At 64.1% G+C, this 56316-nt stretch carries 51 protein-coding genes (2 of these 51 only partly in view); 33 read left to right on the top strand and 18 right to left on the bottom strand.

Annotation, left to right across the window (positions count from 1 at the left end; translation table 11 throughout):
- The 5 genes from HNQ39_RS07595 to HNQ39_RS07575 all read right to left on the bottom strand — a co-directional run.
- Nucleotides 1-53 carry the 5' portion of an NIL domain-containing protein gene (locus tag HNQ39_RS07595; protein ID WP_184193342.1) on the bottom strand. Its footprint begins 229 nt before the window's first position, so the window shows 53 of its 282 coding nt (coding positions 1-53); its start codon is at nt 51-53; the stop codon falls past the left edge of the window.
- A gap of 17 nt (nt 54-70) precedes the next feature.
- A complete protein-coding gene (locus HNQ39_RS07590) occupies nt 71-640 on the bottom strand; it encodes a hypothetical protein (protein WP_184193341.1) in 570 nt (189 codons plus the stop codon).
- A 59-nt stretch (nt 641-699) separates the two neighbouring features.
- A complete protein-coding gene (tnpA, locus tag HNQ39_RS07585; RefSeq protein ID WP_184193340.1) occupies nt 700-1245 on the bottom strand; it encodes an IS200/IS605 family transposase in 546 nt (181 codons plus the stop codon).
- Nucleotides 1246-1316: 71 nt separating this feature from the next.
- Nucleotides 1317-1835 (bottom strand): HAD-IIIA family hydrolase, encoded by a 519-nt coding sequence (locus HNQ39_RS07580; protein ID WP_184193339.1) that lies wholly within the window; start codon nt 1833-1835, stop codon nt 1317-1319.
- Nucleotides 1832-2440 (bottom strand): D-sedoheptulose-7-phosphate isomerase, encoded by a 609-nt coding sequence (locus HNQ39_RS07575; RefSeq protein WP_184193338.1) that lies wholly within the window; start codon nt 2438-2440, stop codon nt 1832-1834. The genes HNQ39_RS07580 and HNQ39_RS07575 overlap by 4 nt, the downstream gene beginning before the upstream one ends.
- Before the next feature lie 207 nt (nt 2441-2647).
- Between HNQ39_RS07575 and HNQ39_RS07570 the strand changes: the two genes are divergently transcribed.
- Genes HNQ39_RS07570 through HNQ39_RS07560 form a run of 3 tightly spaced genes read left to right on the top strand, consistent with a single transcriptional unit; the run spans nt 2648 to nt 6255 of the window.
- Nucleotides 2648-3235 carry a prepilin-type N-terminal cleavage/methylation domain-containing protein gene (locus HNQ39_RS07570; protein WP_184193337.1) on the top strand — a complete coding sequence of 196 codons (588 nt, stop codon included), beginning with the start codon at nt 2648-2650 and terminating at the stop codon, nt 3233-3235.
- Nucleotides 3235-4350 (top strand): PulJ/GspJ family protein, encoded by a 1116-nt coding sequence (locus HNQ39_RS07565; RefSeq protein WP_184193336.1) that lies wholly within the window; start codon nt 3235-3237, stop codon nt 4348-4350. Before HNQ39_RS07570 ends, HNQ39_RS07565 begins: the two co-directional genes overlap by 1 nt.
- 30 nt (nt 4351-4380) lie before the next feature.
- The gene (locus HNQ39_RS07560) at nt 4381-6255 is read left to right on the top strand and encodes an autotransporter outer membrane beta-barrel domain-containing protein (protein ID WP_184193335.1); all 1875 of its coding nucleotides are present in this window, start codon (nt 4381-4383) and stop codon (nt 6253-6255) included.
- 87 nt (nt 6256-6342) lie between these two features.
- Here HNQ39_RS07560 and HNQ39_RS07555 read toward each other — a convergent pair whose 3' ends face one another.
- The gene (locus HNQ39_RS07555; protein ID WP_184193334.1) at nt 6343-7320 is read right to left on the bottom strand and encodes a GHMP family kinase ATP-binding protein; all 978 of its coding nucleotides are present in this window, start codon (nt 7318-7320) and stop codon (nt 6343-6345) included.
- The gene (locus tag HNQ39_RS07550; protein WP_184193333.1) at nt 7317-8255 is read right to left on the bottom strand and encodes a nucleotidyltransferase family protein; all 939 of its coding nucleotides are present in this window, start codon (nt 8253-8255) and stop codon (nt 7317-7319) included. The genes HNQ39_RS07555 and HNQ39_RS07550 overlap by 4 nt, the downstream gene beginning before the upstream one ends.
- Before the next feature lie 258 nt (nt 8256-8513).
- On the opposite strand from HNQ39_RS07550, the gene HNQ39_RS07545 reads away from it, so the two are divergent.
- Nucleotides 8514-9578, top strand: coding sequence for a redoxin family protein (locus HNQ39_RS07545; RefSeq protein WP_184193332.1), 1065 nt, complete (start codon nt 8514-8516; stop codon nt 9576-9578).
- Nucleotides 9579-9702: 124 nt separating this feature from the next.
- Here the strand turns inward: HNQ39_RS07545 and HNQ39_RS07540 are convergent, their stop codons facing one another.
- The gene (locus HNQ39_RS07540) at nt 9703-12276 is read right to left on the bottom strand and encodes a G8 domain-containing protein (protein WP_184193331.1); all 2574 of its coding nucleotides are present in this window, start codon (nt 12274-12276) and stop codon (nt 9703-9705) included.
- 48 nt (nt 12277-12324) lie between these two features.
- On the bottom strand, nt 12325-12768 hold the full coding sequence (gene erpA / locus HNQ39_RS07535) for an iron-sulfur cluster insertion protein ErpA (RefSeq protein WP_184193330.1): 444 nt from the start codon (nt 12766-12768) through the stop codon (nt 12325-12327).
- A 278-nt stretch (nt 12769-13046) separates the two neighbouring features.
- Between erpA and mraZ the strand changes: the two genes are divergently transcribed.
- From mraZ to ftsZ, 16 genes are all read left to right on the top strand, one after another.
- On the top strand, nt 13047-13523 hold the full coding sequence (mraZ, locus tag HNQ39_RS07530; protein ID WP_343075956.1) for a division/cell wall cluster transcriptional repressor MraZ: 477 nt from the start codon (nt 13047-13049) through the stop codon (nt 13521-13523).
- Nucleotides 13520-14422: a 16S rRNA (cytosine(1402)-N(4))-methyltransferase RsmH gene (gene rsmH, locus HNQ39_RS07525; protein ID WP_184193328.1), complete on the top strand. Its 903-nt coding sequence runs from the start codon at nt 13520-13522 to the stop codon at nt 14420-14422. Before mraZ ends, rsmH begins: the two co-directional genes overlap by 4 nt.
- A 15-nt stretch (nt 14423-14437) precedes the next feature.
- Complete coding sequence (locus HNQ39_RS07520) at nt 14438-14848, top strand: hypothetical protein (RefSeq protein ID WP_184193327.1); 411 nt, start codon at nt 14438-14440, stop codon at nt 14846-14848.
- A 1-nt stretch (nt 14849) separates the two neighbouring features.
- A complete protein-coding gene (locus HNQ39_RS07515) occupies nt 14850-16808 on the top strand; it encodes a peptidoglycan D,D-transpeptidase FtsI family protein (RefSeq protein WP_184193326.1) in 1959 nt (652 codons plus the stop codon).
- A 21-nt stretch (nt 16809-16829) separates the two neighbouring features.
- Entirely contained in the window at nt 16830-18311 is a 1482-nt protein-coding gene (locus tag HNQ39_RS07510) for a UDP-N-acetylmuramoyl-L-alanyl-D-glutamate--2,6-diaminopimelate ligase (protein WP_184193325.1), read from the top strand.
- Nucleotides 18296-19690 (top strand): UDP-N-acetylmuramoyl-tripeptide--D-alanyl-D-alanine ligase, encoded by a 1395-nt coding sequence (locus HNQ39_RS07505; protein ID WP_184193324.1) that lies wholly within the window; start codon nt 18296-18298, stop codon nt 19688-19690. The genes HNQ39_RS07510 and HNQ39_RS07505 overlap by 16 nt, the downstream gene beginning before the upstream one ends.
- Nucleotides 19687-20718 (top strand): phospho-N-acetylmuramoyl-pentapeptide-transferase, encoded by a 1032-nt coding sequence (mraY, locus tag HNQ39_RS07500; protein WP_184193323.1) that lies wholly within the window; start codon nt 19687-19689, stop codon nt 20716-20718. Before HNQ39_RS07505 ends, mraY begins: the two co-directional genes overlap by 4 nt.
- Nucleotides 20715-22028 (top strand): UDP-N-acetylmuramoyl-L-alanine--D-glutamate ligase, encoded by a 1314-nt coding sequence (murD, locus tag HNQ39_RS07495; protein WP_184193322.1) that lies wholly within the window; start codon nt 20715-20717, stop codon nt 22026-22028. The genes mraY and murD overlap by 4 nt, the downstream gene beginning before the upstream one ends.
- The gene (ftsW, locus tag HNQ39_RS07490; RefSeq protein ID WP_184193321.1) at nt 22025-23236 is read left to right on the top strand and encodes a putative lipid II flippase FtsW; all 1212 of its coding nucleotides are present in this window, start codon (nt 22025-22027) and stop codon (nt 23234-23236) included. Before murD ends, ftsW begins: the two co-directional genes overlap by 4 nt.
- A 2-nt stretch (nt 23237-23238) precedes the next feature.
- On the top strand, nt 23239-24813 hold the full coding sequence (gene murC / locus HNQ39_RS07485) for a UDP-N-acetylmuramate--L-alanine ligase (protein ID WP_184193320.1): 1575 nt from the start codon (nt 23239-23241) through the stop codon (nt 24811-24813).
- A 60-nt stretch (nt 24814-24873) separates the two neighbouring features.
- Complete coding sequence (locus HNQ39_RS07480; RefSeq protein ID WP_184193319.1) at nt 24874-25881, top strand: D-alanine--D-alanine ligase family protein; 1008 nt, start codon at nt 24874-24876, stop codon at nt 25879-25881.
- Between the two features lies 1 nt (nt 25882).
- Nucleotides 25883-26719: a cell division protein FtsQ/DivIB gene (locus HNQ39_RS07475; protein ID WP_184193318.1), complete on the top strand. Its 837-nt coding sequence runs from the start codon at nt 25883-25885 to the stop codon at nt 26717-26719.
- Nucleotides 26716-27552 carry a DUF881 domain-containing protein gene (locus HNQ39_RS07470; RefSeq protein ID WP_184193317.1) on the top strand — a complete coding sequence of 279 codons (837 nt, stop codon included), beginning with the start codon at nt 26716-26718 and terminating at the stop codon, nt 27550-27552. The genes HNQ39_RS07475 and HNQ39_RS07470 overlap by 4 nt, the downstream gene beginning before the upstream one ends.
- Nucleotides 27549-27932 (top strand): DUF1290 domain-containing protein, encoded by a 384-nt coding sequence (locus HNQ39_RS07465; RefSeq protein WP_184193316.1) that lies wholly within the window; start codon nt 27549-27551, stop codon nt 27930-27932. The genes HNQ39_RS07470 and HNQ39_RS07465 overlap by 4 nt, the downstream gene beginning before the upstream one ends.
- Nucleotides 27932-29149 (top strand): cell division protein FtsA, encoded by a 1218-nt coding sequence (gene ftsA / locus HNQ39_RS07460; protein WP_184193315.1) that lies wholly within the window; start codon nt 27932-27934, stop codon nt 29147-29149. The genes HNQ39_RS07465 and ftsA overlap by 1 nt, the downstream gene beginning before the upstream one ends.
- Nucleotides 29150-29286: 137 nt before the next feature.
- Nucleotides 29287-30474 (top strand): cell division protein FtsZ, encoded by a 1188-nt coding sequence (ftsZ, locus tag HNQ39_RS07455; RefSeq protein ID WP_221289875.1) that lies wholly within the window; start codon nt 29287-29289, stop codon nt 30472-30474.
- Nucleotides 30475-30522: 48 nt separating this feature from the next.
- Here the strand turns inward: ftsZ and HNQ39_RS07450 are convergent, their stop codons facing one another.
- Nucleotides 30523-32931 carry a glycosyl hydrolase gene (locus HNQ39_RS07450; RefSeq protein WP_184193313.1) on the bottom strand — a complete coding sequence of 803 codons (2409 nt, stop codon included), beginning with the start codon at nt 32929-32931 and terminating at the stop codon, nt 30523-30525.
- A 184-nt stretch (nt 32932-33115) separates the two neighbouring features.
- Between HNQ39_RS07450 and HNQ39_RS07445 the strand changes: the two genes are divergently transcribed.
- From HNQ39_RS07445 to HNQ39_RS07430, 4 genes are all read left to right on the top strand, one after another.
- The gene (locus HNQ39_RS07445) at nt 33116-33577 is read left to right on the top strand and encodes a DinB family protein (RefSeq protein ID WP_184193312.1); all 462 of its coding nucleotides are present in this window, start codon (nt 33116-33118) and stop codon (nt 33575-33577) included.
- Nucleotides 33578-33739: 162 nt separating this feature from the next.
- Nucleotides 33740-34789, top strand: coding sequence for a TolB-like translocation protein (locus HNQ39_RS07440; RefSeq protein ID WP_184193311.1), 1050 nt, complete (start codon nt 33740-33742; stop codon nt 34787-34789).
- Nucleotide 34790: 1 nt separating this feature from the next.
- Entirely contained in the window at nt 34791-35789 is a 999-nt protein-coding gene (locus HNQ39_RS07435) for a TolB-like translocation protein (RefSeq protein WP_184193310.1), read from the top strand.
- A gap of 1 nt (nt 35790) precedes the next feature.
- Nucleotides 35791-36849: a hypothetical protein gene (locus HNQ39_RS07430; RefSeq protein ID WP_184193309.1), complete on the top strand. Its 1059-nt coding sequence runs from the start codon at nt 35791-35793 to the stop codon at nt 36847-36849.
- Between the two features lie 5 nt (nt 36850-36854).
- On the opposite strand, the gene HNQ39_RS07425 is transcribed toward HNQ39_RS07430, so the two are convergent.
- The 6 genes from HNQ39_RS07425 to HNQ39_RS07400 all read right to left on the bottom strand — a co-directional run bounded on the left by HNQ39_RS07425 (nt 36855) and on the right by HNQ39_RS07400 (nt 40170).
- Entirely contained in the window at nt 36855-37421 is a 567-nt protein-coding gene (locus tag HNQ39_RS07425; protein WP_184193308.1) for a hypothetical protein, read from the bottom strand.
- Between the two features lie 10 nt (nt 37422-37431).
- On the bottom strand, nt 37432-37587 hold the full coding sequence (locus HNQ39_RS07420) for a hypothetical protein (RefSeq protein WP_184193307.1): 156 nt from the start codon (nt 37585-37587) through the stop codon (nt 37432-37434).
- A gap of 9 nt (nt 37588-37596) precedes the next feature.
- Nucleotides 37597-38856: a glutathionylspermidine synthase family protein gene (locus tag HNQ39_RS07415; RefSeq protein ID WP_184193306.1), complete on the bottom strand. Its 1260-nt coding sequence runs from the start codon at nt 38854-38856 to the stop codon at nt 37597-37599.
- Nucleotides 38849-39061 (bottom strand): hypothetical protein, encoded by a 213-nt coding sequence (locus HNQ39_RS07410; RefSeq protein WP_184193305.1) that lies wholly within the window; start codon nt 39059-39061, stop codon nt 38849-38851. Before HNQ39_RS07410 ends, HNQ39_RS07415 begins: the two co-directional genes overlap by 8 nt.
- Nucleotides 39061-39720 carry a fasciclin domain-containing protein gene (locus HNQ39_RS07405; protein ID WP_184193304.1) on the bottom strand — a complete coding sequence of 220 codons (660 nt, stop codon included), beginning with the start codon at nt 39718-39720 and terminating at the stop codon, nt 39061-39063. Before HNQ39_RS07405 ends, HNQ39_RS07410 begins: the two co-directional genes overlap by 1 nt.
- Before the next feature lie 108 nt (nt 39721-39828).
- A complete protein-coding gene (locus HNQ39_RS07400; RefSeq protein ID WP_184193303.1) occupies nt 39829-40170 on the bottom strand; it encodes a hypothetical protein in 342 nt (113 codons plus the stop codon).
- 20 nt (nt 40171-40190) lie between these two features.
- Here HNQ39_RS07400 and HNQ39_RS07395 point away from each other — a divergent pair, with 20 nt between their 5' ends.
- From HNQ39_RS07395 to HNQ39_RS07370, 6 genes are read left to right on the top strand one after another with little or no spacing between them, the layout of a single operon-like run.
- Nucleotides 40191-41324 carry an AAA family ATPase gene (locus HNQ39_RS07395; RefSeq protein WP_184193302.1) on the top strand — a complete coding sequence of 378 codons (1134 nt, stop codon included), beginning with the start codon at nt 40191-40193 and terminating at the stop codon, nt 41322-41324.
- Nucleotides 41321-41971, top strand: a complete 651-nt coding sequence (locus tag HNQ39_RS07390) for a bpX5 domain-containing protein (protein ID WP_184193301.1) — start codon at nt 41321-41323, stop codon at nt 41969-41971. Before HNQ39_RS07395 ends, HNQ39_RS07390 begins: the two co-directional genes overlap by 4 nt.
- Nucleotides 41972-42012: 41 nt before the next feature.
- Nucleotides 42013-43809: a hypothetical protein gene (locus HNQ39_RS07385; protein WP_184193300.1), complete on the top strand. Its 1797-nt coding sequence runs from the start codon at nt 42013-42015 to the stop codon at nt 43807-43809.
- Nucleotides 43806-46475 carry a bpX6 domain-containing protein gene (locus tag HNQ39_RS07380; RefSeq protein ID WP_184193299.1) on the top strand — a complete coding sequence of 890 codons (2670 nt, stop codon included), beginning with the start codon at nt 43806-43808 and terminating at the stop codon, nt 46473-46475. Before HNQ39_RS07385 ends, HNQ39_RS07380 begins: the two co-directional genes overlap by 4 nt.
- A gap of 12 nt (nt 46476-46487) precedes the next feature.
- Complete coding sequence (locus HNQ39_RS07375) at nt 46488-46973, top strand: acyl-CoA thioesterase (RefSeq protein ID WP_184193298.1); 486 nt, start codon at nt 46488-46490, stop codon at nt 46971-46973.
- 41 nt (nt 46974-47014) lie between these two features.
- A complete protein-coding gene (locus HNQ39_RS07370) occupies nt 47015-47431 on the top strand; it encodes a hypothetical protein (RefSeq protein ID WP_184193297.1) in 417 nt (138 codons plus the stop codon).
- Between the two features lie 128 nt (nt 47432-47559).
- On the opposite strand, the gene HNQ39_RS07365 is transcribed toward HNQ39_RS07370, so the two are convergent.
- Nucleotides 47560-49173, bottom strand: a complete 1614-nt coding sequence (locus HNQ39_RS07365; protein ID WP_184193296.1) for a PHP domain-containing protein — start codon at nt 49171-49173, stop codon at nt 47560-47562.
- A 59-nt stretch (nt 49174-49232) separates the two neighbouring features.
- Here HNQ39_RS07365 and HNQ39_RS07360 point away from each other — a divergent pair, with 59 nt between their 5' ends.
- Nucleotides 49233-51656 carry a glycoside hydrolase domain-containing protein gene (locus HNQ39_RS07360; protein WP_184193295.1) on the top strand — a complete coding sequence of 808 codons (2424 nt, stop codon included), beginning with the start codon at nt 49233-49235 and terminating at the stop codon, nt 51654-51656.
- Between the two features lie 58 nt (nt 51657-51714).
- On the opposite strand, the gene HNQ39_RS07355 is transcribed toward HNQ39_RS07360, so the two are convergent.
- A complete protein-coding gene (locus HNQ39_RS07355) occupies nt 51715-53850 on the bottom strand; it encodes a HEAT repeat domain-containing protein (protein ID WP_184193294.1) in 2136 nt (711 codons plus the stop codon).
- Nucleotides 53851-53972: 122 nt separating this feature from the next.
- Between HNQ39_RS07355 and HNQ39_RS07350 the strand changes: the two genes are divergently transcribed.
- A complete protein-coding gene (locus HNQ39_RS07350; RefSeq protein ID WP_184193293.1) occupies nt 53973-55103 on the top strand; it encodes a Gfo/Idh/MocA family protein in 1131 nt (376 codons plus the stop codon).
- A 168-nt stretch (nt 55104-55271) separates the two neighbouring features.
- Nucleotides 55272-56316 carry the 5' end (the start) of a GxGYxYP domain-containing protein gene (locus HNQ39_RS07345; RefSeq protein WP_184193292.1) on the top strand. 1283 nt of this gene lie beyond the right edge of the window, so 1045 of the gene's 2328 nt are visible here — the first part of the coding sequence; the start codon lies at nt 55272-55274; its stop codon lies beyond the right edge, outside the window.

The raw sequence follows: 56316 nt of genomic DNA, 5'->3' as shown, positions 1-56316 counted from the left end.
GTCTCCATCATCTCGCGGGTAAAAGTGAGGTTATAAACGGCACTGCCTGTCATCGTGGCTCCATTGTACCCTAATCCTCGCGCGGAATAAAGTGCGGGCAGCTCTCGGGGCCAAGGCAGGCAGGCACCTGGCTCCAGCGCCCGGTTCGGTAGTTGCGCGGGTCGGTGAGGCGCACGACACACGCTAAGACGGCATGGGAGCAGTCGCGGCAGCCGCCTCTCTCCGAGAGCAAGCACTTGATCGCCAGCGCCCGCCGGGGGGCTCTCTCGACGTCATCGGGGCTCAGGGGGGAGTCGGTGCGCGGGGGATCGAGCGGAATCTCGGTCTCCGTGCGGGCGATCAGCCGCAGAACCCCCACTTTATACAGCTGCGCGGGGACATCGGGGAGGCCATCGGGGACCGGGTGGGCATCGCCGCGGAGCAGGTCCCCAAGCGCGAGCTCGCGGTTCTGCATGGTCGCCGGGCCAATCGCCACGGTAAACGTGCTCCCTACCGGCGGTGCGCTTCCCTCGGTCAGGGTCCCTTCCAGGGTTAGGATGTACCCCGGACAGCTCGCCTCGGTACTTCCCTCGAACTTGGTCAAGACCAGCCGTGGGCGTAGCGAGACCACCCTTCCCCAGAAACGAATCGGCGCAGACATGGGCTATTGTACCTGCTTGTCCCGCCGGTTGGAGGTATCGCCCCGGTTAGAGCGGGGCGTCAACGAGCGTCGCAGGCTCCGCTGGGAAGGCCTTCGGCCATAGAATCGGCCATGGGGGAGGGGGTATTTGGGGTGTACATGGGTGGGGTCCACTCCCAGTCTTGCCAGAGGTTCTGATCTGCATGGTGTTCTTTTTGGCGAAGCACATAGGCGACCACCTCTTTACAGTGCGGGCGGCTCAGAGAGAATGCGGCATAGCCATTGGCCCAACGGAAGAACTGCTCACTCCCCAAATGTTCGCGTGCCACCGAGGAAGAGACACCTTTGACCTGGTTGAGTAGTTTTGCCAGAGTAATGGTCGGAGGCTGAATCAGGACAAGGTGGACATGATCCGGCATTCCTCCAATGGCGAGAACCGTACACTTGCACTTCTCCGCTTCAGCTTGAACCGTTCGCCAGACACAGCGCTCCAAAGACTCATCTGCCAGCAGAGGCATTCGTTTCCAAGTTGTCCAGACAATGTGCAGGGCAATTTCCGTATGATTTCGACGAGTAGATTCCACGTCCCTATAACGGCTCAGCACCCCAAAATCTGATAAAACCATGCAAAAATTTTATGGCCGAAGGCCTTCCCAGCCGCAGGCTCTCTAGCCCCCCCGTTCTGATCGGGGGGACGCTAGCCGAGCACCCAGTCCACCGCGGCGTCTAGGCTGGCGACCGTGGCGGCGGGCTCGATCACAAAGCCCTCGGCGGTCTTGGTCTGTCCGGTCAGCACGAGGATAAAGGGGACACCGGCGGCCTGTGCGGCCTGGGCATCGGTGGGGGTGTCGCCGATAAAGACGGACTGAGCGAGGTCGATCCCGTGCTCCTGCGCCGCTTGCAGGAGCATCCCCGGCTTGGGCTTGCGGCAGGCGCAGTGCTCGTCCTTGAGGTGCGGGCAGTAGTAGACCGCATCGAGCGGCACCTCGGCGCGGAGCTTGGCCGTGACCGCCTCCAGATCGCTCTGGGTCATCAGCCCCTTGGCGACTCCCTGCTGATTGGAGATTAGGATCGTCAGAAAGCCCGCACCCTGGAGCCGTGCCACCGCCGCCCCGACTCCCGGCAGCAGCGTTAGCTCGTCGGGAGTCTTGGCGTAGTCGCCGGGGAGGTAGACATTGAGGACCCCATCGCGGTCCAGGAAGACAGCGCGCCTCACGCGGCGAGTAGCCCCTTGATCCGGTCGCGCAGGGCGGAGAAGAGCACGTGGCAGAGCACCATGTGCACATCCTCGACCAGCTGCATGTTGCGTAGGTCCGCCACGAGGGCGATATCGCTCACCCCGGCCAGCTTCCCTCCGCCGTAGCCACAGAGCCCCACGGTAGTCGCGCCCACCTCTTTGGCCACTTTCACCGCCTCCAGGACATTCTGCGAGTTCCCCGAGCCCGAGATCGCGATCAGGACATCGTCTTTGCGCAGCCAGGTCCGTGCCTGCCCTGCAAAGACATTGGTGAAGTCCGTGTCGTTGCCCCAGGCCAGCAGGAGCGCAGGCGAGTCGGTCAGGGAGACCACCTCAAAGGGCTTGCCACCGTCGAGCCAGATATTTTTCTGAAAGTCGCAGACCATGTGTGTGCTGGTCGAGCCGGAGCCCCCATTGCCACAGAAGACCAGCCGTCGGTTGTTCTGCCAGCAGTCCAAGAGCAGCTCGACAGTCGCTGCAACCTGGGTCGTGTCGATCGCGGCCAGCAGTGCAGTCAGCTTGCTCAGGTAGTCGGACACGTAGGCCGGGGTGCCCTGGCTCGTGTCGGGAAGGATATCACTCATGTCTTTATGATACCTCCCCGGACCTACATCTTGTTTTTGGAGCCCTCAGGCCTTACCATTAAAGCCTCATTAAATAGTATCTAATATCAACAGATAGTGACAAAGAACATAAAAACAGCCCGTAATCTTACCAAAAACAGGTATTTTGCCAAGGTGAAATAGCCCTAACCGAAATACCTCTTCCCTCCCAAAATTAACAATACGATCATGTCTATCCGAACTCAACGCAGCCATCACACAAGACGTCACCCACGCGGCTTTACCTTTTTCGAGGTGATGCTCGCCATGATGATCCTCAGCTCCATGATTGTCTTGGCGGGGATGACCTTGCCGATCATGGCGCGCTCGGTGCGCTACGCCTCCGAGTTCAACCAGGCCCAGATGCTGGTGATGCACAAGATCGCCCAGCTTCAAGAGGCGGGCTACTCCAACATCGAAGGGAGCCAGCTCAACCAAAATGGGCTCATGATCATCGATGGGACGGGCACTGCGCCTCTTAATAACGCCAACGGGGATGTCTCTACCACGGTCGAGTTCACCACGACAGACAACCTCTGGCGCTACTTCCCGGGGGGGATGACCTCGTCGGGGACTCAAGACACGACCAGCGCGACCCGCCCGCGTGGCTATATTTTTATCGAGCCCTTCACCCCGAGTGTTGTCACCACAGGAAGTACCACCTCCTACAACCTAATCCGTGTGACAGTCACGGTGCAGTGGTGGGGCTGGGGTGGTGTGAGCCAGATGCACCACTACTCCGCCAGTACGCTTATCTCAAAAACCCTCGTGCAATAATGAAAAAACGTCAACCCTTTTCTCTCAAGAAGGCCCGAAAAAGCTTCACCTTAACCGAGGTGGGCTTTTCTTCGGCGCTTATGGCACTGATCTTCATGGCCGCCATGCAGCTCTTTGTCAACTCCAGCCGCACGGTCTCAAAGCTCAGCTCGGGGCTGACGGCATCTCGTGAAGCAAGCCGCATCCAGCAGTACCTGAGCCTGGAGATTGAGGAGTCCTATGGGGTTGTTTTACCTCTCGATACCGTTGCGGTAGCGGGGGTAGCCTGGAACAGCGCGATGGGCGCGGCGAGCAACTACATCTCCAACAACACCAACAGCGAGGCTGGCTGGTCCAGCCAGCTCAACACGGCGATGTATGTCCTAGCCCCTGCATCAGGAAGCGCGAGTGTCCAGAGCGGCACGGGGGTGACGGTCTCGCTGAGCGGTGCGCTCCAGCCCATGGACCGCTCGGTCACGAGCATTACCAATACGACCCTGGTCTTTCGGGGCAACCCCAACGGGACCTCGAACTCCGGCTACGGGACATGTCTGTGGCTCTGGCGCTATGTCAATGGCGTCCGCACCGAGCAGCGCCTGCTGACCAGCAATGTCTCCACGGCATGGAACGCGGTCTCGTTTACCCGTACAACCGGCTCCAAGCGTAGCGTGATCATCAAGGTGGTCTGTGGCGACTATGCCTATCCGGGCCGAGAGCAGACCAACGATAGCTCCGATGGGGTCAACCTGGTCAACCGGGTCTCGGGCCGCACGGTCTACATGGCAAACTCCGCCCTGTACTCGTCGGTGACCGTCCCCTACCCCACCGATGCGAACCTGGTTCCGCAGCCCAACAACGCGACCCCGGTGCCCACGCCCACGCCCACGCCGACTCCGACGCCCTCGCCGGTGCCGACGCCGACCCCAGTGCCGACGCCCACACCGACTCCGACCCCGGTGCCGACGCCCACACCCACGCCCGGACCGCCGACCCCCACGCCCAAGCCAGCCACGCCCACGCCGGTGCCCACACCGACCCCAACACCCAAGCCGGCCACACCCACACCTACTCCGTCGCCGGTGCCAACCCCGACGCCCACACCGACGCCCAAGCCAACACCGGTTCCGATTGGCTAGTATTTATCAAAAGAAGATTTGAATAGTAAAATGACGCACTTAACCAAAAAACGATCTCGTCGCTCCACACGCAAGCCTGAAGAGGGCATGGCGATGGTGGGTACAATGCTGGTTCTCCTCGGGGTTACCTCCATGGTGATCGTCGGGGCGATCCAAGGGCTCAACAATGCCCAGGTATTCAATGGAAGCCTGAGCGAGGACTCTCATAACCAGCTCTCCCAGGCCAACCAGCGCGGCAACCGCTTCCAGGCCGAGGTTCTCTCCGAAACAGGAATCCGCCTCGCGATCCAGTGGCTTGTCCAGCAGACCACCGCACCCACCAACACGGCTGCCTTCTCACCGGGAAGTGTCGCAAGCTTCTACAACGGGACGGAAGCAACCGGCTGGACCAAGCTGACCTTCAGCCAAGGGCCCACGGTCAACCAGCTCGCCTCGATCCCCCAGCAGCCCGGTGATATCTACGTTCGCTTCTACCCCTTTTCGAGCAACAGCACGGGCGCACGGAAGATGTACGCGATCGAGAGCCGCGGCGAGTACATGGGCTTTACCTTCCTCAGCCGCATCTTTGTGCGCCAGAACTCGTTCTCGCGCTACGCCTACTTCAGCGACACCTGCCCGACCTCCTGGTGGGTGACGGGCCTCACACGCTTCCAAGGCCCTGTCCATGTCAATGGCGTGAACACGGCGGGAACCGCAGTGGACCCCGCCGCGACCCTGAGCATCATCTGGACCAGCATGGTCGCGGCGACAAGCTCGCGTATCTTCACCTACGCCGACACCGACTACTTCACCACCGCCATGACCGCTAGCCAGCTCAAGTGGTACCGAAAGACATCGACCGGCACGAGCCTGAGCACGCCCAGTAGCAGCCGCTGGACCAATGTCACCGCAGCAGCAGTCGCGCCCCAGACCGGGGTGCCCCTGGTGCCGATGCCTGTTGCCAACACCAACCAGAGAGTGGCGGCTCTAGGAAATGCAACCGCGATTACCTCAGTCGGTGTCCAGATTCCCGGTGTCGGAACCCCGACAGCGGGAATCTATATCAATGGTGATGTCAAGGAGATGTTCCTCAAGACCTTCGACCAGCTCGGTGGTACCTATGCACCAGGCCTCGGGGATACGAGCCAACAGATTCAGGTCATCCAGTACAATGCCAGCACTCAAAAAGACATCAAGACTGTCATTGATATGATCCCCGGAAGCAACACCACCAATGTCTATGTCTACCAGCGCAACAATACCAACGCGGCATGGGACAACGGCGGCACCTGGACCTATAGCTCCGGGACGACCTACTCAGGTGTCCCCAATGGGGTTATCTATGTCAATGGCGATATCGGGGAGCAGACCGGCTCGATGCGGGGCGGACTTGCAGGGACGATTGCCAATAGCATTATGGTCAATGGGGTTGTTAGCCGCCAGTGGGGAATGCTGATCGCCACCGAGCAGACCAAGGGCATCAATATCAACGGAGGGATTGTCTACCGCAATCTCATTAGCAACAGCACCAACGCTAACAATATCCTCTCCACGGCAGCGGCAGCGACCGCCCAGAGTGGGATGATGGGGCTTGTGGCGGGCAATATGCGCATCACCGATACCGACGACGGAGGGACGGCTCTGACCAATGTGTCGGTGCATGCGATCTGTATGGCCTACAACACCTTCAACGCCACCAACCCCTCGACCCGTGCGGCAGGTGTCTTCAACCTGATCGGCGGCTACATTGTCAAGAACAACGGCACCTTTGGAAGCGCCCTCCCCGATGGTACGGTGGAGAACGGCTTCCTGATGAACCGCAACTTCGACCAGCGAGTCACCGATACCCCACCGCCTGCCTTCCCCGCCGTGGAGAAGCAGTACCAGATTCTCTCCTACCAGCGCGCCGTCACCTCGCTGGAGTAGGAAGCGCCCGAATAGCCCGAGGGGCAAACCACCCACAAGCCCGGACACTCGTTGTCCGGGCTTCTTTGCTGTCCGGGCTTCTGTACTTTAGCGCCGCGCGTTGAGGATCACTTTGGTGCCATCGCGCTCCAGGTTGATGGGCAGCTCCCGCAGGCTGGAGAGCGCATGGCGTACCGCGGCCTGGCGATCCGGGGGGCAGAAGAGAAGCAAGAACCCCCCGCCGCCCGCGCCCGCCACTTTTCCCCCAATCGCACCCGCATCCAGCGCCGCCTCGTAGTAGGCATTGATGTGCGTATTGGAGATGGTCGTGGCGAGCTGCTTCTTGTGGCGCCAGCCCGCGTCCATCACCCGCCCGATCCGGTTGAGGTTGCCATCCACCAGCGCCTCGTAGACCTCGTCGGCCTGCTCCCGCATCTTGTCTAGCGTCACCAGCTTCTCCGCGATATTGTCTTTTTGCTCGGCGAGGATCTTGTCGGCCTTGCGGGTGATTCCCGTGTAGAAGAGCATCAGCGACTCACTAAAGCGGCGCTTTTGCTCCTCAGGCATGGGAATCCAGTCCACCGCCACCGTGTCATCGGCGCGGAAGTTGATCCGCCGCAGGCCCCCGTAGGCGGCGATGTACTGGTCCTGCTTGCCAATCGGCTTGCCCAGGATCTCGATCTCGATCTCGCACGCCTCGCGCGCCAGCTGCCCCGGCGTGACGAGCTGGCCCTTAAAGGTATAGAGCGCATGGAGCAGCGCGACCGTCACCGACGACGACGACCCCAGGCCGGAGCCTTCCGAGGGAATATCGGCCATGGTGGCGATCTCGATCCCGTAGCGGACATCCACCTTCTTCATCGCCTCGCGCACCAGCTCATGCTCGATATCCTCGACCTTGTCTACCAGCTCCGTGCGGGAGTAGCCGATACGGATATTGCTATCGAAGCGCTCCTTGATGATGACATAGATGTACTTATCGATCGCCGTGGAGACCACGCAGCCGCCCTCACGGCGGTAGTAGCCCGAGAAGTCCGTGCCGCCCCCCGCAAACGAGATCCGCAATGGTGTCTGAACAATAATCATCGAATTATCTCCCCTTCTCCCACAATCGCGCCGGCGGTGAGCACCACCCCCGCGCCAACCACGACGCCACGTCCCAGGATCGCGCCCCGGAGCTGGGCCCCCTCCCCGATCTGGCAGCCCTCCCAGAGAATGCAGTCCTCCAAGCATGCGCCCGCCGCAATCTGACAGCCCGTGCCAAGGACATTGCGCCCCTCAAGGCGCGCCGTAGCGGCTACCTCCGCGCCGGGATGGACACCGCGCTCGCCGCGCGTCAGCAGGTCCCAGTTGGCCTGGCGGTAGTTCTCCGGGGTCCCCGTGTCGCGCAGGTAGCCCCCCAAGGGCAGCGCGACCACGCGCCCGGGGAAACGCTCCAGCAGTGCGGGGAAGATATCCCGGCCAAAGTCGCAGGCCACGCCCGGAGGAATGCTCGCCAGCACCTCGGGCTCGAGGAGATAGACCCCGGCATTGGCCGTATTCGTGAACACTTCCTCGGCGCGTGGCTTCTCCTGAAAGCGTGTCACCCGCCCCGCCGCGTCGGTCACCACCAGGCCACACGCCGTCGGGTTGGGCGTCTCAAACGTGGCGATGGTCGCCAGCGCGCCGCTCTCTCGGTGAAAGCGCACCAGTGGCTCCAGTGCAAAGTCGTAGAGGTTGTCGCCGTAGAGTACCGCAAAGGTCGTGTCTAGAAACCCTTCGAGCCGCTTCACTCCGCCCGCGGTTCCCAGTAGCTCGGCCTCGTCGGAGTAGGTCAGCGACGTGCCAAAGTGCGCCCGGATCGCCTCGGGCTTATGGTAGAGATTCACCGCCAGCTCCTGCACGCCTTGCGAGCGCAAGAGCTCCACAGTGCGCACCAGTAGCGGCGTGTTGGCGACCGGCACCATCGGCTTGGGCAGGGTCAGGGTCAGGGGTCGCAGACGTGTCCCCTCGCCCGCCGCCAGAATCATGGCCTTGATCAATCGCTTATCCTGTTAGAAATACTAGTACTCAACATACCCGTGGTTTTCATTTTCGGCAGGCAGAAGCCATTGCCTGTAGAATATTTCTCAGCGACCGCCCCGGTGAGAGCGGGGCGTCAACGAGCCTACGGCTGGGAAGGGCTTCGCCCATAAGAGAGCCTCCTCGCTTCTTTATGGCCGAAGGCCTTTGCAGCAGAGCTTGCGATGCTCGTTGACGCCCCGCTCCAACCGGGGCGTGATTCTCTGGAGAACCAACGAATGCTCTTACCCCTTCTTGCCGCTCCTGCTCTGCTTGCGACGGCCCCGACATTTGCCGATGACAAAGCCGCGGCGCTCCTTGCCGAAGTTGCGGCGCGTGGGAGCTCGCTCAAGAGCTTCTCTGCCGAGGTGACCATGACCATGACCGGCCCGCAATCGCAGAAGATGTCGGGGAAGCTCCTGCTCCAGCCCCCTGGCTTTGGCCGTGTCGAGTTCACCCCGGACAAAGGCGAGAAGATTCTTATGATCCTGGATGGAAAGTCCACCTACAGCATCACCGGGAAGAAGTTTACCAAGACACCTGTCGATATGGACGGTATCTGGCCCTTCCTCAAAGGAGTTCCCGGCGCCGATCCCAAGAAGTTCACGTCGGTCGGTACCGAGAAAATCGAGGAAACCACCTTCGACGTGCTTGAGCTAAAAGAGGCCTCCCAGACCCTACGGGTCTACATCAGCCCCGAGAAGATCATCCAGCGCTTTCGCGTGACGGTTGGGGATGGGACACAAGGTGGTCAGGAGCTCGTGATAAGCCATGTCCAGCTCGACACCGAGCTGGCTGCGGAGAACTTCACGCTCCCCACCGGGCTAGAAGAGGCCAAGGCACCTGGTGCCGAGGGGCTGGACGCGCTCAATGCCAAGCTCCTCAAAGTGGGCACGACCGCCCCCGCCTTCAACCTCGGCACCCCGACCGGCGGCAAGCTCTCGCTGGCACAGGCGCTCAAGGGCAAGAAGGCCGTCTTAGTGAACTTCTGGTTCTTCAACTGCGGCCCCTGCCGCGCCGAGCACCCCGAGCTCCAGAAGCTCTACACCAGCCTCAAGGCCAAGGGCTTCGGGCTGGTTGCCGTGGACCAAGGCGATGACAGCAAGACCATCACGGACTATATGAAGAAGGCGGGGCTGACGTTCCCGGCGGTCAAGGGTGTCCCAGGAACCTTCACCGCCTACGGCGTGCAGGCCTTCCCCACCAACTACCTGGTCGGGGCCAATGGCAAGATCCTCTACCGCTCGGTAGGCTTCGACGAAGCCGGACTCAAGGCGGCGCTTGCGAAGGCGGGGCTGAAGTAGATAGCGGTGGTTGAGAGACGGGGGTTGAAAATCCCCGTCTCCGGAAAGGGGAGCGTCCCGAGGACGCGGAGAGCACGACAGCTCCGCGCGTCCTCGGGACGCTCCTATGCTTGTGCCGGGTAATTTATTGCCCGAGCACACGCCGCATCGGGGAGCCCGGAACATGAGAATCCGTACCTGCAACCACGACCGCGATCTCGTGCTCCCGGCCATCGCGGACGGTGCTGGGGAAGGTGAAGCGGAAGCCGTCGGTGCGGTGGCTGACCGCGTTGTACTGGTCGGCGCGGACGGTCCCGACGCGCTTGCCATCCACCCGCACCTCAAGCTCCAGGCGCTCCCAGTAGCGGTGCCAGTTGTGGTTCGCGCCCCAGCACGCCGCGCCATCGCCATCGAGCTGGATTCCCGTAAGCGCGAGCGGCTGGACAAAGAGCGGGGGGGCCGATGCGATGGGCACGACAAGCCCGCCCAGAGTCGGGTGCGGCTTGGCATCGGCGGGGGCGACCGCGCCCGCCCAGGCTTTCTGGTACTTGGCCCAGGCCTGTGCGTTGGTCAGCCCTTTTTCTTGTAGGCCCCGGATGCGGAAGTGCTTCTGGCCGTCGTGGTAGAGCGCCTCGTCCTGATCAGGGGGCAGGTTGTGAATCCCCGAGTCCGGGGTAGCAATAGGGACAATCTCACTAGCGGCTTGGATGGCGTAGTACAGGCGGAAGTTTGCCCCCGGCTTGCCCTGGAAGTCCTCGACATAGACCTCATCGGCGGCGAGCGGGTTGATGTCGTTGCCAAAGGGCAGGATCATGTCCACCGCCTTGCCCCCCCCGCTCTCGCCCCCCCCGCCCCCACGTGTGGGGGAGCTAAAGGTGCAGTTTTTCAGGAGGGTCCGGCTCTGTCCGACCGCATCGCGCTTGTAGTGCAGGTCACCGTCGATCCGCACCCCCACCGGGCAGGCAAAGACACTGTCCTGGATCAGCACATCGAACTGGCGACCACCAGGCTCGTTGGTGCCGCGAGGGGTCTGCTGCTTCACCCCGATCGCCACGCCCGCGATATCGAGCCGCTTCAGGTGCCCGGTCACGGGGTAGTAGCGGTTGGGCACGCCGATGGTCGGATCGGAGTCATCGCCGAGCGCACCGGGGTCGCCGCGGACAATCAGGCCATCGACCATCAGGGGCTCGGTAGCGCGGGGGACGAGGCCCTGGTGGCAGTTCCACGCGACGCTATCCTTTACCGTAAAGGGCGACTCGCGCCAGAGCTCCAGCCCGTGCAGGCTCGCGTAGACCTCGTTGTTCTCAAAGGGCACGGGGTAGGGCAGGTTATCGGCCTCGGGGAAGCGCAGGAGGCGAACCGGCTCCCCTTGTGGCTCCGCGAAGAAGCTCAGGGTGCCGCGGCGTGGGCGCTCCGGGCGCGGGAACTTCAGGATGCCGGCCAGCGCGCAGTCGGCGGCGATATTGTTCTTGCAGAGGTTGGCGGCATTGGCGAGCCAGAACCCCACCCCCTCCGAGCCAACATCCTCTTTATCGTCGCGCAGCCCCGGCTCCAGCTCGGGCTCCTTGCCACCAGGGCAGTTGGCCGCGAGATTGCCGACCAGCTCGTTGTAGGCCTCGTGGCCATCTTCGACCACCACGGCGGCCCCGCGTGCGCCCCAGAAAGCGTTGTTCTCGACCCGCACTTTGGTTGTCCCATGGAGCACCAGCTGCCACTTCGGGCTCCCGTCGAAGGCGCACCCGGTCAGCTTCCCGCGCCACTCGCCACGAAACGGGCCGGTGGCGTGGTGGAAGTGGAAGGCGTAGCGCGCCACATGGTTCTTCTCCGGGCTCAGCGGCTCGGTGGTCGTGCGTCCTAGGCCGGAAAAGGCGACATTCTCGATCTCCGTGGTCGCCCCCTCCCCGAGAAAGATATGGCCGGGGACGCTTGCGTTCTTAGAGGTTACGGTCACGCTACGGGTGAGATTGAGCACGTGGGGCAGGAAGCGCTCCTGCCCGGCATGGGCGAACTTCAGTGGCGCAGCCAGTGTCACTTGCTTGCCATCGGACGCAATCGCAGAAATGGTCGTGGTCTCGCTCTGGCGGGCGGTCTTACCCCGGCGCTCCGGGGAGCGGGTGTCGGGGAGGGCGAGCGTGTCCCCCACCCGCCAGCCCTTGGCGGCCTCGCCGAGTGCCAGCGTGGTCGCGCCCGCCACGGGGGCTTTCGCCAGCCGCACAAACGGTGTCTTAGCCTCGCCCGCCGCCACAAAGCGCCCCAGGACCAGCAGCCCTGCCCCATGCTGCTCGGGATCGTCGCTTTTTGGGAGCCGCTCCCCCCCTAAAACCACCTTCGCGGTCACCGGCAGCCCCGCCCGCCCGAGCTCAAGGTAGCCATCGGGAAGGACTTGGACCGTGTTGGCCGTGAGTGTCCCCGACTCGACGCTCAAGACACCGCGCACCGCGACCGTCTTTGCCTGGTTTGCGCTCCCACGGACGGTCACTTTAACGCCAGGAGGGACGAGCACCGAGTCGGTCGGGGTCGGGATGCTCCCTCCCTCCCAGGTGCGTGGGTCGCTCCAGGGGCCACTCTGCGCCGCCGTGACGCTGGGGCGGAGGGAGAAATTGGGCATCCCATCAAAGAGCGTGGTCGCCTTTGGGTCAAACGCACGCGCCGTCACGTGCTGCGCCCGGGCGGCGATGCCCACGGAGAGACACATCAGCAAAAATGCGGTTCGGGTCATAAAACACCAAAAGCCCCGGCGCGGATGCGCCGGGGCTCTTTTTTTAGATTACTTGTTGCTACCGCAGGAGCCGCAGCCACCGGTGATCGTGCGGCCTTCGGCATCGTCCTCGGCGGAGAAGCTGGAGCCACAGCCACAGGTCTTGACCGCATTGGGGTTCTCGACCTTGAAGCCGCCGCCCATCGGGGTGGTGACATAGTCGACAACCGCACCGACCAGGTAGCGAATGTCCATCGGGGCCAGAACAACCTCGACGCCGCTGTCCTCAAAGACCTCATCGCCCTCGTCGACCGTCTCGTCGAGCGCCATGCCGTACTGGAGGCCGGAGCAGCCGCCGCCGCTGATGTAGACGCGCAAGCGGACGCCCTCGGGGTTGCCCTGCTGCTCGAGAATATCTTTCACTTCCTGCGCGGCTCGCTCGGTGAGGGAGAGGGGGCAGGCGCGCTCGGCGAGGATTTCCTGGTCCTTGCCCGCTTCAAGTGTGAGTGCCATTGTCGTTCGTGTCCTTTCCATGCGCGGTTCAAAGCCGCGTGGTCTTACGCAATTAGTATAGATTATATCGCGCCGCAGTTCCCGGCAGTAGGCTCCCTTAAAAAAAATAATCCCACGGGCCCCTTCCCCGAGCCCCTCCCCAGGCACTCCCGAGGGCGGCAAGATAGGGAAAAAATGCGTTGACAAGCCGCCTCCCGTGGCATAAAATCCCTTGAGTGGTTTCAAAGGGTGGCCAGGGGGTGACTGGGTGGTGATTATGTGGAGGATAGGTTAAGACGGTGGGGTTCCGGGGGGAACACTACCACGGCTTGGATGAAAAGGGACGTGTCATCATGCCCCTCAAGTTTCGCAACGCCTTGGGAAATTCCTTCGTCATCACCAAAGGAGTGGGGCCTTGTCTCTCGGTCTACAAAGAAGCCGACTTCGACAAGATCGAGGAGAACCTCAACAAGCAGCCTAGCCTCGATCCCCATGTGCTGCGCATGAAGCGCCTGCTCTGCGCCCCCGCCGTCGACACCGACACCGACAACCAGGGCCGTGTCGCCCTCCCCGCAAACCTGCGGCAGTGGGCCGGGATCGACAACGACGTGGTCGTGGTGGGAATGGGCGAGAAGATCGAGATCTGGTCGCGGAGCGGTTGGATTGCCCTCAATGACAGCTTAGACGAAGACCTTATTGTCGGCTCGGCGCGGGAGACGGGTCTGGCACGCGCACTCTCGGGTGAGACATCGGCGCTGGAGGAGTTCGCCGAATGAGCACCTACCACACCCCTGTCCTCCTCAAAGAGATCCTGGAGTGGCTCGATCCCCAGCCCGGAAAGACCTTCCTCGATGGCACCGCGGGCGGCGGTGGCCACACCCGCGCCTTCGCCGAACGGGGTGCCCACGTGATCGCCGTGGACCAGGACCCCGAGGCGCTCGCCGAGTGTGAGCGGAGCTGCGTCGGGCTCCCCGTCACCCTCTGGCGCGGGAACTTCGCCGACCTCAAGCTCGCCACCACGGTTCCGCTGGATGGCATCTTACTGGATCTTGGGGTTAGCTCCCACCAGCTCGATACCCCCGAGCGTGGCTTTGCGATCCGCTTCCACGGGCCGCTGGACATGCGGATGGGAAACGATGACTCGGACCGCGAGACCGCCGCGGAGCTGCTCAACCGACTCCCCGAGAGCGAGATCGCACGGATTCTCTTTGAGTACGGTGAGGAGAGCCGCTCCCGCCGGATCGCCGCGGAGATCGTCAAGGCACGCCCGCTCAAGACCACCGAGGACCTCGTGGACTGTGTGCGTCGCGCCATGCCCTTTCGCACGCGCCCCGGCGAGATCCACCCCGCCACCAAGACCTTCCAGGGCATCCGAATCGCGGTCAACGAGGAGCTCGGGGTCCTGGAGCAAGCCCTCCCCGATGCGGTCGCCTGCCTCAAGCCCGGCGGACGCCTCGCGGTGATTAGCTACCACTCGCTCGAAGATAGACTAGTCAAGACAACATTTAATGAGCTGGCAGGCAAGCGCGAGAACTCTGACCTGCCACACCCGGGGCCCGAGCCACCGGTCGTTCTGGAGATCCTCACGAAAAAACCCATCACGCCGGGCGACGACGAGCTCCGGCAGAACCCACGCTCACGCAGCGCCAAGCTTCGCGTGGGTCAGAAGCGCTAGAGGAGGATAGAGACCGTGGTAGTAGAGCATAAGCCGCGTGTGCGGCAGACCCCATCCCCTGCCCGCAAGCAGGCACCCGCCCCCGTGGCACCCAAGGCCACAAAGCGACGCAACCAGAGCCAGAACTGGCAGCAGCGCCGGCAGGAGCTCCTGCGCCGTGACCGTGCCATGGGCGCTGTCTTTGGCGTTGTCTGCCTGGCGGGTACCCTGCTCATGCTCTATGTCGCCGGTCAGGCCAGCGCCACGGGAGAGGGCTACCAGCTCGCGGAGCTCAACCACCAGCTCAAGGACGAAGACGCGGAGCATGTCCGCCTGCTGCGCGAGATCCGCAGCCGGGAAGACAGCAACGCCATCGCCAAGATTGTCGCGGAGAAAAACCTCGTGCGGACCTCGCAGGGCATCCACTACTTCCGGGAGAGGCACTAAGATGGCTGTCCGCCGCGCCCACCGCTTCCGCCGCGAGACCCCCGAGGAGTTCGAGGGACGCACGGGTCCACGCCTCTTGGAGGTCGGGCTGGTTCTTGGAGCGGTGCACTTGCTGCTCCTTGGACGGCTCGCCTATGTCCAGCTGATTCGCCACGACGAGCTTAAGAAAGAGTCGCTGACCCGCTGGCGCGCGCCCCGCACCCTCACCCCCACCCGTGGGATGATCTACGACCGCAACGGTGCGCTGCTGGTCCAGAACGAGCCAGGCTTCTCGGTGGTTGTCAACCCGAACCGCTGGTGTGTCCACAATAGCACCAACCCCAAGGCGCACGATAGCCGCGAGGAGCGCCGCGCCCACGTGCTACGGGTCTTGGGCAGCTCGCTCTCCCCTGAGGACCTCGCCTGGATCCAGGGCCTAGACCTGAGCGCCTACAACCCGGACCATCCCTTTGCCACCCGCCAGGTCGCCGAGTGGATCTCCCCCGAGACGGTCGAGAAGCTCCGGCAGACCACGGTCAACCTCGCACCGCCCATCCCCGACGACATCAAGAAGAAAAAAGGCGCCCTCGCCCAGCCACGCGCGGAGCTTCCCGGGGTCAGCTACCCACCTGCCACCCGCCGCCGCGCGCTCAATGGGACCCTCGCCGCCCATGTCCTCGGCTTCACGGAGTCTACTGGGGAGCGTGCCTGGCGCGGGGTCGAGCTGAGCCAGAACGCTATACTTGCCGGCCAGCCCGGGAAAGTCACCTACGAGTTCGACAAGCTCGGTATGATCCAGGGCACCGAGCAGGTCCGCCAGAAGCTCGTGCAGGGCTCGCACCTCTACCTGACCCTGGATGCCGAGCTCCAGCACGATGCTGAGCAGGCCCTAGGCAAGGCACTCAAGCAGCACAGAGCCGAGGCAGGCGCGGTGATTGTCCTCGATGCCCACAACGGCGATGTCCTCGCGATGGCCAGCGCCCCGCTCTACAATACCAACGCCGCCCGCACGCCCGTCCCAGGGACAAAGATCGACCTCAAGCCGCGCATCAACTGGGCACTGGAGCGCATCTACGAGCCGGGCTCAACGCTCAAGGCGATGACGATCGCGGCGGCGCTGGAGGAGCACGAGGTCACGCCCGAGACGACCTTTTTCTGCAAGGGCGAGCGCAAGCTGGGCAAGGACACGATCCACTGCGCGGCCCACGGGGAGTTCCAGCACGGCCACGGGACACAGAACCTCAAGGGCGTGCTGAGCCACTCGTGCAATGTCGCCACCGCGGAGTACGGCATGCGCCTCGGCCCCCAGAAGCTCCACCGCTACCTCCAGGACTTTGGAGTGGGAGAGCGGACCAAAGTGGGGCTACCCGCCGAGGAGAAAGGTGTCCTCCACGATCCCGCCAAGAAGGCCTGGCAGCCCATCGATGTGGCGACCATTAGCTTCGGGCAGGGTGTCACGCTGACCCCCCTCCAGCTGGCCGCCGCCTACACGGTCTTTGTCGATGGCCGCTACCACGCTCCGCGCCTGGTCGCCGGTGTCCGTAGCCCCGAGACCGGCCTGCTCCAGCCCCGCGCCGTGGTTCCCGGCCGCCGGGTGCTCTCCGAGGAGACCGCCGCGCAGATGCGGGAGATGCTCGGAGGGGTGATCGATATCGGGACTGGCCAGCCCGCCCAGCTCGATGGCTATAGCGCCGGGGGTAAGACGGGCACGGCACAGATGGCCAAGGACAAGAGCCGCGGCTACAGCAAGCGCTTTGTGGCATCGTTTGTGGGGCTCGCTCCCCTCAAGGACCCGCAGTTTGTGATCCTGACCATGATCCGCGATCCCAAGGGCCCCGAGCACTTCGGCGGCTCCGTCGCTGGGCCTATCTTCAAGGAGATCGCCGAGCGTGCCCTGCTCCTGCGCCGCACCCCCAACGACCGCCCCTTCGCCTCCAAAGACAAGGACAAGAAGCGCAAGGTCAGCACCGCCGAGGCGTAGCAAGAAGAACCGAAGACGTAGATGACAACACTAACACAACTTGCCGGTGCCCTCCCGGGCGCACAGTGCTTTGGGGAGGCCACTCTCACCGGGCTGGAGTACGACTCCCGCGCCGTCGCCGCGGGCGCGCTCTTTGTCGCCGTGGTGGGCGAGCGCTTCGACGGCCACAACTTCCTGGCCGATGTCGTGGCACGGGGCGCGGCCGCGCTGGTGGTCGAGCGTGCGGAGGCGGTCCCCGCCGGCGTCCCCTACCTGCTGGTCAAGAGCTGCCGCGAGGCGCTCGCCCCCCTCGCCTGTGCCTTCTGGGGCAACCCCACCGAGAGGCTCAACCTGGCGGGAGTGACGGGCACCAATGGCAAGACCAGCACGATGCGCCTCATGGACGCGATCGCGCGGGCGGCGGGTGAGACAACGGGAACCATTGGAACCCTGGGGGCGACAGTCGGGGAGACGGCCCTGCCCCACGACCGGACCACCCCGGAGTCCCCCGACCTCCAGCGCCTCTTTGCTGAGATGCTCGCCGCCGGCGCGACCTCCGCCACGATGGAGGTGGCGTCGCACGCCCTGGTCATGGGGCGCACGGCGGGCTGCACGTTCGATATCGCGGCCTTCACCAACCTCACCCAGGACCACCTCGACTTCCACAAGACCATGGAGGCCTACGAAGCGGCCAAGGGCATGCTCTTTCGGGACTACGCCCCCCGTGTCGCGGTGCTCAACACCGACGATGCCGCGGGCGCACGCTACGCCGCAAGCAACACCGCCCAGCAGACCCTGACCTACTCACCGTCGGGACAAGCAGGCGCGGATATCTGGCCGGTGGACGTCCAGCTCGCCGTGGACTCCCTGCGCTTTACCGCCAAGACGCCCCTCGGGGACGTGGTCGTGCGGCTAGGCTTTGGGGGCACCTTCCAGATCGGCAACGTGCTGGCAGCGATTGGCTACGGGGTCGCGCGGGGCTTCTCGCCCGAGACTATCGCGGCGGGGCTGGCGGCCTGTCCCCCCGTGCCGGGCCGCTTCCATCCCGTGCAGGCAGGCCAGGACTTCGCCGTGCTCGTGGACTACGCCCACACCCCCGATGGGGTCGAGAATGTCTTAAAGGCGGCGCGTCCGCTCACCCCCGGACGGCTCATCACGGTCTTTGGCTGCGGCGGCGACCGGGACCGCACCAAGCGCCCGATCATGGGCCGCCTCGCCCGGGAGCTCTCCGATATCGCCATCGCCACCAGCGACAACCCCCGCACCGAGGACCCAGAGCGCATCCTCGACGATGTCACTGCGGGTATGGCCCCCCCTGCCCCCACGAGTGAGGGAGCCCAGGTGTACCGTGAGGTGAACCGGCGCAAGGCGATCGCGCTGGCGGTGGGAATGGCCAAGCAAGGCGACACGATTGTCATTGCCGGCAAGGGCCACGAGGACTACCAGATTATCGGGCACACCAAGCACCCCTTCTCCGATCAGGATGTCGCCCGAGAGGAGATTGAAAAATGCCTTTCGCACTAACCCTCGCCGAGGCAGCCGCCGCGCTTAGTGCCCCCGTCCCCACTGAGGACCTGCCGCTGACCGGCATCTCCACCGACACCCGGACGATCCAGCCGGGGGCGCTCTTTGTCGCGCTCAAGGGAGAAAAATTCGACGGACACAACTACGTGCAGCAAGCGATCGGGGCGGGCGCGGCGGCGGTTGTCGCCGACCACAGCCTCGCCGCAACCGTCCCTGTGCTAGTCGCCAAAAACACCACGACGGCGCTAGGAGATCTCGCTCTGGCCGTGCGCAAGACGTTCACAGGGCCGGTGCTTGGCATCACGGGAAGTGTCGGAAAAACAACAACAAAAGAGCTCACGGGAACTCTTCTTGAGACCATGTTCTCGGTCGCCAAGTCCGGCGCGAACTTCAACAACGAGATAGGAGTCCCGCAGACCATCTTTGGCGCGCCAGAGAGTGCGACCGCCTGGATCCTGGAGATGGGCATGCGCGGCGCGGGGCAGATCGCGGAGCTGGCGCGGATCGCCCAGCCAACGGTCGGGATCATCACGGGAATCGGGCTCTCGCATATCGAGCTCCTGGGAAGCCGCCAGGGGATCGCCAACGCCAAGGCGGAGCTCTTTGAGGCACTCCCCGAGAACGGAATCTCGATCTATCCCGCCACCGACGACTTCGCGCAGACCCTTGCGACAAAGGCGCGTGGCCGCGTGCTGACCGTCGGGCTAGAGGCAAAAGCGGATGTTCAGGCAAGCGATATCGTGCGCCAGGAAAACGGCTGGCGCTTCACGATCCACTCGCCCTGGGGCACCCAAAAAGCCTTCTTGCCGTCGGCGGGGCGCTTCAATATCCAGAACGCCCTGCTCGGGATCGCCGCCGGAGCCGCGCTGGAGATTCCCCTTGACTCGCTCGCCAAGGCCCTGCTGCGCTTCGAGCCGCCCGCCATGCGCCTGGAAGAGGTGAAGGCCGCCTGCGGTGCTACCGTGATCGCCGACTGCTACAACGCCGCCCCGGACTCCATGGTCGGGGCGCTCCAGACCCTCGCCGAGACCCCGCTCCACGGCACGGGCAAGCGGATCGCGGTCCTGGGCGAGATGAAGGAGCTGGGGCGCTTTGCCGAAGAGGCCCACAAGATGGTCGGGCGGGTGGCGGCCAAGCTCAAGCTCGACATGCTCGTGCTGGTTGGGGAGCAGACCACGTTTCTCTCTGCCGCCGCGATCGCCGAGGGCTTCGACCGCAACCATGTTTTCTACTTCGACCAGACCGCCAAGGCCGCCGAGGCGATCGCCTTTATCGCCCAAGACGGTGATGTCATCCTGGCCAAGGGCTCTCGTGCCATGGAGCTTGAGCGCGTGGTCAAGGCCCTCCAGCCCGAGTGGAGTGGAGGAAAACACGAATGATGCTCCCCGGAGCCCCGTTTCTGATCGCCTTTGCGCTGGTTCTCGCGCTGGGGCCGCGCCTGATCGCCTTCCTCAAGGCCAAGAAAGGTGTCCAGCCCATCAGCGAGAACGCCCCTGAAAAACACAAGCTCAAGCACGGCACCCCGACCATGGGAGGCCTGCTGATCCTGAGTGCGACCGGCCTCGCCACCCTGGGCTGGCTGGTCTGGGAGCGCTTTCAGGCGACCGAGAGCGGCTCGGGACTGCTGACCACCTCAGGGCGCTCGCACCTGGTGGCGACCCTGCTGGTCTTTCTCTGCGGCGGCATGATCGGGGTGCTGGACGACCTGGGGAAGGCGCGCAAGAAGCAGAACAAGGCGGGCCTCTCGGAGCGGGCAAAGCTGGGCCTCCAGGCGGGTGTCGCCTTTAGCTTTGCCCTCTACCTGTACTTCATCAAGCTAGACACAATGGTGCTGGGTGTCCCCCTTGGCCCCCTGTACTATGTCCTCGCCGCGCTCTGTGTTATCGGCTTTGGCAACGCGGTCAACTTTACGGATGGCTTAGACGGCCTCGCCAGCGGCACGACTTTAATTGCCTCATCCGCGCTGGCCTACTGCGCCTACGCCATCAGCGGGGTCACGCCGGAGCAGGCGGTGTTCTACGGCGCACTCGCGGGGGCCTGTGCGGGCTTTCTGTGCTTCAATGCCTACCCCGCGCGGGTCTTCATGGGCGACACGGGCTCGCTGGCGCTGGGCATGGGGCTGAGCGCGGCGGCCATTATCTCCCAGCAAGAGGTACTCCTCTTTATCATTGGAGCGGTCTATATTGTCGAGATCGCCTCGATGATGATCCAGCGCTATGTCTTTAAGTACCGCCGGATCAAGCACGGCCTAGAATACGCCCAACAAAACCGGGTCTTTCGGCGCGCCCCCCTGCACCACCACTTCGAGGAGCTGGGCTGGCACGAGGTTCAGGTGGTCGTGCGCTTCTGGATGGTGGCGCTGGTCATGGCGCTCGTAGGCATTCTCTTCTTTGGCGGTGTGCGATGAGAGTGGCTGTGATCGGGCTGGCGGCCACGGGTATCGCCACCGCGCGTGTGCTGGTGGCCGAGGGTGCGGAGGTCGTGATCTGCGACTCCAAGCCCGAGTCCCTGCTCCCCCCCGCACGGGTCGCCGAGGCACTCGCCATTCCCGGTGTCACCCTCCAGCTAGGTAGCACCGAGCTCCCCGAGAGCCTCGTGCTGGTAGTTCCCTCCCCCGGTGTCCCCCCGACTGCGCCGCCGCTCTTGCAGGCCCTGGCGCGCGGGATCGAGGTCTCCAGCGAGATCGAGATCGCCTACCGCCTCGCCAAGGCCCCGATCCTCGCCATCACCGGCACCAATGGCAAGACCACCACGACCGCGATGCTGGGCGCGATCTGCCAAGCCGCGGGCCGCAAGACCTTTGTCGCCGGCAATATCGCCGAGGACCATGGCAAGCGCCTGCCCCTGATCGAGGCCGCCATGGCCGCCCCCAAGGACGCCGTGATCGTGGCGGAGATCTCATCGTTCCAGCTAGAGTGGGTCAGCAGCTTCCGGCCCAAGGTCGCGGCCTGGCTCAACCTCTCCAGCGACCACCTGGACCGCTACGCCACCCTGACCGAGTACGGCCAGACCAAGGCGCGGATCTTCGCGGCCCAGCAGCACAGCGACTTTGCGGTGGTCAACGCCGACGATACCTACGTGCGGTGCTTGGGCGGGGGCATTGGTAAGGCGATGCGGCTTCCCTTCCACGGCGAGGCCCCCACCCTGCACTCATCGCTGCACCTCGACCCGCGGGAGCTGCGCGTCCCCGGTGTCCACAACCTCGCCAATGCCTGCGCGGCCTCGTCGATGGCGCTCGCGTTTGGGCTGAACCCCGGAAAGATCGCCGACGGTCTCCGGGGCTTTAAGGGAGTGGCGCACCGGATGGAGGTGGTGGGGGAGCGCGAGGGGATTCTCTACATCAACAACTCCATGTGCACCAACCCCGCCGCGGTCGCCGCCTCGCTCTCGTCGCTCCCCGGAAAGGTGATCGCGATCTCGGGCGGACGGCACAAGGGTGGGGACATCCAGCCGATGGTCGATGCCCTCGCACGCCATGCACGCCGGGTCGTGCTGATCGGGGAGGATGGGCCCTTTCTGGGAGAGGAGCTCCTGAAAGTGGGCTACACCGCCAGCGAGCTCGCTCCCTCTCTGGAGGCGGCAGTCGAGCAGGCGAGCGCCCATGCCCGGCGCGGCGAGACGGTCTTGCTCGTGCCCGGTTTTGCCAGCTTTGATATGTTCACCGGCTTTGAGCAGCGCGGACAGGTCTTTCGGGAAGCGGTAGGAACTCTATTATGAATGGAAATCAGCGACGGTTTGCGGCGGACTGGTGGCTCTTTGTCATCATCCTAGTCCTGGTGGTGTTTGGGATCGTCATGGTCTACGACTCGTCGTACTGCATCGCCCGCGCCTACGACGACTACAACAACGATCCGTTCCACTTCGCCCGTAAGCAGGTTCTCTCCGCAGCAATTGGCTTTGCGGGGCTCTTTATCTGCTCGCGGATTCCCTACTGGTGGCTGAAGCGTATCGCCGTGCCAGGCTTTATTCTCTCGATCATCCTGCTGCTGCTGGTCTGGGGAATAGGGCTTGTCTCGCTAGGTGCCCGGCGCTGGATCGCCCTAGGCCCCATTCAGCTCCAGCCCTCCGAGCTCGCAAAGCTGGCGATGGTTGTCTTCCTGGCGTGGCTCCTGGCGGAGCGGCGTGCCTATGTCCAGACCGCCCGCGGTGTCTTCTGGCTGACGGTCGCGGTGGGAGTCCCGATGATCCTCACCGAGCGCCAGCCCGACCTAGGCACGGCCGCGACCATGTTCTTTGCCTACCTGATCCTGCTCGCGGCGGCGGGTGTACGGCGCAAGTACCTCCTCGTGGTCACCCTGGCCTGCTCGCTCCTAGCGGTGGGGACCCTCTATCTGCCGAGCAAGTCCCACCCGGAGGAGCCCAACTACCGCATGCGCCGCATCACGACTTTCCTCCACCCCGAGGCCGATAAGGACAAAGACGGCTACCAGGTCTGGCGGAGCCTCGTGGCGCTGGGCAGTGGCGGCGCGACCGGGGTCGGCTTCACCTTCGGCCACGAGAAGCGCCCCGGCGGCCTGCCCGCCCAGCGCACGGACTTTATCTTCGCCGTGGTCGGGGAGGAGCTAGGGCTGGTTGGTACGTCGGCGGTCCTCATCGCCTTCCTCTGCCTGGCCTGCCGTGGGTTCAGTATCGCCCTGCGCACCAAGGACCCCTTTGGCCGCTTCCTCGCCACGGGCCTGACCGCTCTGGTCTCCGCCCAAGCCCTCCTCAATATCGCGGTCGTGACCTCGTGGGCCCCGACCACCGGAATCCCCCTCCCCCTCATCTCCTACGGGGGCTCGTCGCTGGTGCCCACTCTCTGCGGCCTGGGCATCCTGCTGGGAATCTCCTGCCGCCCGTTCTACCGTGAGGGAGGAAGCAAGACGCCGCTTCTCTCCAAGGAGCGCCCCAGCCAGAAGTTCTTCGAGCGAGCGGGAATCAAATAACGATGCCTGTCCCGCGCCCTAGCTCGCCTGCCGATGTCCGCCCACTCCCCCATGGTCCGCTGCACTTTGTCGGGATCGGGGGGGCAGGCCAGAGCGCGATCGCCTATGTCCTCGCCCAGCGCGGGCGTGTGGTGCGCGGCAGCGATCCGGGCATCTCCCCCACCGCCAAGGCCCGCCTGGAGAGTGCCGGCTGCACGGTCTACACCGCCCACGCCACCGAGAACCTCGCCCCCGACACCGCCGCCCTCATCGCCACCGATGCGGTCAACGAGCAAAACCCCGAGGTCGCCGAGGCACTCTCGCGCGGCATCCCCGTCTACCGCCGCCCCGAAGCCCTCGCCAGTATCGTCAACGCCGCAAAAACGTCTATCTGCGTCGCCGGGACGCACGGAAAAACCACCACGACAGGGATGATCGCCAGCATCCTGATCCACGCCGGCCTCAACCCCACCGTCCTCATCGGCGGCGACCTTCCGCTGATTGGCGGCAACTCCCAAAACGGCGACCCGGACCTCGTCGTCGCCGAAGCCTGCGAAGCCTACGGCGGCCTCGATTGCCTGTCGCCCACCATCGCCGTCATCACCAACTGCGAACCCGACCATTTAGACTTTCATGGCTCCGAAGAAAACTTCTACAAAGCCTTCGAGCGGTTCCTAAGCCATACAAGAATTCCTCTTCTCTGCTCAGCAACCCCGTCGCAAACAGCACAAAAGATTCTCGGCAAACACTGGGGAACAGCTGGCTCTTTTGGTTTTGTCGGCGGTACTTGGACACCGGATAGAGATCGAGATGCTTTTCGGTTAAGTGGTTATCGTAGCGAAGAGCCACAACAAGTTCGCCTGCAGGTTCCAGGCAATCATAATATATTGAATGCTCTTGGGGCAGCAGCAGCAGCAGAAAGACTCGGCTTAGCTCTCCAAGATGTCGTGATTGGTCTAGAAGCCTTTACGGGGACGGGCCGGCGGTTTGAGCGTCTGGGCACGGCGGGCGATATAGCCGTTGTGGACGACTACGCGCACCATCCCACGGAGATCCGAGCGACCCTGCAAGCCGCGCGGCAAGCCTACCCCGACCGCCGGATTGTCGCGATCTACCAGCCGCACCTCCCGTCCCGAACGCGCGACTTTCTCGACGCCTTCGGCGAGGCGCTCGCGGGAGCCGATGCGCTCTATCTCACCGATATCTACCTCGCCCGAGAGCCCGAGCAGCCCGGGCTGATCGAAGAGCTTTTAGCGAAGGTGAATGCCATCTCCCCCGGCCGCATCGCGCCATCTCCCCGCGCCTTAGAGCGCCTCCCCTCTTCCCCTATTGCTCCTCCGTCGCGGGAAGAGGGGCAAACCTATGATGGTAAGCCAACCTCTCTTCCCGGTGAGGAACGAACCATGGGGGGAAGAGAGGTGCCTGAGCCCTACGAAGGCGGAGAGATGGCCCCCCAAAAACAGAGAGCAACTCTGGTCAAGAACCGCCACGCCCTCCCCGCCACCCTACAGCGGGAACTAAAACCCGGCGATGTGGCTCTCTTTATGGGCGCAGGCAACATCCGCGAACAGGCCGAAACCTTTCTGAGGGGGCTTTAGCCTCCTTGCCGACCACCCAGAGGGTACCCAGCGGGCCGCTTTAGCCGCCCGAAAGATAAAATGAACGACAAGTTAAAAGTAGCAGTTTTGATGGGCGGTCAGTCCGCCGAGCGTAGTGTGTCCCTGGCAACAGGGACGCAGGTTCTCAACGCGCTCGATCCTGAGAAGTACGCGGTCTACGCGATAGACACCGCCACGGGTCTGGCACAGCTCCCGGGTGAGGCTTCCCCACTCGTGGGGGCAGGGGGGGCTTCGGTGACAGCGCTCACCCAGCTCCCACAGCTCGAAAAAGACGGCCTCCCTGATGTGGTCTTTATCGCGCTTCATGGGCCGGGCGGCGAGGACGGCAGTGTCCAGGGCTTCTTGGAGACCCTGCGGATTCCCTACACTGGCAGCGGCGTGCTGGCATCGGCGCTGGCGATGGACAAGGCGCGCTACAAGCTGCTCTGCACCAGCGCGAGCATCCCCACCCCGGCAGGCATGACCCTCAAGAAGACTGAGTCCGCGCGGATTCGCAAGGCCAGCGAGGAGATCGGGCTCCAGCTCGGCTATCCCGTGGTCATCAAGCCCTGCCGACAGGGCTCCAGCTACGGCACGCGCCTGGTAAAAGCCCCCGAGGAGGTCGCCGAGGCGCTCAAAGACACGTTCCGCTACGACACCACCGCGCTGATCGAGGAGTGTGTCCAAGGGACGGAGATCACGGTCGCGGTGCTGGGCAACGACGACTGTGTCGCCTTGCCACCGGTGGAGATCATCCCCAAGAACGAGTTCTTTGACTTCGAGGACAAGTACAGTGTGGATGGTGCCCAGGAGATCTGCCCCGCACGCCTGAGCGAGGAAGACACCAAAGAGGCCAAGGAGCTGGCGCTGGAGTGCCACCGCCTGCTCGGCTGCCGGGGCATGAGCCGCACCGATATGTTTGTCACCGACGATGGCTGCGTGGTTCTGGAGACCAATACCATCCCGGGAATGACCCCCACCAGCCTGCTGCCCAAGGCGGCGGCGGCGGCGGGGATCTCGTTTGAGAAGCTGCTTGACATGCTGATTGGCTACGCGAAGGAAAAATAAGATGGTCCGCACACACGCTCGCCCTGTCGCCCACCGCCGCATCGCGCGGCGCAGAAAACCGGTCAACCGCCGCAAGATCAACAAGCTCCGGCTTGCGCTCTGGATCGCGGTCCTGGTCTTGCTGGGCGAGTGTGTTGTGGTCGCGCTGGCCTCCCCCCGGTTTCGGGTCAAGGCGCTGGAGCTGGAAGGGGTCGCCACTGTCCCGACACACAAGATCGCGGCGCAGTTCGCGGTCCCTGCCACCCAAAACCTCTTCCTCGCCCCCACGGCAGACTGGGCCCACGCGATCACCCGCCTGCCAGGGATTGAGCACGCAACCATCAAGAAGACGCTCCCTGGTAAGCTTACGGTACAGGTCACGGAGCGCACTCCTTGGGCAACAGTACGCACCTATGATGGTCATTGGCACACTATCGACCGTAATCTGATCCCATTTCGGACCACGAAAGAGCCAGAAGCGGGCCTGGTACGCATTTTAGTCTCAGACTGTGCTCCGTGGGAGGTACTTCCTGGTATCGTCTTGCCATCGGTGGGGATAGAAACCGCTCAGGAGTGTGTTGGGTGGTCGCTTGACTATAAAGATTTCCCGCTGAAACAGATTGAAATCGATAAGGATTCGAAGGTATGCTTAGTGAGCCAAGGTGGGGTGCTCGTGAAGCTAGGGTCTGGGGAAAAAATCCCTCAGAAACTCCATTCTTTGGAGCAACTTTTTGTGGAGCGGCCTGATCTAAAAGGCAATGCACCTAATTTGTACATCAACTTATTTGCATTCGACGCACCCGCGGTCGGTTTGATCAACCCAACTACACCAACAACGAAGCCACAGATAAAACCATGAGTATCGTCCTGACCCCCTCCAGCCGCCACCGGCCCTGGCTCACCCAGATCACCCTCCTCTCCACGATCATGGGCGGACTTCTTGCGCTCTCACTCAAGACGCAAGATAGGATCCGCCGTGATCTCGTGGGCAATACCAGCACGGCCGCCATGGCCGAGGCCTATACCAAACAACGCGACGAGAATGTCGAGCTCCGTAAGCGTGTCACCCAGCTCCTCGACCAGAACCGGAAGTACACCGAGGCGATGGCCGCCGATGGTGGCACGAGCACCAAGGTGATCGCCCAGGAGCTCCAGAAGGTCAATACCCTCGCCGGCCTCACCCCGGTCACGGGGCCCGGCGTGGTGGTCACCCTCCGCGACTCCAAGAAGCAGCCGGAGAAGCCCAAGGGGATCAGCGATAGCGACTGGCAGGCCATGACCGCCGACTACCTCATCCACGATGCCAATATCCGCGATGTGGTCAATGAGCTCAAAAACGCGGGCGCGGAGGCGATCGCCATCAACGGCCAGCGGGTTGTGAACACCACCGCCATTCGCTGCGTGGGCAACAATGTCCAGATCAATGCCGTCCCCACCGCCGGCTCTCCCGTGATCATCAAGGCAATCGGGGACCCGGATCTGATCCAGTCCGGCCTGCTGATGCGCGGAGGGATCAAGGACCACTTTGTCGATACGGAGATGGTGACCGTGGACAAGGCCACCAACCTCACCCTCCCTGCCTTCTCCGGGGCGACCCCCTTGCGCTTCGCCAAGCCCGCCCCCGAGCAAAAGGCGGAGCAGGCACAGCGCCAAGCAGAAGAGGCAGAGAAAGCAACAGGAGGTGCCCAGTGACACTTAGAACCGGCGTCTTGTTTCCCGCCATCGGCGGCATTATCGGCTTTGCAGGGGTCTACCTCTCGCAGTACACCACGCCTGCGGTCTTTGCCCCCTATCTCTCGCTCGCGGCCCTCGCAGGCCTCGATGCGGTCTGCGGTGGAATCCGCTCGGGGGTGGAGGGCAAGTTCCAGGACAATATCCTGCTCTCGGGCTTTGCCATCAACACCGTGCTGGCCGCGCTCCTGGCCTACCTCGGCGATAGGATCGGGGTCAACCTGCACCTGGCGGCGGTGGTGCTGCTCGGAGGGCGCGTCTTTACCAACCTCTCCCTGATCCGGCGCTACTGGCTGAGCCAGCGGCTTGCCCAGCCTCAGGCCCAGAGTACAGGAGCCTAATGAGCGAGCTGGTTGTCGCACTGGATATCGGAACCACCAAGGTCTGTACGCTGGTCGCAGAGGCACAGGCGGGCCAGGGCATCAAGCTCCTGGGGGTGGGGACGGTACCGTGCGGCGGCCTGCGGCGCGGCGCGGTGGTGGACATGGCCCGGACTGTCGAGGCGATCTCGGCATCGGTGGACATGGCGGGCACCGCGGCGGGGGTGGAGATTCAGTCGGTGCTGGTGGGGATCACGGGCGAGCATATCGCCAGCCTCAATGCCCGGGGGGTGGCCGCGGTGCTCAGCCCGGAGCGCGAGGTGCGCCGCGCCGATGTCGAGCGGGTGCTGGAGAGCGCTCGCTTGATTGTCTTGCCCCCCGACCGGGAGATTGTGCATGTGCTACCGCGCTACTTCACGCTCGACGGCCAAGAGGGCATTAAGAACCCGGTCGGGATGTGTGGGACGCGCCTTGAGGTAGACACGCATATTGTCACGGGGGCATCGGCCTTGCTACGCAATGTCACTGCCTGTGTCGAGAAAGCGGGGCTGGCAATCGAGGAGCTGATCCTGGAGCCCATGGCCTCCGGCGAGGCCGTTCTCCTGCCGGCGGAGCGGGAGCTGGGGGTCGCCTTGCTCGATATCGGCGGCGGGACCACCGATATCGCGCTCTTCCGGCAGGGCGAGATCTGCCACTCCGGGGTCGTGCCCGTGGGGGGCGAGCTGGTCACCCGCGATGTCGCCGCGTTCTTGCGGACATCGCTGGAGGAGGCGGAGCGGATCAAGTGCGCCTCGGGCTGCGCCCAGCCCGAGGCACTCTCCCCGGAGGAGACCCTGCCCTATGTCCTCCTGGGCAGCGATGGACAGGGACAGGCGGCGCGTCGTGAGCTCGCGGAGGTGATCGAGGCGCGCTGTGTGGAGCAGATGCAGCTGGTTCGCAAGGAGCTCTTGCGGAGCAATCTCTTCGATGCCCTACCGGCGGGTGTCGTGCTCTGTGGCGGCGGGGCGCTCTTACCGGGGCTGGTGCCCCTCACGGAAAAAGTGCTGGGAATGCCGGTCCGGCTCGGCTGTGTCCGAGCCGCAAGCGCTCAGGCAGCGGGCCTGGCACCGCCGAGCTTTGCGACGGCGTTTGGGCTGATACAATGGGGAGCAAAACGGGTCACACCGAAACAAACTCGCCGCCCCCGGGGAATCCTGGCGCGGCTGAGCGCTTTGTTGCCACAGCGACGGAGCGCTTGATAGAATTTACACAATACAAACAACTGTTTTGAAGGACACTTAATCAGGAAGAAGGAACCTAAAACAAAGTTTCCTTAATCATTTGTTCAAGGTGTTAATCGGGCAAGAGGCAATCAATGGAAGGACGGGGTAGCGGGATGAGTAATACGACACTGGACCCGTTTGCGCGAATCAAAGTGATCGGCGTAGGCGGCGGCGGACAGAACGCGGTCAATCGCATGATCGAGGCAGGACTGGCAGGGGTCGAGTTCTGGGCGATGAACACCGATATTCAGGTGCTCAAGACAACAGCGGCAGAGAACACGATGCAGCTGGGTGTGCGCCTGACCAATGGACTCGGCGCAGGCGGTGATCCCGAGATCGGGCGAGCGAGCGCGGAGGAGAGCAAGTCGGAGATCCAGCGGGCGCTGGATGGAGCCGACATGGTCTTTATTACGGCAGGCATGGGCGGCGGCACCGGGACGGGTGCGGCGGCCGTGATCGCCGAGGTGGCAAAGGACATGGGCATCTTGACCGTGGCCGTGGTCACCAAGCCGTTTCGTTTTGAGGGGCCACGGCGTGCACGCCTGGCCGAAGAGGGAATCGATCGGCTCAAGGGCAATGTGGACACGGTGATCGTGATCCCCAACGACCGCTTGCTCAATGTGGTTGAGAAGCGTGCGACCCTAGTCGAGGCATTCAAAGAGGCCGACGAGGTCCTGCGCCAGGGTGTGGCGGGTATCTCCGATATCATCACCATCCCGGGCCTGATCAATGTCGACTTCGCCGATGTCAAGACCGTCATGCGGGATGCAGGGACAGCCTTGATGGGAATCGGCTTTGCCGAGGGCGATCATCGCGCGATCGAGGCCGCACAGGCTGCGGTGAACTCTCCGCTCCTGGAGACCGAGATCTCGGGCGCACGTGCCGTCCTGGTCAATGTCACCGCAGGACCGGACCTCACCCTTGCCGAGGTCTACGAGGCCGCCGACCTGATCCGCGAGAAGACCGATGCCGAGGATGCTAATATCATCTTTGGTACCGTGGTCGATGCGCGCCTGCAGGGAGCGGTGCGAATCACGGTTCTGGCGACCGGCTTCCAGAACAGCGGCGGTGCGAAGAAGCCCAGCGTCTCGGCAACCAGCACCACCCCGATGCCTAGCCCGGCGCGTGTGGAGACCATCTTCTCCCGTGGCAATAGCAACGACACCCCTGCAGCGGCCCCTGCCCCTGTCGGTGTCGCGGCCGATCCTCACGAGGATGGTGGCACGGCGCCGCAGAAGGCTCCCGCTGCTACCGTAGCGACCGATATGCTAGATATCCCCACCTTCCTCCGCCGGCGCTGAGTCCGGCCCAACGGCCCCCTCCCCCTAAGCTGGGCGAGGGGGCTGTTTTTATTTCAGGGTCACCGGCCCGAGGAGCCCGCTGGGAGTCACGGGCCAGCCACTGGCATCGAAGTGCTTGTAGTCCGCATTGACAAAGTTGATGTCGTAGAAGTTCTGCCAGACCACCCCACGCCGGTCCAGGTCTCGAATCCGGTTCATCGCGCGGCTCGCGACCTCGATCTCCAGCACATTGCCCGTGGGCTTGGTCACCTCAATCTCCAGAGTAAACGGCGCGAGGATCACGGTTCCGAGCTCTTTCCCGTTGAGCCGCACCGCTGCACTCTCACAGACCATTCCTAGGTCCAGGGTATAGCGCCCCGGCGCGACATCAAAGACCGTCGTGTAGCGTGCCGTCCCCGAGAACGCCTCGTACGCCGCCCCCTGCTCGGTCCAAGAGCCAAGCTTCTCGCAGGAAAACGGCGGCGGCAGAGCGGGGCCGCCTTCGAGGAAGACCACCTCCCAGCCTGACACCCCCACCGTTTTACCTCCCCCCGCCGCTGAGACGGCGACCCGGGTACCTTCTGGGTGCGGCAATCGCTCGTTCCTCACTGCGAAGGGGGAGGTTAGGATAGCCGAGGCCTTGGGGGCGAGCTCGTGGCTGCCTTCGCCGCCGGTGAGGGGGTTGAGGCAGCGGCCCACGCTACTTGGGAGGGAGACGTTTTTGTCTGTGGGGTTGACCACGAAGCGCACGGTCTTGCCGTCGAGGGTCCGGCGCACGACGCTGAGGCCTAGGTCGGCGAGGGCTTCCCGCTTTGCGCCGGCTTGGGTGAGGGCGGCCTCCAGCTCGGCGTGGGGCATGGGGCGCAGGCCGCGCTTGGCGGCTTCGAGCTTGGCGCGGCGCTCGGGGAGCCTGCCGTTGCCGGGAACATCGCTGGGGAGCGCGTCCACGAAGAAAACCGGGATCGCGAGCCGCTTGAGCCGCGCCAGAGTCTCGGGCGGGAGGTGCGTCGTCTTAGGAACGACTACGGCCTTGTAGCGCGCCGGGAGCTTCTTGGCGAGCATGCGGTCCGAGACAAAGTCAAACTGCCAGCCCCGGTCAAAGAGCTCCTGGGCGAGCGGCCCGATGCTCTGCTTCTCCAGCCACCCACGCTGGTGGACCGTGAGCTTCTCGATGCGGCCTTTTTGGGAGTGCAGGAGGTCGTGGTAGGGCCAGTAGAGCAGCACATCGCTCCCCGGCTCGCCCGCCTGCAAGAACGACTGACAGCGCGTGATGTAGTCGTGGAGCGCCTTGGCGTGGCGCCAGATCGGGTTGCGCGGGTTCATCTGGGTCGAGGCGTAGAACACCCACCCCGGCCACGCCGCTTCGTCGGGGGAGTAGATCGTCCCGTGCCAGAAGATATGGTTGATCCCCGAGAGAAACATCTCATCGACCAGCACCTTGAGGTCACCGAGAGTCTCGGTGAAGTGCTCCTTGAGCCAGGTGCCGGTCTCCGCCGATGCCAGCTGCTTGCCCGTGACATAGGCCGCCGAGGACGCAAACTTGCTCACTAAAATGCTGCGGTCGTCGCGGAACATCTCGGTCTCGGGGATATCGGCGAGGGCGTAGAGGTCGAGGAGGTTGCCGGGCGCGCCGTGGGCCTCGTAGCGGGAGCGCATCCCGCGCCGCTTGCCCCAGGCGATCCAGACCGGCTGGGCGCGCTCGATCATCAGGTCGGAGTGGGTCTCGCGGTAGTCGGCGAGGATGCGCTCGGCCTCGGCCCGGACATCCCCCCGGCTTCCGCTCGTTCCTCGCTCCAGCCGACCCCCTTCGCCGTTTTCCCCGCTTCGCGGGCGCGAAGGGGGTTTAAGAGGTTGGAGAACGTCGGCGTGGTCTTGGAGGCGGTAGCCGTGCTTCTTCTCAAATGCCTCAAGGAGCTCGGGGGCCCAGTCGTTGCTGTACTCGTAGCTGTCCTGGTAGATCGCGCGCGGGAACGGCCCCTTCCAGCCGGAGAAGGCGCGGGTGAAGCGCTCCATGAAGCGGCGCATGGCGCGCTCCGACGCCGGATTGACCATCCATCCCTCGCCGCCGGGCGCCGCCCGCTTGACCTTCTGGCCGCTGGGCTTGCTGGTGAGGCTGCCATCGGGGCGAACCACCACGGTCTGGTTGGCGTCTTCGTCGCGCACGTTCGGCCCGCCCAAGCACCAGCCCGTCCCCACCGTCATGTCGATCCCCAGCCCCAGCCGCTCGGCCTCGGTGAGGGTGTGTTTTAGGAGCGCCAGCCAGCGCGGGCTGAGGTACGGAACAAAGCCTTTCTCAAAGCCCTTCGCGCCGTAGATAGGGATGATATGCACGCCCCCCATTCCGGCATCGCGGTAGCGGGTCAGCTCGCGGGTCAGGTTCGCCTCATCGACCGCGCTGCCCATCCACCACCAGTAGGCCCAGGGTCGCGTCTCGTGGGTGGCCTTCGGCCAGAGCCCCGGCTCGTTCTCGGTTGTCATGAGGCTAAGATTCGACGTGCATCAACCGGTTTTCCTTCCAGTCACGCACCTAGTCGTCGGAGTCGGCGCGGAATTTGGGCCAAAAAGAAACTTTCCCACCCTGTCGATTTTGTCGTCGCTCGTTCGACTACTCGTCGAGACTCGGTCATCATAGAACGGTTTGATTTACGATAGGAGTAGATGAGTGAATACAAAAGACAAGACGCTGGGTAGCGTCACACGCGTGTTTCGGTTCTTTCAGCAGGATATCGAGAACCTACCGGAGGAGGTTTTCGTGAAGTCCCTGGGCGGCAAGGCACGGACCGCCGCCGATATCGCCTACGAGGTTCGTTTGACCAATGAGCGGCTCTGTCGGGATCTCCTGCGTCAACCCTCGACCGATACGCCGAGCGGCTGGGCGGTCGCACCGGAGGAGCTGCACTCCAAGGAGGCGACGAGACGCTCGTTTCAGGCATCCGCCGAAGCCGTGGTGCAGATATTAGAGGGAATGTCGGTCGAGGAGATCGAAGAGATCGTGCCGGGCGTACTGGGCGAGGCGAGTCGCGCAGACCACTGCCGCTCGATGATCGTGCATCTCTTCTACCACAGCGGGCAGTTGAACTTCATCCAGACCCTACTCGGCGATAGTGAGATTCACTGGTCGTAGTCCCGCTCACGGGGGTCAGGTGGTAGCCGAGCAGGGCAAAAGTGTTTTACGCGTCGGAGTCATGGACGATATCGTCACTGTCTAAGGCTAAAAACTTGCGTCGGGCGACGCACACACCCTACGCCGCCCGACGCCGATTCGCTCCCACTGATATAATTCTCCATGGGATATACTCGACGCCAGATCATCGCTGCTGCCAACGTGGGTTTACAGCTATTTGCACTGGCTGGGCTTGTCCTACACTCTCACCTCGCCTCACTGGAGTCTCTCCCCCAACCACTCTCGAGCCAGCGTATCTCGGAGTTAGACGACCGCAAAGTATTTGGCTGGTTGGGCAATGATCAGCTTATTATAGGAATCCCAGAAGACCCTCTTTCAATGGGTATGGATCACGGGCGGGCGTCGGACATATTCAACCTGAAAACCCAGACGAAGAGGCCACTCCCAAGCTTACCGACACTTGGAAGTGAGGAAGACTCGAACCGAAGCACTCCTTATCCCTCACCCGATGGCAAGTGGCTCCTCTACACAGAATCGAGCTACACCAAGGATAAAATCATATTCAGCCGCTGGCGTCTCGTCCATCCTGATGGTAGTGGCACACAACTTATTCCTTTCCCTGCACCGGGTGACTATTTATCTCCCCACTGGCTGCCCGACAGCAGTGGCTGGGTGGGTATCGGATCAACCCAAGACTTTAAGCGAGTTGCCTATCGCTTTGCGATAGCAGGCCAGAATCTCTCTGCCACGCGACTTCCTGTCCCAAAACACGGCACCTTGGTAGCCATCACCTGCGAATCAGAGCTCATCTTTAACGAAGATAGATCGTTCCGCCACACGGCAATATCCCTAAACGCACCGGGAACCCAGCCAAGAGAGCTTGATATCCGACATAGCCCTCTCGACGCGCACTGGCCGGGGCATCACGGAGGACCGTGGCCACTCGCGTTCTCACAGGATGGTAAGTATCTGTTTGTTCTCGGCTACTCGACTGCCCCTCAAAAACGTATTGCCGACTGGCTCCCCTGCTTCTTAGAGAGCCCCAAAGCGGGCCTCTGGCGCATCGCACTCCACGGAGGGGCACCAGAGCTACTCGTTGCTGGCAATGTGACGGACTTCTCGCTCTCACCAGACGGCACAAAGCTTCTGTACTCGCAGTGCGACTTTGAAAACCGTGCGACGTACTTGCTGACGCTCCCAAAGGGGAAATAACATGGGACTCGCACGCCGTCGGAACATCCCCCTAGGTTTCGGAGCACTGGCGCTCGTTGCCCTGCTCGTGATAGCTGTCTTGGCAAGCCGCCTGACCTCACGCACCCAGCTTCTTTCGGGAATAAGTGACGGCTACCTGGTACGCTGGCTGGGCTCCGATGCACTGCTCCTCATCGAGGAACAAAAGGGCACTCCGATGCGCTTTGACCTCGCGACTCGGCGATTGACACCACTCCCCTTTCTCCCAGACGACACGCTTGATCTGATTCCCTCGCCCGACGGGCGCTGGGTGCTCTACAAAGAGAGCCAGGGAGGAGGTTCCAAGAACACACTCCCCTACGGTGTCCGCTGGCGAGCGGTGCGAATGGACGGTAGCGAGACGCGGATGTTTCCCGCCGATGGGAGCTTCCGGCCCGCCCCTGATGAAATTACCGAGCCCGTCCCCTGTGCCTACTGGCTCCCAGATAGTAGCGGCTGGATTAGTGTCGCCTTAAAAAGGCGCGGCCACCATCAGCTATGGGAGCGTTTTCGCCTCGATGCCGTCGATGGTGCCCCCGAGCGCCTTACCTTTCCTCAGTTTCACTCTGAGCGTCCCCATCTGAAGACCATCACTCCCGATGGTCGCCTGGTTTTTAAGGATCCCTCGGAGCAGACACTTCAGCTCTGCTCTCCCCTCCCGGGGCGCGCTCCCTCCCCCCTCTACTCTCTTCGCCTCGGATCTGGTGACCTCGATACGATACTCGCTGTGGAGGGTAACACCTTCCTAGGAGTGGTCACCACGGCCCCCAAAACAGGCCTCGCTGCGTGGATGGGGCGCATTTTTCACCAAGAGGACAGCCGGCAGAGTCTATGGCGCATCACTTTCAACAGCGATGCTTACACACGAATCACAGGGCTCCCCTTCGAGACCTACGACGAGCAGCTCTCCCCGGACCAGAAGCACCTCCTCTGTCGTAACGGGCACGGTACCTACCTACTGGCTCTCCCCGAGGATAAGTAATATGGGACTCTCACGCCGACAGAATCTGACTATTGGGCTGGGGATGCTGGTTCTCTTCACACTCACCGGGGCGGCGACCTACCAGCTCACGCGCCCTAAGAGCATCGGGCAGCCCGTCCCGGTTCTCAACGATATGCAGGTCTGTGAGTGGCTCAGCGACGACGTAGCATTTGTGCAGCATACCAGCGAGCCCCCCGACGTCCTCATCGCCAACCTCCACACAGGGACACTCTCGCGCCTCCCGACGCCACCCCCAGTGCCCCGTGGGAAGCGCCGGGGCGATGGCTACAGCGAGGGCTACGTGCGCTCCGAGCGGGGCATCTCACCCGATGGTAAGTGGCTCCTCTACCAAGAGAGCCATGTCTGGGGTTGGGAAGACTCCGGAGGGCCACTGGGTACCCGCTGGCGGCTCTTGAGCACGTCGGACGGGACCTCGCGCTTCTGGCCGGCAGATGGTAGCTTTATCCCTGTTCTCAACAAGTATCAGGACGAACACATACAGGCAAGAGCGCTGCGCTGGCTCCCGGATAGCAGCGGCTGGGTGGAGTTCAAGCAGCTTAGCTCCGGCGAGTGCTCCTTGCAGCGCTACGACCTCGCGGCGCAGGCTCCACGGGCTCTCAAGGCTCCCTCCCTCAAGCCCGGCTTCGCGCTCAGGCAGTTCCTCCCCAATGGACAAGCAGTCTTTGCTCACCAGACGGAGTTTGAGCTGGTCCCCCTGTTTCCGGGAGCCCCGCCTGGAGCGCACCACAAACTGGCACTCCCCCCCGATCGTGGCAACTACAGTTTCCTTGCCTACACACCGGAGGCGCTGCTGGTCTCTAGCTACTACACGATTGAGCGCAAGGGGCTGGTGCGCTGGATTGCCAGCCGCCTGAGGATGGAGGACGGGTTTTGTGAGATTTGGCGCCTTCCGCTTCGGGGAGGCGCGCCGCAGAAGCTCGCGACACTGCCCCACGACGCACACAACTTCCGGCTCACGCACGATCAGAAGCGCCTGCTCTACTGGGCGTGGACGCCCAACGGGGAGGGGATAGGAGCCTACGCCCTTGCGCTGCCGTAGGCGGCTTACTTGAAGGTCACGGGGCGCTTGACATAGGTCGCGATCTCATTGGCGAGGGTGAGGGCATCACGCTCCTCGTAGACCTCGTAGATCGCCTCCTCGTGGCCATCGGTGTGGAGTAGGCTGAGTGCGTAGAGATAACGTCCCGCGGGGTCGCCGTGCTCATGGACCCGGATACTCTCGACCCGGCGAAAGCGGGTGACCAGCACATTGTTACGAAAGATCGTCCCATTGCGCGCATTGAAGAGAAACGTGATGGTCGGCTTGTAGGTATGGCGCAGGTAGAGCGGGAAGCCGATCAGCAGGCCCAGGGTCGAGGCGAGCCAGAGAAAGCCAAAGTGGTTCTTTTTAGGAGCGAAGAAATCGGCGGCGGAGCTGACTCCCCACTGGGCGGACTTGATGGTTGCCAGCAGCCCTAAGATGAGAACACTGCTCGCCATGAAGGCAAAGAAGCCCAGCGCGTTCCAGGTAAAGCTCGCCTGGTGCTGGAGCGTCACGGTCAGGGTCTCAGGCTGCCGCTCCACCAGGAACGATCCCACGGTGCGCGACGGCTCCGGTTCGGGGAGTGCCATGGGGTAAGCCTTACGGAGGCGGGGGCGGCACTCCGATGCCCTTGTAGGGAGTGGGGGTTGAGCGGATGGTGATGGGGCCAGGATCCTTGGGAAGCTGGGAGACCCCACCCGCGCCACAGCCTGCCGCTGCAAGCAGCAGGAGAAACCAGACAGCGGATCGTTTCATAGACCTGTCTTACCCCAATTCCGTGCCCAATGCAACCGGCAGAAAAAGCGAGTCGTCGTCGGTGACCGGCCCACTCACCCGCAGGCCCACCGCGCTCGGCTCACCGTCGAGGACAAAGATCGAGTGCAGGAGCGAGAGGGTCTTCTCCCCCGCCTCCGTGGTGACCGCCACCGTGGGCATCGGGACATACTTCTGCCAGAGCATCGGCTGGTCGTCGTAGAGGCCGAGGCCCCCCGCAGTCTCCACCGCGCCGTCCGGGCCGTGTAGCCGCACCGAGTGCCCCTCGCGGCCGTAGAACGGCTTGACGATATGCCGCTCTCCGGCAAAGGCGGGGTCGAGGTAGGTCGGTAGGAAGTAGGTCGCGATGGTCTCCCGCTCGGCGGAGTCGAAGAAGCTCCCCTGCTCGTAGAGGCCCCAGATCAGGGCTTGGAGCGCCTTGCTCTGCCAGAGAAAGGCACCGGGCGGGTTGAGAAGCGCGACACAGCGCCGCTCCACCAGCGCGAGGAGCTGGGCGCCGGGGGCATTGCCCTGCGCGTCGCGGTCCTGCACAAACCACTCCAGCGGGTAGAGTCGGTAGAGCAGCGCGATAGGCCGCCCGTCGGCAGAGTCTACCAGCGCATCGTCGGTGAGCCCGAGCTGGCTGATGGGGATGTGGCGGACATCGATACCGGGAACCTTGCGGAGGAGCTCGCAGATAAACTCGGTCGTCCCCCAGTCCTCGACATGGCCGTCCAGCGACGAGCCCACAACCAGCGGGCGCGCCTCGTGGGTTTGCAGGTGTGCCAGGCTCGCCCCGAGTGTCCGGCTGACAACCGCCAGCAGACGCTCGGTCTCGCCCGCATTGGGGTCGGGCAGCCCGAAGTGAGCGCAGACCTTGCCATTGATCTCGAAGCACTCCCGAGTAAAGGCGGGGGTATCGGTGTTGAACTCAATCAGCTTGAAGTGACCGTCGGGGCCTAGGATCAGATCGAGCCGCCCAAAGGGGACATCACTGACTCCCGGAGTTACTTGGCGCACCACGGCGAGGGTCTCCTGCGGGAGCCCAAGCTGCAAGAGTGTCGCATCGTCGAGGGTGCGTACCAGAGCCGCCGTTCGGACAAAGATCGGGTAGATCGCCCGGGCGGCCTGCTGGAGCGCTGCATGGTCGTCGAGGCGGAGCGTGTGGGTCTGGAGCAGAGCATACTCCTCCCCCTCGACATCGCTCCAGAAGTCTGGGAAGCGGGCGAAGAAGGCGCGGCGCTGTTCGGTGTAGGTTGTCGGGCTAGCCACCGGCCGAGAACGCCCCACGCCCTCCGCCGAAGCTACCGCCGCCCGACGAGAACACGCGCGCGCCGCCGCTACTTCCTCCGCTGGAGTAGACCCCCGTGCCCCCCCCGTCTTCCTCGTCGCGCCGGTTGTCACAGCCCGCCGTGACAGCGAGCGCAGCGGCGGCGGCCGCCACTCCCAAGATCAGTTTCTGTGTCTTATCCATCATTACTCTTCCGCGACCAGTCTGCTCACGGGCAGGATCCAGCCATTGCTTGTGGGGTACTCACTCAGGGCGAGGGTTGCCCCCCCAACCCGCAGGGTATCGCCGTCTAGGGTAACCGACAGCGGCTCCCCCGCGAGGTTGCGCACGGTCTTGAGGGTGCGGAGCTGCGCGAGGGTGTAGCGCCAGGGGAGGGTCCACTGTTTCAGCAGTGCCTGCGCCGCGCTCTGACCTGCAGGGCTCTGTAAAAACGCAACGCGCTCTGCCCCTAGTGCCTCTCGTAGCGCCGTATCGGTCGGCCAGAGCACGGTGTAGGGGCCATCGGTGTCGTAGTTTTCGGCAGGTGCCGCATTCTTCAGCAGCTTTGCGACTTCACTAAACTCTGAAGGCAGGCTCTGGGTGCGCTTTAAGATCGACCCCGCTGCGGTCGCGGACGGTGTGCTATGCTTGAGGACGCGGTAGACATCCAGCACCGTGTAGCCCGCCGCCAGACCAACCCCGACCTTCTGGAGTGCTTTCGGAGTGTTGTTCGAGTAGCTACAGTCCCCATAGCCATCGCAGGCATAGGCAACCATGGGGCGCTTAAAGGCCCAGCCGCCAACACTTCCCACGATTGCGCTTGCAACGAGAACCCGCAAGAGACGATAACGGAACGCGGTACCCATGCGGCGATTATACCCAACGGGAACCACGTATTACCCGAGGACTCGTTGTCCGGGCCAATTTGGCTTGGATTGATTGGCTACGCGGCTTTCTTGGTCTCTTGCACCGTCTTAGCCTGCGCCTGGAGTGCCTTCAAGCGCTCCTTCGCCTCCTGGGCGGAGCCCGTCTTGCGACCGAGTGTCTTCTGAATCAGAACTGTCAGCTTGCTCATACTCGAAAGTATCGGCAGGCAGGTCGTGGGAATGGAGGCGGATCGGGTCGCCAGCCAGGCTCATGGCGGCGGGAATCTCGGGGCGGGTATCGGTGAGCGCGGCGCTGGGAGCGAGCGGCACGGCGGCATCGAGCACGCTGCCCAGGACACGCAGAAGCAAGCGCCGGGCCCCTTCTTCGCCCCCCAAGAGGGTACGGACACGAACGGCTTGCTCAGGAGGGAGGTCAATGGTAATACGCACGGCGAATTATACCGTCAGTTATGGAGATAGCACGGACAGAAGCGGCGGCCCGGCTCCGGGCGGCGGTGGAGAGCGCGGCGGGCGGGCTCATCGAGCGCGAGGCAGTGGCGGAGGCGATTGCGCTCTGCGCGGTGGCGGGGGAGCACTTATTGCTCATCGGGCCACCCGGAACCGCCAAGTCAGAGGCGGCGCGGCGCATGGCACAGACAATCGGGGGAAGCTACTTTGAGTACCTGCTCGGGCGCTTCACCGAGCCCAGTGAGCTCTTTGGCCCCATCGACCTGCGACGCCTGCGCGAGGGGATTGTCGAGACCGAGACCCGCGGGATGCTCCCCGAGGCGGAGCTGGCCTTTCTCGATGAGATCTTCCTCGGCTCGACCGCGATCCTCAACACGCTCCTGGGCATCCTCAACGAGCGGCGCTTCCGGCGGGGAAGCACGCAGCTTACGGTGCCGCTCCGGCTCTGTATCGGGGCGTCCAACGCCCTCCCCGACGAAGGCGCGCTGGCGGCGTTTGCGGACCGCTTTCTCGTCCGGCTCTTTCTCGATCCCGTGGGCGACCCGCTCCTGGAGGACTTGCTGGAGCAGGGCTGGAACCGACAGAGCAGCGCGAGTGCGCCCCTGGCCTCCCTCGCCGACCTGGACCTGCTGAGCGCGGCGTGCCGCCAGGTCGAGCTGGCCTCCGTACGTCCCACGCTGGCCCAGGCGCTTCGGACGCTACGGCAAGCGGGCATCACCCTCAGCGACCGACGGGCCGTTCGCACCCAGCACCTGATCGCTGCCGCCGCGACCCTGGCTGGACGCACCGAGGCCACCCCCGCCGATCTCTGGCCGCTGGTCTATGCCGTGCCGACGTGGGAGGAGCAGGCGCTCGCGCGGGAGGCACTGCGCCCCCTGCTGGTTGCAACAGAGAACGCGGCGCTTCCCCACGCCGCGGAGGAGGCATCGCTCGGGCCGCTGGCGCGGGCGCAGCGGCTCTCGGGGGGCATTAAGAAGCTGCTCGCCGCCCCACCCGACGAGCCCGCGGCCCTCGCGGCTTGGAAGCTCCGCCTGGAGGGAGCGCTCCGGGAGATCGACGCCAGCTTCGCCCCCGAGCGCCTCCCCACCGACCTGGCTCAGCTCCGCCAGAAGCTGATCGAGTGGGTACGGGTGTGAGCGTGGCACTGGAGTGGGTCACGCGCGAGCCCCCGCTCGCCCCTGCGGGCCTGGTCGCCCTCGGCCCCGATGTGGCCCTGCTCACCGAGCGCCTCGCCCGGCTGGATGCCAGCGTGACGGAGCGTCTACTCGCTGTGACTTCCCCCCCCCTAACCCCCGTCAAACGGGGGGACAATAAGGAATCGGATTCCTTGTGTTCCCCCCGCCAGGCGGGGGTTAGGGGGCAACTCCCCCTCCTCGCACTCCTTGGCCCGCACGACTGGCTGCCCTGGAGCCCTGGGGTCCTCTACCTCGCCCCCGAGCCGCTCGTGCCGACCCTCTACCTCCCCACGACCCAGCGCCCCACGCTCCCCCCGGCCCTTGTCTTGGCCGCCCTCACCCGGCGCTTCCCCGAGCTACGTCCCCCGCTGGCACTCTTGCCAACCTGCTGCTTCTCGCTTGCGGAGGCGGGAGCTTTGGCATCCCTCCAGACATCCCTCCCCCCGGCCCCCTCCCTTCCCCTGAGACCCGACTTCGTCGGGGGGAAGGGAGGGGGAGTCAGAGGGGGTGGGTTCCCCCTGGACACTCCCCCGCCTCGTCCCTCGGCACCCCCTCTCCCTCTCCTCCCACGGAACGTGGAAAAAGAGGGAGAGGGGGTCGCGGAGTGAGGAACGAACGAAGCGGGGGGAGTGTCGGGGGGAGTACCCAAGTGAGTGCCCCCCTCCCGCCTGCCCTTGCCCGCTGGGCCAGCCCCCTCGCGGTGCTCGATCCCGTGCTCGCCAGCGCCTTGGGCCCCCTGTTGGTGCGCCTCGCCGCCGCGCTGGGGCCGCTCGGGGGGCAGACGCGCAAGGGCGGCGACGAGCCCGATGGCTACGCGGGGCTCACGCGGCGCGGGAAGCTGGAGCACCTGCTCACGAGCGAGTGGGGCCTGCTGGACACCGCGCCCGACGAGTTCCTGCGCCGCCTGAGCCAGGGCGAGCTCTCGTTTCTGGAGCCCGAGCGCAAGGCCCAAGCGCAAGAGCGACGCTGCCTCGTTCTCTTTGACTGCGGCCCGGAGCAGCTAGGGGCACCGCGCCTCGCCCAGCTCGCCGCGTGGATCGTTCTGGCGCAGCGGGCCAGCGCCGCCGGGGCGACCCTACACTGGGCGAGCCTGGACAGTGAGCCAAGCGAGAGCGCCCTGCACACCGGCTTCGACGAAGCCACGGTGCGGACGTTTTTATGGGCACGCACGGTCATGCAAGCTCCTCCGCGTCAGCTCTACGCCTGGCGCAAGCTTGCAGAAGAGGCGCTTGGCTCCCCCGACGAGCTCTGGCTCCTAGGCGGCGCGCACTGGCTCGATGTCCCGATGACACGCGGTGTCCAGCTACTCGTCACCGAAGAGACCGACGATGGCGAGGCGCTGGCGCTCACGCTGAGGCCGTCGGGGAAGAGGCTCCAGCTCGCGCTCCCGCCCCCCGAGACCCAGATTCGCCTGCTCCGCGACCCGTTCACCCCCGTCGGTGCACGCCCCGGTAAGGCACGCGCCGCGCACCGCCAGGCAGTCGGCGCACTGGTCTGGCTTCCGGGGGCAAAGGCGGTCTGTGCCCGCGATAGCGCCGATTCGGGTGTCCTGGTCTACCCCATCCCCACCAAGCTCGGCGCCTCGCTCGGCCCGCCCAAGCTCTACCAGCAGCACTACGGCCGGATTCGCGCTATCGGAGGCGGCCCCAACGCGATCTTCTGTGTGGCGCGGGTCAACAACCAGCTTGAGATTCGCCTGCTCAAAGGCAGCCTCTCCTCTCTCCCCACCGGCAAGGTCACCGTCAGCGAGGAGTCCCTCCGCCGCCTCAACGAGGCAGGGATGGAGCTTCTTCCAGCGACTCTCTGGCTGCAAGACATGCCACAGGTCATGCTCTGGCTGGAGAAGCTAGGGGCATCGCTCATCCTGGAGTTCCGTACCAAAAGGGAAGACGGTAAGATTTGCGACTACTCGTGGAAGTCCCAGCGGGCGGCTCTCTTGCTCTCCCTACAGACATCGCTGATGACCAAGCTCCTCCCCTACGAGCCCGCCCAGCTAATCGACGTCCAGGGGACGGTCCTGGCAAGGCTGGGCGAGAGCTACGAGAGCGCACTTCTCTTCGCGGGCCCATCACCCAAGGAGTCCGTGGTGGTGAAGCGCTCAGAGGGGCGGTGGTACCTGCCGCTGGAGAGCAAGGACCTGGCGTTCCCAGAGCTCGATCCCGACGACACGGTGCTGGGGGCGACCTACTTCGGAGGTCAGGTGCGGCTCGTGACCCTGAGCGAGGCGGGGCGAATCGTGCGGCTGGTGGGGCTGGGCGGCACCAAGACCCTCACGGGAATCGGGGGGAAGCTGGTGAGCGCGGCGCTCTCGCCGGACCTTCCTCTGCTCGCCGCCCTGCGCGAGAGCGGCGATCTGGTGGTCTGGGACCTGGAGACCAACTCACGCCGCTGCCAGTTCCACGGGCCGCGCGACGATTTTGAAGCCCCGGAGGGAGCAGGTACATGACCCCCAAGCAGCTTGTCCACCGTGGCACGGTCACCGCCGCAGCGCTTCTCTTCGAGACGGCCGTCCTGGGCGAGGACGAGGCACAGCGGCGGATTCTGGCGCTCTGGGAGCCGGGCGTGCGGGTCAGCCAGACGGAAGACGGGGCGCTCCTGGTGATCCTGGCCAGGCCGAAGGCGCTCATCGCAGAGACCGCGCCGGGGCTACCGCTGGTGCGCGAGCGTGGCCACTTGCTGGGCCTGCCCCTCACCAAGGCGGCGTGCGAGGCGCTCGCCCCGCCTCCCGAGAGCCTGATCTTCGCCGAGCGCGGGCGGGTCGTGGTCGTGGCCCTCGCGGAGCTTACCCCTGTGGAGCCCGCGGACTGGCTGGCGCTAGAGACGCTCGCCGTGATCCCGACACAGCCGCTCGTGCCCCCGCCCCCCGTGGTCACCACCGCCATCCTTGAGGCGCTTCCCCCACTCAAGGCCACGCCGCTGGTCACCCCCAACCCCGCCCTCACGGCCCAGAAATCGTCGCTGCTGGACGCCCTCAACCAGCCGCCGTCGCAGACACCACGCCCGCGCCGCCTCCTGGAGGACCTCTCCCCGCTGGAGCAGGCACGCTGGCGCCTGACCTGGTGGTTCCGCGACCTGCGCAAGTCGGTGAGCAACGCGACGACCGACCGCCTGCGGGAGACCATCCGGGAGCAGGTCTTCTCCCCCGGCCAGCTTGAGGCGATCTCCCGCCAGAACGCCGAGTACCTCAGCCAGATGCTAGCGCTCTTTGAGCAGGGCAAGTGGCACGAGGCCCTCCAGCACGCCATCCCCCTGGGCAAGCCGGGCGAGAACGACGACACCCCGACGGGCATCGGGGTGCTCCGCCCCCGCTCCGAGCTGGCGATCCGCCCCACTCCTACCCGCGCGGACTCGTCGCTGCCCTGGACCGGCCTGCACGATGGCTTCAAGCAGCTCTACCGGGAGGCGGTCGAGCGGCTCAAGAACGAGGGGCGCTTCGATGAGGCGGCCTATGTTCTTGCGGAGCTTCTCCGGGAAGACGAAGAAGCGGTCTCGTTTCTCGAGCGCCACGGCCAGCTCCGCCTCGCCGCCGAGCTGGCAGAGGCACGCAAGCTTCCGCCGTCGCTGATCGTCCGGCAGTGGTGGCTGGCCGGCGAGAAGGAGCGCGCGATTGCTCTGGCACGACGCCACCAGTGCTTTTCGGAGGTGATCTTCCGCCTGGAGCAGAGCAGCCAGCGCGCCGCGGCGGAGACGCTTCGGGTGGAGTGGGCCCAGCTCCACGCCGAGTGGGGCGACTACGCCCGCGCCGTGGCCACGGTGGACCCCGTTGAGGCCGCGCGCCCACTCGCCAAGCGCTGGGCCGAGCTCGGCGCGACACAGGGCGGGGTTGGGGGGGCGCAGCTCCTCGCCCGTTTACTGCTCTGGAGCGAGAGCGCCGAGGAGTCCGAGCCCTGGCAGGAGCAGGCACGCGCCCTGCTCAAGGCCCCCGGTGCCGCCCGAGAGCGGGAGACCCTGCTCACGGTCCTCTTCACGCGCACCACCCAGCCCGCCGCCCCTGCCCTGATTCCCCTCCTGCGCCTCGGGCTACGCGCCGCCCTCGCCGACCATGGGAGCGGGAGCGTGACTCTTCCTGCCAACACCGCCACGACCTGGGCGCGCAAGGCGCAGCTCCCGGCGCTGGAGGCCGACCTCCCGAGCCTCACTCCCAAGCCCCCCACGCCGCTTCTCGACCGCACCGAGCCCCTTGAGATCCGTATCGAGGGCGGCGACACGGGCACTGTCCCGATTGTCGATGCCGCCGCGCTCCCCGACGGCCGCACGCTCGCGGCACTGGGCGAGGCGGGGGTCTTGCTCCTGAGCCACGAGGGGCGCATCCTGCACCGCTTCGAGCTCCCGGCGACCTCGCTGGTGGTGGGTCGGACCGGCGCACGCGCGGTCGCGCTGGCCCACCGCGACGAGAGCCAGCGGGTGCATGTGCTGGACCTGGGAACCCGCAAGGTCACCGACTGGGGCGAGCTCTCGCTGCTCTGCTGGGAATCCGAGCTCCACGATGGCCTCTGGCGGGTCGCACGCAACGGTCAGCTATTAGAGCTCGACACGCTTGCCCCCCAGCCCAAGGCGCTCACGACGATCGAGACCGGCGACCCCGTGCTCGCCCTTGGCCCGGATCGGAGTGTCCTGAGCCTGAGCACCCAGACCAGCGAGCCCTTCCTCTGGAACGACGCCCGCCCCACGCTGCGGCGCGCCCTGCCCTTCCAAGGCGGCACCTTTGACTTCTTCCACGACAGCTTCTTCTGGCTGGAGACGGAGTCCGATGCGATGAGCCTCTTTGGCGACGAGGTGGTGGTTCTCCATGCCCAGGTTGGTGCTCTAGAGCGTAGCTGTGTCCTTGGGGAGCCCGGCGACACACCCGTGGGGCTGGCCGTTGTCTCGCTGGGACGCGCGGCCCTCACCCTCAGCGCCCTCCGGGACCCGCTGGGGATCACGGTGCTGGGAACCCACAGTGTGTCGGGAGACTTCAAGGTGCCACAGCTCCAGCTCCGGCTCTCGGGGGCGGAGCGGGTGCGCCTGCGGGCCACCCCCGATGCCCTGACGGTCGCGGACTCCCAGGGCCGACTTCTCGTGATTCATCCCACCACCGGCCAGCTCGTGCGCGATCTGCGGGTTCGGCTGTAAACTGCGCCCATTATGTCTATGAAACCTCAACGGCAGATAACCCTGCGCTTCCTCGCGGAGCCCACCGATGTGAACTTCGGCGGGAAGGTCCACGGGGGCGCGGTGATGAAGTGGATCGACCAGGCGGGCTATGCCTGCGCCGTGGGCTGGAGCGCCCACTACTGTGTGACGGCCTATGTCGGGGGGATTCGCTTCGAGCGCCCCGTGCTGATCGGCCACGTGGTCGAAGTAGACGCCAAGGTGATCTACACGGGCCGCACCAGCATGCACCTGGCAGTCGATGTCTCGGCGGGCGACCCACGCTCGGGCACTGTCTCCCCCACCACCCACTGCCTCATGGTCTTCGTGGCCGTGGACGATAGCGGAAAGCCCGTCGCCGTGCCCTCCTGGACCCCCGAGACCGACGAAGACCGCACGCTGGAGCGCTACGCCACCCGCATGATGGAGCTGCGCCAACAGATCGCCAATGAGGTTCAGGGCCTGAAAGTCCCTGCCTAGGCCGCGCAAGCGCGAAGCGGGCCGAGCCCGCGAAAGCGATCATGAACGAGCCCGAGATGACGAACGCGGAGCGCTGGCTAGACCTGCGCGCTCGCTGCGAAAAAACCATCGCAGAGTTCGCTATGTTCGAGATGCCCGAGGATGACTACTGTACGAAGCTACGCCGACTGCTCCCGCTCATCACAGAGCTCGAACAGCGTCCCAAGCTTCGCTGGCTTATGCCCCGTCAACACCATGCCGTTGTTGAGCTCTTCTGGCCGGAAACCTCGGAACGCGCCTGGGAAAATGTCGCCTATTTCTATGAAAAAGAGCCGGAGCTATTTTCGGTCACACGTACCTTCAAAGGCCAATCGCAACCAACAAAAATTCGTTACGAAGTCGTTTTCCTAGGAACAATGGACGAGGCGATTACCTTTGTCGAAAAACTCGCCGAGGAAATCCAGCCGCTCAAGCCGTAGTCCCCCCGATCAGAACGGGGGGACTGGAGAGCCTCCGGCTAGGAAGGGCGTGCCGCCCATACCGCTTCATGCCCGGAACGGGCTTCGCAGCGCCGCGCTCTCCAGTCCCGCCCCTCCAACGGGCGGGACTACCCCAGCCACCCTCGCAGTGTCGCCAAGTCCCAGCAGTTGAGCACGTCGCTTGCTTCCAGCCCCGCCCGGCGGGCGATACACAGCCCCCACGAGAGATTCCCCAGCGATTTTGTCGAGTGCGCGTCGCAGTTGATCGCGATCTTCACCCCCGCCGCCTTGGCCTTCTTCACGTGCTCGTCGCACAGGTCCATACGCTCGGGCGACGCGTTGATCTCCAGCGCTTTCTTATGCTTCGCCGCCGCCGCGATCACGGCGTCGATATCCAGCGGATAGCCCTCGCGCTGGCCCATGATCCGCCCGGTCGGGTGCCCGAGAATGTCCACGTGCGGGCTGGCAAGCGCCGTGCAGATACGCTGCGTCATCGCCGCCTCGTCTTCTTTGTAGCGCATGTGGACACTCGCCACGACAATATCCAGCTTCGCGAGAACGTCGTCGTCCATGTCCAGCGTCCCGTCTTTGAGGATATCCACCTCCAGCCCCGAGAGAATCGCCAGCCCCCGCGCCGCAAACTCCGGGCGCAGGCTCTCGATCTCGTCGAGCTGCGCCAGCACGCGCTCCCGGCTCAGCCCATTGGCAATCGCCAGCAGCGGTGAGTGGTCGGTGATCGCGAGATATTCGTAGCCCCGCTCCAGCGCCGCCTCCGCCATCTCGCGAATCGACGCCGTCCCATCCGACCAGGTCGTGTGCTCGTGAAGCTGGCCCTTAAAATCCGCCTCCGTGATGAGCTTAGGCAGCTTGCCCGCCTTGGCAAGCTCAATGACATCCGGCCAGTCCCGAAGCTCCGGCTCGATAAAAGGAACATTGGCAAATGCAAATGCGAGTCCTTCGTCAGATGCAATTTCTAGGTCGTCTACATCTGTCATATCAGTGAGAGTCTGAGTAAACGCCTCTGGTCCAGTAGCCAATAACTCAGTATCCCCCCAACCATAAGTCCCTTTTCCTGCGACAACAATACACTCAACACGCTCCGGTAACGCCGGTAATTCAATACCAAACTCAGGAGCAAACACACAAAGAATAATTTTTTCGACGCTTTCACAACCGCGCCGTAGCTCTCCGGCGATCTCAACCCGCTCAACGCCTTCGATCTTCCGTAGCTCAGCCGCAAGCTTTTCAGCCAGTGGCAAGGCCCAGCGGCGCGGCATCTTCTCGTTGAGGCGCTTCCAGGCTTCGATTTTCTCCAGCAGCTTTGTCTCTTTGGCCGCTCCAAACCCGGCGACGGCTCGGACGCGTTGCTCGCGGCAGGCGGCTTCGAGCGCCTCGACACTCGTGACCTCCAGCGCCTCCCAGAGCGCTTTGGCGGTGCGCGGGCCGACTCCGGGAACACTCGCCATTTTCACGACGCCCGTCGGCACCGAGTCCTTGATGCGCTCCCAGATCGCGGTGGTGCCCGATGCCAGAAAATCGGCGGTCTTGCTGGCGATGGCCTCACCAAAGCCGGGAAGCTCGCGCAGCTTGCCGTGGGCGTGGATGGTCGCGAGGTCGTCTTCTAGATCGTCAATCGTCTCCGCCGCGACGCGGTAGGCGCGCACTTTGAACGGGTTCTCGCCCTGGATCTCCAAAATATCCGCGATGGCCTCGAAGCGCCGCGCGATCTCGTAGTTGGTCATGGAGCGATTTTACCTTGTTGTCCCCCCGCCGGGCGGGGGTTAGGGGGTAGAATCCCCCCATGCCAACGCTGACCGTCTTCACCGCCCCCCGCGAGCGCCCGATCCGCCGGGTCGATACGCCGCCGTCCACACCGAGTGCCACGTTCACCGGAGCCGCGCGGCCCGGCGAGTTTTTCGTCTTTCAGATCGCGCTGGTGGCGAGCGAGGGCGGCGGCGCGGTGGGTTTTGTCTCGGGCGCGCTTGGGGCGATTCCCGCAAGTGCGATGCGCTGCCTGAGCCTCGGTGGCATCGACATGCGGGGCAAGGCGTTTACCAAGCAGCTGACACTCAAGCCGGGCAAGACACAGGTGCTCTGGGTCGGGGTGGACGTGCCCAAGTCGGTGCGGGGCCGGTGCGCGGGAACAGTAACCGTCACCGTGGGGGCGGAGCGTGTGCCGGTGGAGATAGTACTCACTGTCAGCGGCAAGCCCCTTGACGACCACGGCGACTCGGTGGCGGCGAATCTCTCCCGCCTGCGCTGGCTGGACTCCACGGCAGGGGCGGAGCGAACCGTTACCAAGCCGTTTCTGCCGGTGCAGGTCTCAGGCTCGAAGATCAAGGTGCTCGGACGGCAGCTGACGCTGGGCAGCGAGGGGCTTCCAAGCCAAATCGAGAGCGCCTTCAACGGCAGCAACACCAAGCTCGGGAAGCTCACGCCGCTCCTCGCCGCCCCGATGCGCTTAGAGGTCGAGACCGCCAGCGGCCCGCTACGCTGGAGCCCGGCGGGGCGCATGAGCCGGAGCCTCGGAGCCACCGAGACCCTGGCACAGTGGGACTCGGTAAGCCAAGCCGAGGGGCTCTCGCTCCTGGTCACGGGCCAGCTCGACTACACCGGCTCGGGCTCGCTGACGCTGCGGCTGACGGCACACAAGCCCACCGACGTGCGGGAGCTCGCGCTGGTCGTCCCGCTGCTCCCCGAGCGGGCCAAGCTGATGATGGGCCTCGGCAAGCAGGGCGGCACCGCGCCCAAGAGCTGGAGCTGGAAGTGGGACACGAAGAAGCACCAGGACGCGCTCTGGCTGGGCGAGGTCAATGCGGGGCTGATGCTACGTCTCAAGGGGGCAAACTTCCGCCGCCCGCTGGTCAATATCTACTACGGCTTCCAGCCGCTGAACTTGCCCGAGAGCTGGGGCACCGGCGGGGTCACTGTCGAGAACGGGACGATCCGCGCCTTCACCGGCCCACGCACCCTCGCGGCAGGTGAGAGCAGGGATTTCATCGTGGACTTCTATCTCACTCCCTTTAAGCTCCTCAACACCGAGGCGCAGTGGCACGACCGCTACATCCACCTCGGCGGCTCCAAGTCCCCCGAGCCGCACGAGAAAGCGGTCGCGGAGATGGACGCCACACGCGGCCCGAATGTCCTCAATGTGCACCAGGCGACCTTTTTCTCCCCCTACATCAACTACCCCTACGCCGACGCATCGTTTAGCGCCCTGCAGAAACTCACCCAGGCGGCGCATGCGAAGAACACCCGGGTGAAGGTCTACTACACCACCCGCGAGATCACGCAGAACATGCCCGAGCTGATCCCGCTGCACAGCCTCAGCGGCGAGGTGATTGTCGCCGGGCCAGGCAAGAACGCCAAGACCCTGCTCCATCCCAACGGCCCCCACCCCTGGCTGACGGAGAACCTGGGGGAGGACTTTATCCCCGCCTGGCAAGACAAGGTCGGTGGCCCCTACGCCGAGCTGGACCTCTCGGTCATCACGACCCCGGACTCGCGCTGGAACAACTTCTATCTGGAGGGCCTCAAGTGGCTCTGCGAGAAGGCGGATATCGACGGGGTCTATATCGACGATGCCGCGCTCGATTCCCACAGCCTCGCCCGCGCCCGGCGGATTCTGGATACGCGCCCCAAGCGCCTGATCGACTTCCACACCTGGAACCACTTCAACGACTGGGCGGGCTACGGCACCAACCTGGTGATCTACCAGGAGTTCCTGCCCTACCTCGACCGCCTCTGGATCGGGGAGGGCTTCCCCGCCCGCGACGCCGCCCCAGACTACTGGCTCACAGAAATGAGCGGGATTCCCTTTGGCATGATGTCGGAGATGCTCGACGGTGCCCATCCCTGGCGCGGCCTGCTCTTTGGCGAGACCGCCCGCCTCCCCTGGTCCGGCGATCCCCGCCCGCTCTGGAAAGCCTTCGATGACTACGGCATCCAAAACACCGAGCTGATCGGCTTCTGGGACGACGCTTGCCCCGTCAAGACCAGCCACCCCGATGTCCGCGCAACCGTCTACCAAGCCAAAGATCGCCTGCTCATCGCCCTGGCCAGCTGGGCAAAAACCGATGTCGCCGTCACGCTCACGCTCCCCAAGACCATCCAAACCCTCCACGCGGCCGCCATCCCGAACTTCCAGCCCGAGGCAAGTTATCGGTCAGGAGAGCTGATCTCGATTCCCGCCGGGAAGGGGCTGTTTCTGCGCGCCGCCCCATGAAATGAGGCGTCTGCAGTGGCCTGCGGCCGCGAAGCCCGTTCCGGGCTGAGATGGCTATTTAGGCCCGTGCCGCTAGCGCAAAAAGGAGGTGTCCCATAGCGGCGCGTTTGGTGTCAGTTTGTGCTGGGGAGCACCAGGTCTCCCAGATTCGTGGGAGGGCTGTGAGACCAAGCTGCTCTAGCGATTCCCTGCGAAGCGTTCGGAGGTAGCCATTCTCTTCGTGATCCAGAGAGTCCCGGTGCTCCAAGAGAGCGTCCACAGCCCCAACGCTCGCATGGGCACCCAAGGCACGAAGGAGGGCACACTTCACCAAGTCAGCCTGCTCTCCTTCAACACAATTCCACTGTGCCATCAGGTACGAAACCGATTGCTCCGCACGGAACTTGGTCTCCAGCACCTTGGCAATCACCGCACGAATCTCCTCAGACTTGGAGCCCGTCGCCTGGCCCCATCTCTCATAAAGGCGCTCTGGTGATTCCTGAGCAAAGAGTTCTTCAAGAGCCCCTTTAATACCAGCGTTGGTGTATAGACGTTGCCTCTCAACGTGTTCCCAGCGCTCCAGCAGTCCCGCAAGCACAGCTTCATTCCCAATCCGTCCTAAGACGCAGGCGATGGTATAAAGCAAAATATCGGTGTTATAGTCATGCCGCCGCCTTTGAGACAGAGCCACAAAGTAGTCCCACTTGTCAAAGAGTAACGTAATAGCGTTGTTCCCTCCCAGATTGCCTATCGCACGAAGGACAGATACAGAGAGATCCCTCTCCGCCTGAGCAGTGTCCCAGCGTTCCAACAATGCCCCAACACCGCGCGGATTTCCCAGCTCCCCTATCGCCGATGCAAGTGCCTCTTGGAGGGTAATGGCCCCCTCGCCTTCGGCGGCATCCCAGTATCTCAAGAGTATATCAAGGTGAGTACTATCGCCCAAGGTGCCCACGACCTCTGCAATGGCCCGCTGCACGGCGTGAGCCTTCTCCCCCTCCGCACTTTCCCATCGCACCAGAAGCGCAGGGACCGCCGTCTGATCGCCAATCTTCTGCAGTGCTCCCGCCAGAGCAACTTGTATCCGCCAAGCAGTGTAGCCCTCAGCACGATCCCAGCGCTCAAGGAGAACTGCAACGGGCTCCTTGACAAAGAGCCTTTCCAGTACGCTAGCCAGCTCTTGTTGCACGTGCCAGTTGGTCTCATCCTGAAAGCGGCTCAGTCTCTCCAGCAGAGCATCAATATCGGAGTACTCGGCGCGCTTGCCAAACGCCTTGGCAATAGCGCTCTGTACATAACCAGTTCCCTGTCCAGTCGCGGCATCCCAGCGAGCTAAAAGCGTATCCTCAGGCTCTTGCGAAAAGTAATCCGTTAGTGCCTTCTCTATGGCATTGTGCAGCCCCCATGCCCCTTCGCTAGGAAGCTGTGCGAGCCACGCCAGAAGGACTTCCACGGGCTCGCGCCCGCACAGCGCCTCCAGTTGGAAGTGCCGTCCTGCCGCAACCTCAGAGGGTTTTGCGACTTTAAGAAGCGACGCCAACGCGCCAGGCTCACCACTATCCGCCAGCGCCGCAATGATCTCTTTATGGAGCTCCTGAGCCTCTCTGCCCTCTCGGTGGTTCCAGCGTGCCACCAGTGCCTCCACCGCCTCTAGACCACCGATTAGCCCCAGTGCCTCCGCGATTCCACACTCCATCGCAAGGGTATCGTCACCCTCTAAGTTATCCCAAAGCACCGTGAGTAGCCCAATCGCTTGGGGCTGCCCCAGAAGCCCGATGATACGGGTGATTTTTCTCTGGATCACCCAAGGACAAAACTCAACCACACTCCCCCACTTCTCTTTCAGAAGAGCAAAGGCCCAGTCCGTGGCCCAGGTGGCAAGCTGTGGATGTGTAGAGTCCCGCAAAGCCCGAAGCCCCACTTGTGGAACCTGGTACAAATCGGAGCGGCTCCAGAAGTTCTCTAGGAGCCGCTCAAGAACCTCACGGCGAGCATCCGAACGGCGAGCGAGAGCCTGCATGCCCAAGTCCGCCAATGGAGTCACTCGCACAAGCGCGCCCAAGAAGCTCTCCGCAACCTCCGGCTTCAGCAACATCACAGCCTGCAAAACCGACTCCCGAGAAGCGGGATCAAAGAGAATCCACGGCACCTCTTCCTGCACAAGCGGATGCCCCTCACGCTCCCAGAGCCGCGCCAGGTTTTCTGCAGAGTCCATCCCCACAACCATACCCCAAACAAACCTCCCCAGGCCCGTTTACGGGTCTTGCCGCAACAGCAGGCCCATTTATGCGCCTGAAGGAAAAGGAAATCCCCCCGTCGCCGCCGAACGGTAGCGGCATGAGCGATGAGAAAACAACGGACGATTACGCGCTGAAAGCGAGCGTCCAGCAGCACGTGGCCGCGCCGGAGCTGCCCTACCTGCCCCCCAAACCCAAGCATTACTCCCCCAAGATCGGGCTCATCGCCTGCGGTGGGATCACCCAAGCGCACCTCAGCGCGTACTCGGCGCAGGGCTACAACGTCGTGGCCCTCTGCGATGTCGATATCGAAAAAGCCGAGAAGCGCCGCGCCGAGTTCTACCCTGAGGCGCGGGTGACCACGGACTTTGCGGACATTCTGCGCGACCCCGAGATCGAGGTTGTGGACATTGCGTCGCACCCGCGTGAGCGCCTGCCGCTGGTGGAGGCGGCGCTGACGGCCAAGAAGCACGTGCTCTCGCAGAAGCCCTTTGTGCTCTCGCTCGACGACGGCGAGCGGCTCTGTGATCTGGCGGAGGCAAAGGGGGTAAAGCTCGCCGTGAACCAGAACGGGCGCTGGGCACCGCATTTTTCGTATATCCGCGAGGCAGTGCAGGCCGGGCTAATCGGCGACGTGATCTCTGCCCATGTCGGGGTGCACTGGGACCACACGTGGGTGAAGGGCACGGCGTTTGAGAGCATCTACGACCTGGTTTTCTACGACTTCGCCATCCACTGGTTCGACTTTGTGAGTACGCTGATTCCCGGCAAGGCACGCTCGGTCTATGCCACCCGCGCCCACGCCGCGGGACAGACCATCGGGCCACCGATGCTGGCGCAGGCACTGGTGCAGCTCGACGGTGGCCAGGCATCGCTTATCTTCGATGCCCATGTCAAGCACGGCTCGCTGGACCGGACGTTTGTCGCGGGCACCGACGGCACCCTCACCAGCACCGGCCCCGATCTCGGCACGCAGACCGTGACGCTGACCACAGCGGCGGGGGTCGCGACACCAGAGCTCACGGGGACGTGGTTCAACGATGGCTTCAAGGGCACGATGGGCGAGCTGCTCTGCGCCATTGAGGAGAACCGCGAGCCGCGCAACTCTGCACGTAGCAACCTCGCCAGCCTCGCGCTCTGCTTTGCAGCAATTGCCAGCGCCAATGAGAACGCGCCCAAAATAGTCGGCGAGGTGCGCCAGCTCCCCGCGGGAAGCGCACCCGGCGTGTGAGCACGAGTTTGCGAGGGATTGAAAATCCCTCGCTGAAGGCAACAAGTTGCCGGACGCCCTCACGGGCGATTCACCGTCCGGCAGGACGTTCGGCGCGAAGCGCCTCTAGCGAGGAATTTTCAACTCCTCGCAACTCGCAACAAAGCGCTGTAAAACCAAGGAGATTTCATGAGTTTTCCCCGTGTCGCGGTCTTTGACGAGAGAGACTTTCCCACCTACGGCGTCAGCGCCCAGCTCACGCCGCGCAACCTTGTGCACGATCTAAAGGCCGCAGGCTTCGAGGCCGAGCTGCTCGATAGCACCGCCCTTGCCGATACCAGTCGGTTCAATGCCCAGCGCTTTGCGGCGCTGATCCTGCCACAGGGCAACACATTCCCCAAGGTGGCATTTGCGAACCTGCGCCGGTTCCACCAAGACAAGGGCTCGCTGATTACGTCGGGGATTCCCTTCACGCACCCCGTGATTCGTAAAGACGGCGCGTTTGTGGACACAGGCCACGAGGACGCGCCCGCGCGCTTTGGCGAGAACGGAATCGGTGTGGGCGGGTTTGCGGGGCCGGGCAAGACGACTGCTCCGGCGACCATCGCGACCGGCGACCCGCTGCGCCTCAAGGGAATTGTCACGGAGACGCCGCTCCCGCGCCCGGCACCGCAGTGGCTCGATCCGAAGTCGCTTCCCCAAGGCGTGCGCCTCATCCCCGCCCTCGGCGATGCCGCGCGGCCCTTGGTGGCGCTGGTGGTGCATGAGAGCGGGCCGTTTGCGGGCGCCGTGGATGCCTGGACGTTTCGTCTCGGCCAGCGAGACAGGGAGGGCTACGAGAGCCAGCAGCTCGTGGTCCGTGCGACAGTCGCCGCCCTTGCCCAGGCGGGAAAGCTCAGTGTCAGCGAGACGACGAGCGCGTTTCGTCGCCTCGATGCCCTGCCGCGCCCGGCGGTCTATAGCGATGTCGTCCTGCCGACTGTGCCCCGGCGCTACTCGACCTTCCAGCCCAAGCTGCCACCGCCCGCGCGCCAGCTTCATGTGGCTGATATCCGCAAACTCACCCCCGATGAGAAAGTGTTCCTCTTCTCGCTCCAGGGCCTCGTCAACCGCACCCAGCCGCGTATCTACTTCCTCACTGACGACGACGACACGCTCTGGCTCGACGAGCTCCAGCGGCAAGGCGCGACCGACAAGCCGCTCATGGTCAGCGATCCGTTCTCCTTGCTGGAGA

The organism is Armatimonas rosea (assembly GCF_014202505.1).
Classification (GTDB): Bacteria; Armatimonadota; Armatimonadia; order Armatimonadales; family Armatimonadaceae; genus Armatimonas; species Armatimonas rosea.
The sequence above is the reverse complement of the archived record's forward strand: the minus strand, read 5'-3'. Positions and strand labels throughout refer to the sequence as shown.

Excerpts from the sequence above, each read along its gene's own strand:
- HNQ39_RS07590 (WP_184193341.1), bottom strand. The coding sequence starts at position 640 with ATGTCTGCGCCGATTCGTTTCTGGGGAAGGGTGGTCTCGCTACGCCCA.
- tnpA (WP_184193340.1), bottom strand. The coding sequence starts at position 1,245 with ATGGTTTTATCAGATTTTGGGGTGCTGAGCCGTTATAGGGACGTGGAA.
- HNQ39_RS07575 (WP_184193338.1), bottom strand. The coding sequence starts at position 2,440 with ATGAGTGATATCCTTCCCGACACGAGCCAGGGCACCCCGGCCTACGTG.
- HNQ39_RS07570 (WP_184193337.1), top strand. The coding sequence starts at position 2,648 with ATGTCTATCCGAACTCAACGCAGCCATCACACAAGACGTCACCCACGC.
- HNQ39_RS07565 (WP_184193336.1), top strand. The coding sequence starts at position 3,235 with ATGAAAAAACGTCAACCCTTTTCTCTCAAGAAGGCCCGAAAAAGCTTC.
- HNQ39_RS07560 (WP_184193335.1), top strand. The coding sequence starts at position 4,381 with ATGACGCACTTAACCAAAAAACGATCTCGTCGCTCCACACGCAAGCCT.
- HNQ39_RS07555 (WP_184193334.1), bottom strand. The coding sequence starts at position 7,320 with ATGATTATTGTTCAGACACCATTGCGGATCTCGTTTGCGGGGGGCGGC.
- HNQ39_RS07545 (WP_184193332.1), top strand. The coding sequence starts at position 8,514 with ATGCTCTTACCCCTTCTTGCCGCTCCTGCTCTGCTTGCGACGGCCCCG.
- HNQ39_RS07540 (WP_184193331.1), bottom strand. The coding sequence starts at position 12,276 with ATGACCCGAACCGCATTTTTGCTGATGTGTCTCTCCGTGGGCATCGCC.
- erpA (WP_184193330.1), bottom strand. The coding sequence starts at position 12,768 with ATGGCACTCACACTTGAAGCGGGCAAGGACCAGGAAATCCTCGCCGAG.
- rsmH (WP_184193328.1), top strand. The coding sequence starts at position 13,520 with ATGAGCACCTACCACACCCCTGTCCTCCTCAAAGAGATCCTGGAGTGG.
- HNQ39_RS07515 (WP_184193326.1), top strand. The coding sequence starts at position 14,850 with ATGGCTGTCCGCCGCGCCCACCGCTTCCGCCGCGAGACCCCCGAGGAG.
- HNQ39_RS07510 (WP_184193325.1), top strand. The coding sequence starts at position 16,830 with ATGACAACACTAACACAACTTGCCGGTGCCCTCCCGGGCGCACAGTGC.
- HNQ39_RS07505 (WP_184193324.1), top strand. The coding sequence starts at position 18,296 with ATGCCTTTCGCACTAACCCTCGCCGAGGCAGCCGCCGCGCTTAGTGCC.
- mraY (WP_184193323.1), top strand. The coding sequence starts at position 19,687 with ATGATGCTCCCCGGAGCCCCGTTTCTGATCGCCTTTGCGCTGGTTCTC.
- murD (WP_184193322.1), top strand. The coding sequence starts at position 20,715 with ATGAGAGTGGCTGTGATCGGGCTGGCGGCCACGGGTATCGCCACCGCG.
- ftsW (WP_184193321.1), top strand. The coding sequence starts at position 22,025 with ATGAATGGAAATCAGCGACGGTTTGCGGCGGACTGGTGGCTCTTTGTC.
- murC (WP_184193320.1), top strand. The coding sequence starts at position 23,239 with ATGCCTGTCCCGCGCCCTAGCTCGCCTGCCGATGTCCGCCCACTCCCC.
- HNQ39_RS07480 (WP_184193319.1), top strand. The coding sequence starts at position 24,874 with ATGAACGACAAGTTAAAAGTAGCAGTTTTGATGGGCGGTCAGTCCGCC.
- HNQ39_RS07475 (WP_184193318.1), top strand. The coding sequence starts at position 25,883 with ATGGTCCGCACACACGCTCGCCCTGTCGCCCACCGCCGCATCGCGCGG.
- HNQ39_RS07470 (WP_184193317.1), top strand. The coding sequence starts at position 26,716 with ATGAGTATCGTCCTGACCCCCTCCAGCCGCCACCGGCCCTGGCTCACC.
- ftsA (WP_184193315.1), top strand. The coding sequence starts at position 27,932 with ATGAGCGAGCTGGTTGTCGCACTGGATATCGGAACCACCAAGGTCTGT.
- ftsZ (WP_221289875.1), top strand. The coding sequence starts at position 29,287 with ATGAGTAATACGACACTGGACCCGTTTGCGCGAATCAAAGTGATCGGC.
- HNQ39_RS07450 (WP_184193313.1), bottom strand. The coding sequence starts at position 32,931 with ATGACAACCGAGAACGAGCCGGGGCTCTGGCCGAAGGCCACCCACGAG.
- HNQ39_RS07440 (WP_184193311.1), top strand. The coding sequence starts at position 33,740 with ATGGGATATACTCGACGCCAGATCATCGCTGCTGCCAACGTGGGTTTA.
- HNQ39_RS07435 (WP_184193310.1), top strand. The coding sequence starts at position 34,791 with ATGGGACTCGCACGCCGTCGGAACATCCCCCTAGGTTTCGGAGCACTG.
- HNQ39_RS07430 (WP_184193309.1), top strand. The coding sequence starts at position 35,791 with ATGGGACTCTCACGCCGACAGAATCTGACTATTGGGCTGGGGATGCTG.
- HNQ39_RS07425 (WP_184193308.1), bottom strand. The coding sequence starts at position 37,421 with ATGGCACTCCCCGAACCGGAGCCGTCGCGCACCGTGGGATCGTTCCTG.
- HNQ39_RS07420 (WP_184193307.1), bottom strand. The coding sequence starts at position 37,587 with ATGAAACGATCCGCTGTCTGGTTTCTCCTGCTGCTTGCAGCGGCAGGC.
- HNQ39_RS07410 (WP_184193305.1), bottom strand. The coding sequence starts at position 39,061 with ATGATGGATAAGACACAGAAACTGATCTTGGGAGTGGCGGCCGCCGCC.
- HNQ39_RS07405 (WP_184193304.1), bottom strand. The coding sequence starts at position 39,720 with ATGGGTACCGCGTTCCGTTATCGTCTCTTGCGGGTTCTCGTTGCAAGC.
- HNQ39_RS07395 (WP_184193302.1), top strand. The coding sequence starts at position 40,191 with ATGGAGATAGCACGGACAGAAGCGGCGGCCCGGCTCCGGGCGGCGGTG.
- HNQ39_RS07380 (WP_184193299.1), top strand. The coding sequence starts at position 43,806 with ATGACCCCCAAGCAGCTTGTCCACCGTGGCACGGTCACCGCCGCAGCG.
- HNQ39_RS07375 (WP_184193298.1), top strand. The coding sequence starts at position 46,488 with ATGTCTATGAAACCTCAACGGCAGATAACCCTGCGCTTCCTCGCGGAG.
- HNQ39_RS07370 (WP_184193297.1), top strand. The coding sequence starts at position 47,015 with ATGAACGAGCCCGAGATGACGAACGCGGAGCGCTGGCTAGACCTGCGC.
- HNQ39_RS07365 (WP_184193296.1), bottom strand. The coding sequence starts at position 49,173 with ATGACCAACTACGAGATCGCGCGGCGCTTCGAGGCCATCGCGGATATT.
- HNQ39_RS07360 (WP_184193295.1), top strand. The coding sequence starts at position 49,233 with ATGCCAACGCTGACCGTCTTCACCGCCCCCCGCGAGCGCCCGATCCGC.
- HNQ39_RS07355 (WP_184193294.1), bottom strand. The coding sequence starts at position 53,850 with ATGGACTCTGCAGAAAACCTGGCGCGGCTCTGGGAGCGTGAGGGGCAT.
- HNQ39_RS07350 (WP_184193293.1), top strand. The coding sequence starts at position 53,973 with ATGAGCGATGAGAAAACAACGGACGATTACGCGCTGAAAGCGAGCGTC.